The 57,011-nt window shown below is 64.9% G+C and carries 55 protein-coding genes (2 of these 55 only partly in view); 19 read left to right on the top strand and 36 right to left on the bottom strand.

All coding sequences use genetic code 11. From position 1 onward, the window contains the following. The 3 genes in view from CH283_RS05260 to CH283_RS05250 are tightly spaced (at most 27 nt apart) and all read right to left on the bottom strand, a layout consistent with a single transcriptional unit that may run on beyond the window. Nucleotides 1-500, bottom strand: partial view of a sugar ABC transporter substrate-binding protein gene (locus CH283_RS05260; RefSeq protein ID WP_094639101.1) — the 5' portion only. The gene continues 628 nt to the left of window position 1, outside the view; 500 of the gene's 1,128 nt are visible here — the first part of the coding sequence; the start codon lies at nucleotides 498-500; its stop codon lies beyond the left edge, outside the window. A 27-nt stretch (nucleotides 501-527) separates the two neighbouring features. Next, on the bottom strand, nucleotides 528-1,556 hold the full coding sequence (locus CH283_RS05255) for an ABC transporter permease (protein WP_068051547.1): 1,029 nt from the start codon (nucleotides 1,554-1,556) through the stop codon (nucleotides 528-530). A 10-nt stretch (nucleotides 1,557-1,566) separates the two neighbouring features. Then, nucleotides 1,567-3,111, bottom strand: coding sequence for a sugar ABC transporter ATP-binding protein (locus tag CH283_RS05250; RefSeq protein WP_094639100.1), 1,545 nt, complete (start codon nucleotides 3,109-3,111; stop codon nucleotides 1,567-1,569). Nucleotides 3,112-3,350: 239 nt separating this feature from the next. On the opposite strand from CH283_RS05250, the gene CH283_RS05245 reads away from it, so the two are divergent. After that, nucleotides 3,351-3,872, top strand: coding sequence for a VOC family protein (locus CH283_RS05245; RefSeq protein WP_068051551.1), 522 nt, complete (start codon nucleotides 3,351-3,353; stop codon nucleotides 3,870-3,872). Between the two features lie 5 nt (nucleotides 3,873-3,877). Here the strand turns inward: CH283_RS05245 and CH283_RS05240 are convergent, their stop codons facing one another. Both CH283_RS05240 and CH283_RS05235 read right to left on the bottom strand, forming a co-directional pair. Then, nucleotides 3,878-4,351, bottom strand: coding sequence for a nuclear transport factor 2 family protein (locus tag CH283_RS05240; protein WP_068051553.1), 474 nt, complete (start codon nucleotides 4,349-4,351; stop codon nucleotides 3,878-3,880). Then, entirely contained in the window at nucleotides 4,348-5,784 is a 1,437-nt protein-coding gene (locus CH283_RS05235; RefSeq protein WP_094639099.1) for an aldehyde dehydrogenase family protein, read from the bottom strand. The genes CH283_RS05240 and CH283_RS05235 overlap by 4 nt, the downstream gene beginning before the upstream one ends. A 246-nt stretch (nucleotides 5,785-6,030) precedes the next feature. On the opposite strand from CH283_RS05235, the gene CH283_RS05230 reads away from it, so the two are divergent. Genes CH283_RS05230 through CH283_RS05220 form a run of 3 tightly spaced genes read left to right on the top strand, consistent with a single transcriptional unit; the run spans nucleotide 6,031 to nucleotide 10,266 of the window. Continuing rightward, on the top strand, nucleotides 6,031-6,645 hold the full coding sequence (locus CH283_RS05230) for a hypothetical protein (protein WP_094639098.1): 615 nt from the start codon (nucleotides 6,031-6,033) through the stop codon (nucleotides 6,643-6,645). Then, nucleotides 6,642-9,185 (top strand): putative PEP-binding protein, encoded by a 2,544-nt coding sequence (locus CH283_RS05225; RefSeq protein ID WP_094639097.1) that lies wholly within the window; start codon nucleotides 6,642-6,644, stop codon nucleotides 9,183-9,185. Before CH283_RS05230 ends, CH283_RS05225 begins: the two co-directional genes overlap by 4 nt. Before the next feature lie 10 nt (nucleotides 9,186-9,195). Beyond that, nucleotides 9,196-10,266, top strand: coding sequence for an acyl-CoA dehydrogenase family protein (locus CH283_RS05220; RefSeq protein WP_094639096.1), 1,071 nt, complete (start codon nucleotides 9,196-9,198; stop codon nucleotides 10,264-10,266). A gap of 17 nt (nucleotides 10,267-10,283) precedes the next feature. Here the strand turns inward: CH283_RS05220 and CH283_RS05215 are convergent, their stop codons facing one another. The 6 genes from CH283_RS05215 to CH283_RS05190 are packed head-to-tail and all read right to left on the bottom strand — an operon-like array spanning nucleotide 10,284 to nucleotide 16,621. After that, a complete protein-coding gene (locus tag CH283_RS05215; protein ID WP_094639095.1) occupies nucleotides 10,284-11,534 on the bottom strand; it encodes an acyl-CoA dehydrogenase family protein in 1,251 nt (416 codons plus the stop codon). Nucleotides 11,535-11,547: 13 nt separating this feature from the next. Continuing rightward, nucleotides 11,548-12,702, bottom strand: a complete 1,155-nt coding sequence (locus CH283_RS05210; protein WP_094639094.1) for a thiolase family protein — start codon at nucleotides 12,700-12,702, stop codon at nucleotides 11,548-11,550. Continuing rightward, the gene (locus CH283_RS05205) at nucleotides 12,699-13,085 is read right to left on the bottom strand and encodes a Zn-ribbon domain-containing OB-fold protein (protein WP_094639093.1); all 387 of its coding nucleotides are present in this window, start codon (nucleotides 13,083-13,085) and stop codon (nucleotides 12,699-12,701) included. The genes CH283_RS05210 and CH283_RS05205 overlap by 4 nt, the downstream gene beginning before the upstream one ends. A gap of 14 nt (nucleotides 13,086-13,099) precedes the next feature. Beyond that, nucleotides 13,100-14,536 (bottom strand): 2-oxo acid dehydrogenase subunit E2, encoded by a 1,437-nt coding sequence (locus CH283_RS05200; protein WP_094639092.1) that lies wholly within the window; start codon nucleotides 14,534-14,536, stop codon nucleotides 13,100-13,102. Nucleotides 14,537-14,538: 2 nt separating this feature from the next. Beyond that, nucleotides 14,539-15,573, bottom strand: coding sequence for an alpha-ketoacid dehydrogenase subunit beta (locus tag CH283_RS05195; RefSeq protein WP_094639091.1), 1,035 nt, complete (start codon nucleotides 15,571-15,573; stop codon nucleotides 14,539-14,541). A 19-nt stretch (nucleotides 15,574-15,592) separates the two neighbouring features. Beyond that, nucleotides 15,593-16,621, bottom strand: a complete 1,029-nt coding sequence (locus CH283_RS05190) for a thiamine pyrophosphate-dependent dehydrogenase E1 component subunit alpha (RefSeq protein WP_303396120.1) — start codon at nucleotides 16,619-16,621, stop codon at nucleotides 15,593-15,595. 130 nt (nucleotides 16,622-16,751) lie between these two features. On the opposite strand from CH283_RS05190, the gene CH283_RS05185 reads away from it, so the two are divergent. Continuing rightward, nucleotides 16,752-18,299, top strand: a complete 1,548-nt coding sequence (locus CH283_RS05185) for an AMP-binding protein (protein ID WP_094639089.1) — start codon at nucleotides 16,752-16,754, stop codon at nucleotides 18,297-18,299. Between the two features lie 38 nt (nucleotides 18,300-18,337). Here the strand turns inward: CH283_RS05185 and CH283_RS05180 are convergent, their stop codons facing one another. Together CH283_RS05180 and CH283_RS05175 are read right to left on the bottom strand one after the other, a co-directional pair. Next, a complete protein-coding gene (locus CH283_RS05180; protein WP_255183091.1) occupies nucleotides 18,338-19,351 on the bottom strand; it encodes an NADP-dependent oxidoreductase in 1,014 nt (337 codons plus the stop codon). Then, nucleotides 19,348-21,072, bottom strand: coding sequence for a PEP-utilizing enzyme (locus CH283_RS05175; RefSeq protein WP_094639088.1), 1,725 nt, complete (start codon nucleotides 21,070-21,072; stop codon nucleotides 19,348-19,350). The genes CH283_RS05180 and CH283_RS05175 overlap by 4 nt, the downstream gene beginning before the upstream one ends. A gap of 159 nt (nucleotides 21,073-21,231) precedes the next feature. On the opposite strand from CH283_RS05175, the gene CH283_RS05170 reads away from it, so the two are divergent. Both CH283_RS05170 and CH283_RS05165 read left to right on the top strand, forming a co-directional pair. Further along, the gene (locus CH283_RS05170) at nucleotides 21,232-22,008 is read left to right on the top strand and encodes an SDR family NAD(P)-dependent oxidoreductase (protein WP_094639087.1); all 777 of its coding nucleotides are present in this window, start codon (nucleotides 21,232-21,234) and stop codon (nucleotides 22,006-22,008) included. Nucleotides 22,009-22,045: 37 nt separating this feature from the next. Beyond that, nucleotides 22,046-22,840: a maleylpyruvate isomerase family mycothiol-dependent enzyme gene (locus tag CH283_RS05165; protein ID WP_068051583.1), complete on the top strand. Its 795-nt coding sequence runs from the start codon at nucleotides 22,046-22,048 to the stop codon at nucleotides 22,838-22,840. On the opposite strand, the gene CH283_RS05160 is transcribed toward CH283_RS05165, so the two are convergent. The 5 genes from CH283_RS05160 to CH283_RS05140 all read right to left on the bottom strand — a co-directional run bounded on the left by CH283_RS05160 (nucleotide 22,833) and on the right by CH283_RS05140 (nucleotide 27,267). Further along, nucleotides 22,833-23,630 carry a ThuA domain-containing protein gene (locus CH283_RS05160; protein ID WP_094639086.1) on the bottom strand — a complete coding sequence of 266 codons (798 nt, stop codon included), beginning with the start codon at nucleotides 23,628-23,630 and terminating at the stop codon, nucleotides 22,833-22,835. The two genes, CH283_RS05165 and CH283_RS05160, sit on opposite strands and share 8 nt — an antisense overlap. Before the next feature lie 16 nt (nucleotides 23,631-23,646). Beyond that, a complete protein-coding gene (gene lpdA / locus CH283_RS05155; protein ID WP_094639085.1) occupies nucleotides 23,647-25,047 on the bottom strand; it encodes a dihydrolipoyl dehydrogenase in 1,401 nt (466 codons plus the stop codon). Between the two features lie 7 nt (nucleotides 25,048-25,054). Continuing rightward, complete coding sequence (locus CH283_RS05150; protein WP_068051590.1) at nucleotides 25,055-25,816, bottom strand: SDR family NAD(P)-dependent oxidoreductase; 762 nt, start codon at nucleotides 25,814-25,816, stop codon at nucleotides 25,055-25,057. A gap of 39 nt (nucleotides 25,817-25,855) precedes the next feature. Beyond that, nucleotides 25,856-26,554: a histidine phosphatase family protein gene (locus CH283_RS05145; RefSeq protein ID WP_094639084.1), complete on the bottom strand. Its 699-nt coding sequence runs from the start codon at nucleotides 26,552-26,554 to the stop codon at nucleotides 25,856-25,858. A gap of 71 nt (nucleotides 26,555-26,625) precedes the next feature. After that, a complete protein-coding gene (locus CH283_RS05140; protein ID WP_255183090.1) occupies nucleotides 26,626-27,267 on the bottom strand; it encodes a TetR/AcrR family transcriptional regulator in 642 nt (213 codons plus the stop codon). 49 nt (nucleotides 27,268-27,316) lie between these two features. Here CH283_RS05140 and CH283_RS05135 point away from each other — a divergent pair, with 49 nt between their 5' ends. The 5 genes from CH283_RS05135 to mftM all read left to right on the top strand — a co-directional run bounded on the left by CH283_RS05135 (nucleotide 27,317) and on the right by mftM (nucleotide 31,661). Beyond that, nucleotides 27,317-28,036 (top strand): TetR/AcrR family transcriptional regulator, encoded by a 720-nt coding sequence (locus tag CH283_RS05135; protein WP_255183089.1) that lies wholly within the window; start codon nucleotides 27,317-27,319, stop codon nucleotides 28,034-28,036. A gap of 74 nt (nucleotides 28,037-28,110) precedes the next feature. Beyond that, nucleotides 28,111-28,845, top strand: a complete 735-nt coding sequence (locus CH283_RS05130; protein WP_094639081.1) for a ThuA domain-containing protein — start codon at nucleotides 28,111-28,113, stop codon at nucleotides 28,843-28,845. A gap of 107 nt (nucleotides 28,846-28,952) precedes the next feature. After that, a complete protein-coding gene (locus CH283_RS05125) occupies nucleotides 28,953-29,258 on the top strand; it encodes a hypothetical protein (protein ID WP_052047385.1) in 306 nt (101 codons plus the stop codon). Further along, a complete protein-coding gene (locus tag CH283_RS05120) occupies nucleotides 29,255-30,628 on the top strand; it encodes an aromatic ring-hydroxylating oxygenase subunit alpha (protein WP_094639080.1) in 1,374 nt (457 codons plus the stop codon). Before CH283_RS05125 ends, CH283_RS05120 begins: the two co-directional genes overlap by 4 nt. 205 nt (nucleotides 30,629-30,833) lie before the next feature. Then, nucleotides 30,834-31,661 carry a mycofactocin oligosaccharide methyltransferase MftM gene (gene mftM, locus CH283_RS05115; protein WP_094639079.1) on the top strand — a complete coding sequence of 276 codons (828 nt, stop codon included), beginning with the start codon at nucleotides 30,834-30,836 and terminating at the stop codon, nucleotides 31,659-31,661. A gap of 81 nt (nucleotides 31,662-31,742) precedes the next feature. Here the strand turns inward: mftM and CH283_RS05110 are convergent, their stop codons facing one another. From CH283_RS05110 to CH283_RS05060, 11 genes are all read right to left on the bottom strand, one after another. Continuing rightward, entirely contained in the window at nucleotides 31,743-33,008 is a 1,266-nt protein-coding gene (locus tag CH283_RS05110; RefSeq protein ID WP_094639078.1) for an acyl-CoA dehydrogenase family protein, read from the bottom strand. Nucleotides 33,009-33,161: 153 nt separating this feature from the next. After that, nucleotides 33,162-34,175 (bottom strand): helix-turn-helix domain-containing protein, encoded by a 1,014-nt coding sequence (locus tag CH283_RS05105; RefSeq protein WP_094639077.1) that lies wholly within the window; start codon nucleotides 34,173-34,175, stop codon nucleotides 33,162-33,164. Between the two features lie 150 nt (nucleotides 34,176-34,325). Then, nucleotides 34,326-34,979: a MadR family response regulator transcription factor gene (locus tag CH283_RS05100; RefSeq protein ID WP_032405004.1), complete on the bottom strand. Its 654-nt coding sequence runs from the start codon at nucleotides 34,977-34,979 to the stop codon at nucleotides 34,326-34,328. Between the two features lie 23 nt (nucleotides 34,980-35,002). Beyond that, entirely contained in the window at nucleotides 35,003-36,358 is a 1,356-nt protein-coding gene (locus CH283_RS05095) for a MadS family sensor histidine kinase (protein ID WP_068051604.1), read from the bottom strand. Then, on the bottom strand, nucleotides 36,355-37,542 hold the full coding sequence (locus tag CH283_RS05090) for an iron-containing alcohol dehydrogenase (RefSeq protein ID WP_255183105.1): 1,188 nt from the start codon (nucleotides 37,540-37,542) through the stop codon (nucleotides 36,355-36,357). Before CH283_RS05090 ends, CH283_RS05095 begins: the two co-directional genes overlap by 4 nt. A 185-nt stretch (nucleotides 37,543-37,727) precedes the next feature. After that, complete coding sequence (madC, locus tag CH283_RS05085; RefSeq protein ID WP_094639075.1) at nucleotides 37,728-39,245, bottom strand: MadC family VWA domain-containing protein; 1,518 nt, start codon at nucleotides 39,243-39,245, stop codon at nucleotides 37,728-37,730. Then, complete coding sequence (locus CH283_RS05080; protein ID WP_094639074.1) at nucleotides 39,242-40,279, bottom strand: MadB family AAA-type ATPase; 1,038 nt, start codon at nucleotides 40,277-40,279, stop codon at nucleotides 39,242-39,244. The genes madC and CH283_RS05080 overlap by 4 nt, the downstream gene beginning before the upstream one ends. Nucleotides 40,280-40,352: 73 nt before the next feature. Next, nucleotides 40,353-41,624 (bottom strand): NDMA-dependent methanol dehydrogenase, encoded by a 1,272-nt coding sequence (gene mdo, locus CH283_RS05075; protein WP_094639073.1) that lies wholly within the window; start codon nucleotides 41,622-41,624, stop codon nucleotides 40,353-40,355. Nucleotides 41,625-41,821: 197 nt separating this feature from the next. Beyond that, nucleotides 41,822-43,006: an MFS transporter gene (locus CH283_RS05070; RefSeq protein WP_094639174.1), complete on the bottom strand. Its 1,185-nt coding sequence runs from the start codon at nucleotides 43,004-43,006 to the stop codon at nucleotides 41,822-41,824. Nucleotides 43,007-43,128: 122 nt separating this feature from the next. Further along, a complete protein-coding gene (locus CH283_RS05065; RefSeq protein WP_094639072.1) occupies nucleotides 43,129-43,905 on the bottom strand; it encodes a glutamate racemase in 777 nt (258 codons plus the stop codon). Continuing rightward, nucleotides 43,902-45,074: a cystathionine gamma-synthase gene (locus tag CH283_RS05060; RefSeq protein ID WP_032376589.1), complete on the bottom strand. Its 1,173-nt coding sequence runs from the start codon at nucleotides 45,072-45,074 to the stop codon at nucleotides 43,902-43,904. The genes CH283_RS05065 and CH283_RS05060 overlap by 4 nt, the downstream gene beginning before the upstream one ends. Nucleotides 45,075-45,155: 81 nt before the next feature. Between CH283_RS05060 and CH283_RS05055 the strand changes: the two genes are divergently transcribed. Beyond that, nucleotides 45,156-46,328, top strand: a complete 1,173-nt coding sequence (locus CH283_RS05055; RefSeq protein ID WP_094639071.1) for an acyl-CoA dehydrogenase family protein — start codon at nucleotides 45,156-45,158, stop codon at nucleotides 46,326-46,328. A gap of 60 nt (nucleotides 46,329-46,388) precedes the next feature. Here the strand turns inward: CH283_RS05055 and CH283_RS05050 are convergent, their stop codons facing one another. Next, nucleotides 46,389-47,774, bottom strand: a complete 1,386-nt coding sequence (locus CH283_RS05050; RefSeq protein ID WP_094639070.1) for a cystathionine beta-synthase — start codon at nucleotides 47,772-47,774, stop codon at nucleotides 46,389-46,391. Between the two features lie 97 nt (nucleotides 47,775-47,871). On the opposite strand from CH283_RS05050, the gene CH283_RS05045 reads away from it, so the two are divergent. Together CH283_RS05045 and CH283_RS05040 are read left to right on the top strand one after the other, a co-directional pair. Further along, entirely contained in the window at nucleotides 47,872-48,885 is a 1,014-nt protein-coding gene (locus CH283_RS05045; RefSeq protein WP_094639069.1) for an SGNH/GDSL hydrolase family protein, read from the top strand. 71 nt (nucleotides 48,886-48,956) lie between these two features. Further along, entirely contained in the window at nucleotides 48,957-50,177 is a 1,221-nt protein-coding gene (locus CH283_RS05040) for an acetyl-CoA C-acetyltransferase (protein ID WP_094639068.1), read from the top strand. Nucleotides 50,178-50,244: 67 nt separating this feature from the next. Here CH283_RS05040 and CH283_RS05035 read toward each other — a convergent pair whose 3' ends face one another. Further along, nucleotides 50,245-51,093 carry a Bax inhibitor-1/YccA family protein gene (locus tag CH283_RS05035; protein ID WP_032404782.1) on the bottom strand — a complete coding sequence of 283 codons (849 nt, stop codon included), beginning with the start codon at nucleotides 51,091-51,093 and terminating at the stop codon, nucleotides 50,245-50,247. 197 nt (nucleotides 51,094-51,290) lie between these two features. Between CH283_RS05035 and CH283_RS05030 the strand changes: the two genes are divergently transcribed. Continuing rightward, nucleotides 51,291-51,716, top strand: a complete 426-nt coding sequence (locus CH283_RS05030; protein ID WP_068051629.1) for a hypothetical protein — start codon at nucleotides 51,291-51,293, stop codon at nucleotides 51,714-51,716. Nucleotides 51,717-51,719: 3 nt separating this feature from the next. Here the strand turns inward: CH283_RS05030 and CH283_RS05025 are convergent, their stop codons facing one another. Beyond that, entirely contained in the window at nucleotides 51,720-52,847 is a 1,128-nt protein-coding gene (locus CH283_RS05025) for a class I SAM-dependent methyltransferase (protein ID WP_094639067.1), read from the bottom strand. 82 nt (nucleotides 52,848-52,929) lie between these two features. Between CH283_RS05025 and CH283_RS28650 the strand changes: the two genes are divergently transcribed. Continuing rightward, the gene (locus CH283_RS28650; RefSeq protein WP_254925592.1) at nucleotides 52,930-53,052 is read left to right on the top strand and encodes a hypothetical protein; all 123 of its coding nucleotides are present in this window, start codon (nucleotides 52,930-52,932) and stop codon (nucleotides 53,050-53,052) included. 24 nt (nucleotides 53,053-53,076) lie between these two features. Here CH283_RS28650 and CH283_RS05020 read toward each other — a convergent pair whose 3' ends face one another. Genes CH283_RS05020 through CH283_RS05010 form a run of 3 tightly spaced genes read right to left on the bottom strand, consistent with a single transcriptional unit; the run spans nucleotide 53,077 to nucleotide 54,983 of the window. After that, nucleotides 53,077-53,601 carry a peroxiredoxin gene (locus CH283_RS05020; protein ID WP_094639066.1) on the bottom strand — a complete coding sequence of 175 codons (525 nt, stop codon included), beginning with the start codon at nucleotides 53,599-53,601 and terminating at the stop codon, nucleotides 53,077-53,079. 16 nt (nucleotides 53,602-53,617) lie between these two features. After that, complete coding sequence (locus CH283_RS05015; RefSeq protein ID WP_068051635.1) at nucleotides 53,618-54,385, bottom strand: tyrosine-protein phosphatase; 768 nt, start codon at nucleotides 54,383-54,385, stop codon at nucleotides 53,618-53,620. 25 nt (nucleotides 54,386-54,410) lie between these two features. After that, on the bottom strand, nucleotides 54,411-54,983 hold the full coding sequence (locus CH283_RS05010) for an antibiotic biosynthesis monooxygenase (RefSeq protein ID WP_068051636.1): 573 nt from the start codon (nucleotides 54,981-54,983) through the stop codon (nucleotides 54,411-54,413). Between the two features lie 170 nt (nucleotides 54,984-55,153). Here CH283_RS05010 and CH283_RS05005 point away from each other — a divergent pair, with 170 nt between their 5' ends. Then, a complete protein-coding gene (locus tag CH283_RS05005; protein ID WP_094639065.1) occupies nucleotides 55,154-55,651 on the top strand; it encodes an Lrp/AsnC family transcriptional regulator in 498 nt (165 codons plus the stop codon). Further along, nucleotides 55,648-56,793 carry an NAD(P)/FAD-dependent oxidoreductase gene (locus tag CH283_RS05000; RefSeq protein WP_094639064.1) on the top strand — a complete coding sequence of 382 codons (1,146 nt, stop codon included), beginning with the start codon at nucleotides 55,648-55,650 and terminating at the stop codon, nucleotides 56,791-56,793. The genes CH283_RS05005 and CH283_RS05000 overlap by 4 nt, the downstream gene beginning before the upstream one ends. A gap of 39 nt (nucleotides 56,794-56,832) precedes the next feature. On the opposite strand, the gene CH283_RS04995 is transcribed toward CH283_RS05000, so the two are convergent. After that, nucleotides 56,833-57,011 carry the 3' portion of a TetR/AcrR family transcriptional regulator gene (locus CH283_RS04995; protein ID WP_255183088.1) on the bottom strand. It continues 469 nt past the right edge of the window, so 179 of the gene's 648 nt are visible here — the last part of the coding sequence; its start codon lies beyond the right edge, outside the window — the gene reads right to left on this strand; it ends in the stop codon at nucleotides 56,833-56,835.

Raw genomic sequence — 57,011 nt, 5'->3', positions numbered from 1 at the left:
GCGGTGGAGATGACACCGGCGACGGGAGGGCCCGCGATACTGTCCGCGATGACGGGAATGCCCGCGGCATCGGCAGATTCGATCTGCCGGGTGAGCATCGTGAGCGGGGTACCAGAGATGTGGATCGCGTCCGGCCGCAGCGCGATTGCCTGGTCCATCGCCTTGGGTGCCGCTTCGGCGTCGGTGCCCATCAATACTCGCTGATAGCGCCACCCGAGGACGTCCGCCGCCTGCTGAATGGCATCGTTCTTCGCGCTCGAGATCGGTTGCGGGGTCTCGATACTGATGACGTACTTGCCGCTGTCCGGAGCTCTGCTCAACGGCGTCGTCAGAACCAGATCGGCCGGCGGGGCCTCGTACTGATCGGCGACGGCCTGCGCGCCGGCGACGTCGGCAGCTTCTCCGGTCGCCGTCGTCTCGTCCGAGCTGCTGCATGCGGACACCAACAAGCTTGCGGACACGAGGGCAACGAAAGCCTTCGTCCAGTTGGTCGATTTCACGTGATCACCTTTCGGGTGGAGGAGAGTTCAGGTACGGCGGGCGGTCCGGGCCGCGAGAGCCACGGCGACGATGAGGGCGAGTCCGTTGAAGAGGTCGTTGACGAAGCTGGGAGCACCGGCCAACTGCAGTCCCTTCACACCGGTGGCAAGCAGGTAGATGGCGATCAGCGTGCCCAGTACGTTGACCCGCCCGGCGCGTATCTGAGTCGAGCCGAGGAAGACGGCCGAGAACGCCGGCAGCAGGTACGACGGGCCGATGTCGGGCGCGGCGGTGCCGAGCTTGGCTGCCAGGACGACTCCGGTGAAGGCCGCGATGGTGGCCGACGTCATCAACGCGCCGAACATGATTCGCTCGACTCGTAGTCCGGCGAGCCGTGCGGCCTGACGGTTGCCACCGGTGGCGTAGAAGTAGCGACCCAACGGGGTCTTCTCGAGTACGACGTACATCACGGCGGCGACGCCGATCATGTAGAAAAAGGGAAGGGGTAGACCGAGGAACGGCTTGCTTCCCAGATCGAGGAAGCCGTCGGTGAACCCCTCGGTGATCTGTTTGCCGTCCGTGACCCAGTAGGTCCCCGCCAGCAGAATGCTCGACATTCCCAGAGTGGCAATGAACGAGTCGACCTTGAGCTTGACGACGACGAAACCGTTGACTGCCCCGATCAGCGCACCGCAGAGCAGAGTGGTGACGACGGCGATGGGGGTGCTGACGCCCTGCGAGAGCTGGTAGGACACCATCGCGACCGAGAAGCCCATGATGCCTGCGATGGACAGATCGAACACCCCGGCAGCCAGTGGCACGATCAAACCGATGGCCAGCATCGCCGTGATCGCCTGGTCGCCGGCGATGATGCGGAAATTCCCCTGTGTCATGAAGGTGTCCGGAATCCAGAGTGCGAAGAGCGCGATGACAACGATCCACACATAGAGACCGCTGAAGCGGTCGAGTCCGAGATTCGGTCGTCGTCGAGCCGTGCGCCGTTCCGTACCACCCCTACCTCCGGGCGGCGGAGTGTGCGGCGACGCTGCTGTGCCTTCGTGGGATTGTGTTGTCATGGTGATCCTTTCACCGAGGGTCTGCGCCGGACCGCACAGCAGCGGAAGCGGGTTTCTTGAGAGTCGAGGCCGTCAAGCGATCCGGGTCGATGCGAGGGCGGGAGAATTCGTCGACCACCCGGCCTGCCGACAGAACCAGCACCCGATCGCACAATCGCGTGAGTTCCCCGTGATCGGTGGACACCACGAGCACCGCGGCACCGTCCTGCGCGGCCTTGTCCACGAGCGCATGGATGTCGGCCTGAGCACCGATGTCGACACCCTGCGTCGGCTCGTCCAACAGCAACACGCGAGGACTGCGTCGAAGCCACCTGGCCAGGACGACCTTCTGCTGGTTTCCTCCGCTGAGAGTGCCGAGATGGCGCTCGGTGTCACCGGCCGGGCGCACGCCGAGTCGCTCGAGCCACGTGGCCACGTCGGACTTCTCCCGTTTCACTCGCACTATCCCACCCCGGGAGAACCCCCACGGGTCCGCGACGGAGACGTTCTCGCGAAGGGAGGCGGTAGCGAATGCAGCATTCGAAAGCCGCTCGGCAGGAACGCATCCGACGCCCGCCGACATGGCGAGGTCGGGGCGCCCCGGTTCGACGACCATACCGTCGACGACGACTGTGCCGCGTCGAGACTCGGCACCGAAGAGCGCAGGCACGATCTGCTCACGACCGGAACCGGTGATCCCGGCGATGCCGAGGACCTCACCGGACCTGATCTCGAACCCGAAGTTCTCCACCGCACCGCAACTCATGCCGGACACCTCGAGCACGGGATCCCCATCGGGGTTCGACGTCTCTTCCGGCTCGGCCAGGAAGTCGTCGATGCGACGTCCGATCATCAACTCGACGAGCCCCGATTCGTCGAGACCGTCGAGTGGACGCGTGCTCACGACTGCGCCGTCCCGCATCACGGTGACGCTGTCGCACAGCGAGAAGATCTCGTTCAGATGATGCGAGACGAACAGGACTGCGACACCGCGATCCCTGATTCTGCGCACCAGCTCGAACAGCCGAACGGACTCTGCTGCGGGAAGATTGGCCGTCGGTTCGTCGAGAACCAGTACTGCGGCTCGACCCGACCTGTCCTGAACCGCACGGGCGATCGCGAGCATGGTGCGTTCGCTCATACTGAGCGCCCCGGCGAGCTTCCCCAGTTCCAGCTCGACTCCCAATTCGGCGAGGGCGGCTTCGGCCCGGGATCGCTCGGCACGGAAGTCGATCGTTCCGACCGCGGTGGTCAGGTAGCCGTGGCCGAGTGCCAGATTGTCGACGACATCGAGGGTTTCGACCAACCCGAGTTCCTGGTGGACGAATCGCAGGCCGGCAGCTTCACCGCTGCCGGGGACACCGAGGGCCAGCTCGTGACCATCGACCGATATTCGGGCACCGTCGTCCGGGTCGTGATATCCGGCAAGCACTTTGATGAGCGTCGACTTGCCGCACCCGTTCTGGCCGACCAGCCCTCGAATCTCCCCCGGGGCCAACTGCAAGTCCACGCCGGCGAGCGCGCGATGCCCGCCGAAGGTCTTGGAAAGACTGGTGATGCTCAGTGCATCGGTCATGGAAGCCCGCCTGTGACTTGAGTTACTTGAGTCTCGCTTTTGTTACCCACGTCATACTCAACTATGTACAGGGATAAGTCCAGCAATCTGCGAAACTCGACATTGTTTGCCTCAGTGCAGGAATCATGGAACCTGCCGGAACAGCAGTACCTACGGTGACCGAACGCCGACTCTGCATATCTGCAGTCGTTCATCAGTTAGCTGCATCAATATCGACAGTGGAAATCGAGGCATCAGGGATGAGCGAGTTCGAGTTGGGCAGTGTGGTTCAGATCGCGTACATGGTCGACGACATTCACGAGGCGGCCGCCGACTTTTCGGTCCGCACCGGGGCAGGCCCGTTCTTCGTGCGTAGAAACGTCATCACGGCCGCCGACGGCCCCGACGGCAGAACGGGGGCTTTCGACCACTCATCGGCCTACGGGCAATGGGGCCGCATGCAGATCGAATTGGTGCACACGCACTCGGCCGAACCGCCGGAATTCGCCGAGACCACGCGAGCACGCGGGTGTGTGCACCACGTTGCGATCATGGTCGCGTCGTTCGCCGAGCACCAACGGCAACTCACCGAGCGTGGTTGGCCGGCCCTACTGTCGGCGTCCACCCCGCACGGCAACAACTTCGCGTTCCACGATGCGCGGCCGCAGCTCGGACATCTCCTGGAGATCTACGAGCCACGGCCGAGCATTCTCGAGCTGTACCGGCGTGTTGCCGACGCCGCGACGAACTGGGACGGAACCGATCCCGTTCGCCGCCTCTGACGCGTCTAGGCCTCGGCGAGTAGGGCAGCCGCTCGTTCACGGGCCAGCGTCAGCACCTGCGGGTTGCCGGAGTTCCAGAGAACCGTCAGTTGCTTTCGGCAGATCTTCCACTCACCGCCGACTCGCACCACCGAATCGGTGTAGTACCCGCCGATGGTGAACACGGCATCGCCGGAGGTGTTCGGGAGTACGTGCTCGGCTCGCACGTAGGTGATGACCGTGCCCCGATCACCCTCGACCGTGATGTCGAAGTTCGACAAGAAATGTTGCGACGCAACGAGCCCCGGGAACAGCATTCGCCCACGCTGCACCCAGTCCTCGGCGCGGAAGTGCCCACCGTTACCCGCGCGGTAGCTGGTGTAGTCGACGTCGATCTCGTCGGTGAACACGGATCGATACATATCCCAGTCACGCAGGTCGATCCCTCGCGCGAATCGCGCCATGAGCCGGGTGATGTCACCGGTCGCCTCGGCGCTCATGTCGCAGGCAACTGTAGGGAGATCTTCTCGAAGTACTCGTCCAGTCCATCCGGTCCGAGCTCTCGTCCGATACCCGACTTCTTCATGCCACCGAACGGTGCAAGGGCATTGAAGCGCCCCCCGTTGATGCCCACCTGACCGGTGCGCAACCTACGGGCGATGGCAATCGCTGCGTCGTCGTCGGCCGCGAACACGGCTCCGGACAACCCGTACTCGGAGTCGTTGGCAATGCGGACCGCGTCGTCGATCCCGTCGTAGGTGAGCACCGTGAGGACCGGGCCGAACACCTCTTCACGGGCGATCGCAGAATCGTTGTCGACCCGGCTCACCACCGTCGGGCGGACGAAGAATCCCGACCGTAGTCGATCGTCCAGGTCTGGCACGTCGCCCGGCCCACCGACCACGAAGTGAGCGTTCGAGGGAACTGCGGAGAGGTGATCGAGGACAGATTGCTGCTGCTCACGCGATGCCATCGGTCCGATGTCGACGGATTCGTCGAGGGGGTCACCGATCCGCTGCGAGCCGACCAACTCCGCCAGTTTCTCCTCGACGTACTCGAGGCGATCGGCGGGTACCAGCAGCCGCGTTGTCGCAGTGCAGGTCTGCCCGTTGTTGACGTAGCAGCCGCGCACCGCGGCGGTCAGAGCTGCATCGAAGTCGGCGTCGGGAGCGATGATGAAGGCGGACTTGCCGCCCAGCTCGAGGGTTACTTTCTTTATACCAGCTGCAGCCACTTGACCGACGCGCGCACCGGCCGATGTAGAGCCGGTCAGACTCACCATGTCGACGTCCGGATGACCGGCCAGCCGCTCCCCCACTCGGCCGCCGGTTCCACTGACGATGTTGAGCACGCCGGGCGGCAGAGCGGTGGAATCGGCGATCTCGGCGACGGCGAACGCGACCAGCGGGGCCACACTGCTGGGCTTGACCACGGTGGCGCATCCGGCTGCGATGGCCGGGGCGACCTTGGCGGCCAGCTGATACAGCGGATAGTTCCACGGCGTGATCGCACCGACGACACCGATGCCGACCTTCAGGATCAACGATGTCCCGCGACGTTCCTCCAACGAGGTGTCCTCGAGAATGTCCGCCATCGATCGGAAGATCGTGACTCCCAGCCCCACCTGTACGGTTCGAGACCGCGCGATCGGCGTCCCGACCTCGCGCGCCATCATCTCGGCGAGCTCGCTCTCGCGTTCGACCAGCCCGTCGGCGATCCGCCGCAACACCGAGACGCGCTCCTCGATCGAGGACTGCGACCACACATCGAAGCCGGAGCGCGCTGCGGCGACAGCGTTGTCGACGTCGGTTTCCGTTCCTGCGGGTACGCGGGCGAGCAGCTCACCCGTCGTGGCGTCGAGCACATCTATGGTGCCCCCGCCCGCGGAGGCCACCCACTTCCCGCCGATGTAGAGCTCGGTTCGGTCGTCCATGTCGCGATCCCTCTTCCCGTACGGCGGTCGGCCGAGTGGCGGCCATCACACGCAGCCTAGCCGCAAAAGGCGACATGCTGTCAAGTAACTAGCCGCAGTCAAACCTGTACAGAGTTGGACAAAGTTTCTTGACATCCACTACTATTTGAGTAGGTTATGAGCACCGTCACAGTCCCGCCTACGGTAGACGTACGTCACTTGCCGAAGGCTGTTCCCCACGGGGGACCGGAGAGCGCCAGGAGCACCATGAACGACCTTGCGACCACCACATCCGAATCGACCGCTCTGGTCGACCTCGTTGTGAAGGGCATGCTTCGAGGGCCGGTCACGCCCGAGCTACAGGCTGTCGTCGATGCCGGTGACGCCGTGGCCAAGGGCCCGGTCGTGATGCCGACGCAGGCCGGAATCGCCGCTGCCGGTGCGCAGGTTCGTCTCACAGACGGAAGCGACGAGCACTCTGCGGTCACCGACTTCCTGCGCGCATTCCTACCGGTCAACCGTCGGCTGCGGGAACTGTGCACCGCATGGCAGTGCCGTCCGGACGGCACGGCAAACGACCACGGCGATGCACAGTACGACGCCAGAATCCGCGACCAGCTCGAGGACATTCATACGTCCGTGGCCAAGCTGCTCCGCCGCGGTGGGAAGCAGTGTGCAGTCCTACTGGAGTACCGCGACCGCCTACATGTCGCACTCGAACGGTTCGACAACGGCGACACCGCGTCGATGACGTCGCCCTTGACCGATGGCTATCACACCGTGTGGATGTGGCTCCATCAGCACGTGCTGATGATGCTGGGACTCACCCGCGCCGAGGACGAGGCCCTCGAGGAGGAACTCGTTCGCGGTAGCGCCGAATGACCCTGTCCGACAGTTCCGTACTCACCTCCGCGCGCGCAGCAGTGCCGTACGGGCAAGGCCGTGCTCGCGGTCTCGGTGCCGACGCGCTGGGGGTGCACGGCGTCGAGATGGACAACCTTGTCGCGCTCGGGCTTCCGGTCGTACCCGGGCTGACGGTGCCGATCGGGTCCGGTGCCGGCCTGCGCGTTCCCGACACCGCGAGCGCCACGATCGATCTGTTGGAGAAGTTGGCAGTCCGCGGGATCTGGCCGTCGGTGCGCACCGAGCGCCGACCCATGCTGCTGCATCTGCGATGCAGCGCACCGGTTCCGGTGTCGGCTCTGCCTCCTGCCATCTCGGTCATCGGGCTCTCGCCCCTGAACGTCGATGCACTCGTCGAGGTGATCGGACGCGATCGCGACATCTACGACTCGTGGGCTGCGACCCTTCGATTCGTCGCCGAAGGTGCCCTCGACGTCGACACCGACGATCTCGACGATCTGGACGAGGACCACCCCGACAGTCGGTCTCGCGTACCCGCCCTTCTCGAACTGATCGAACGTGCGACGGGCAGTCCGTTTCCCACCGAACCTGCCGAGCAGCTCGGCCTCGCAGCGACCGCCATGTTGGCTCGCTGGGCCTCTCCCCGCGGGCAGCGGGCCCGCCGCTCTCTGTCCCTACCGGACGATCTGGGCCTTGCACTGCACGTCCGTGCTCTGCGACTCGGCCCCTGGGACGACTCGGGCCATGGTTCCGCCGTCAGCCGCGACCTCGAAACCGGCAAGTACGCACCCCACGGCGTGTTCCACCTCGGTGTCCGCAAAGCCGATCCCAATCCCGGTCCTGGCGAACCACTGTCCAGCACTCCCGGTGGTGAACAGATCCTCGATCAGATCTTCGCGACTCTCGAGCCGCATCTGCGCGGTGTCGCCGAGATCGAGTTCGAGGTCCGCGATCGCCAGCTCGCCCTGCTGAGTGCAGGCGCGCTGGACCATCCAGGCCCACGTGCGGTCACCAATCTCGCCGTGGATCTGGCCAACGCGCGATCGATCGACCGCAGCGAGGCAGTGCGCATGCTCGAGCCCGACCTGATGCAGGACCTTCTGCACGCTCAGCTCACCCTCACCGGTAGCGAGCAGTTGCTCGTCCGCGGACTCCCCGCGTCACCGGGTGCGGCCGTCGGCGAGATCGCACTGTCGAGCGATCGAGCACTTGCTCTGGCAGCGCAGGGCAAGGCCGTCATCCTCGTTGCGTCCGAGACCAGCCCCGCCGACGTGCCCGCTCTGTTGGCAGCCACCGCGGTCGTCACGTCCAACGGCGGGCTCGCATCCCACGCCGCCGTCGTTGCCCGCGGTGCCGGTCGTCCGGCGGTCTGCGGCGCGGCGACCATCCGCATCGACAAAGAGCGCGCCACCGTGACGGCCGGCGGCGTGACCCTCGCCGAGGGCGACACCGTCTCGGTCAACGGCCGTACCGGTGACGTCTACGTCGGTACCGTGGCAATTCGGCCGGCCGAGCCGTCAGCGGAACTGGAAGTGTTGCTCGGTTGGGCGGACGACATCCGCGAACTGCGAATCCGCACCAACGCGGACAATGCCGACGACGCCGCTACCGCCTTTCGCCTCGGTGCCGAGGGAATCGGACTGTGCCGCACCGAGCACCAGTTCCTCGGCGATCAACTCCCGCTGGTTCAACGGCTGGTACTGGCCGAGAGCGAGGCCGAGGAGATCGAGGCCATTGCGGCCCTGACCGCCGCGCAACAATCGGACTTCACCGACCTGCTCCGTGTCGTCGGCGACCGACCCGTCACCGTGCGCTTGCTCGATGCGCCGCTGCACGAGTTCCTCCCGGCCGACGGCCACTATCGCGACCGCGAACAAGCCGAACGTGCTGCTGCCACACACGAATCGAACCCGATGCTCGGTCTACGCGGAGTTCGATTCGCCATGGTGCAGACCCGGTTGTATCCCGCCCAGGCCGAAGCTCTGTTCCGTGCGTGGGTCGTGGTGAACGGCGAAGGAATGACACCGCAACTCGAGGTCATGATTCCGCTGGTGTCGCTGCCGGGCGAACTGACCGAGGCCATCGCACAGGTGCACCGGGCCGCTGCGACCGTTGCCGCCGACACCGGCGTCACCGTTCCCTATCTCGTCGGCAGCATGATCGAGACTCCCCGCGCAGCCCTGCTGGCCGAACCATTGGCCGCCGAGGCCCAGTTCCTCTCCTTCGGGACGAACGACCTGACCCAGCTCACCTACGGGTTCTCCCGCGACGACGTGGAGAAGACGGTACTGGCCCACTATCTCGAACACGGTCTGTTGACGGACAGCCCGTTCGCCGTCCTGGATCGGGACGGTGTCGGCGCTCTGGTCTCCATGGCCGTCGACCGTGCCCGCACCGCTCGTCCCGACGTCAAACTCGGTGTCTGTGGTGAGCACGGCGGCGATCCGCAGTCCATCTCGTTCCTCAATTCGCTCGGCCTGCACTATGTCTCGTGCTCACCTCGGCGGGTCCCGGTTGCCCGGCTCGCCGCGGCGCACGCCACCCTCGAAAGCCGGTGAATTCCACACGATGAGCGCCGAACTCGACGCCCTTCGAGCTGCCGTCCGCGCTGCTGCCACCGAACTCGGCGGACACGACCTGTGCCGTCGACTCGATCCGGCCGGCCCAGGATGGGACACGCGCGCCTGGTCGATACTGGCGGAGCAGATCGGAACAGCAACACTCGGATTACCCGAATCCTGCGGTGGCATAGGTGGATTGGACGAGTTGGCCGTCGTCGCCGAGGAGCTCGGCGCTGCCCTGCTTCCGGTCCCCTTCCTCTCGACCCTGTTCGCGGTGCAGGTGCTCGTCGGCGCAGGCAGCGCCGAGGACGTGGTGTCCGACATCGCCGAAGGGCAGCCTGCGGCATTCGCCGGGCTCGACCGGCGCGGGTGGTGGTCGCCCGACCACCTGCCGTTCACCGCCTCGGAGAACAGCCACGGATGGACGGTGAGCGGGCACACGCCAGCCGTCCCGGGTGCCGCAGGCTCGCGATGGATCGTCACCGTGGCCGCAACTCCCGACGGCCCCGATGTCTTCGTCCTCGAGGCGTCTGCCGACGGCGCGTCGATCTCCCGCGTCGAGACACTGGATCTGTCCCGCGCTCAGGCCTCTGTGACCCTCACCGATACCTCGGCACGACGTCTCACGACTGGCGGCAGCGCTGCGACCGCACTACTTCCGGCCCTCGACCTCGCCTGCATAGTGCTGGCCGCCGAGCAGCTCGGCGGTGCCCAGGCCAGTCTCGATGCCACGGTCCGGTACGCCAAGGAACGACGGCAGTTCGGCCGCGAGATAGGTAGCTTCCAGGCGGTGAAGCACTCGCTCGCAGACCTACTGGTGCTGGTGGAGTCGAGTCGGTCAGCGGTGACCCGCGCGGTCGAAGCCGAAGACCGCACCGAAGCCGGTTCGGTTGCCCAGGCGTGGTGCTCGGACGCGTACCGAACGGTGACGGCCGAGGCGGTGCAACTGCACGGCGGCATCGGCTTCACCTGGGAGCACCACTGCCACCTGTACTTCCGACGTGCACGCGCAGACGCTCAACTCTTCGGTGGTTCCGCGTTCCATCGGGAACGTCTGGCCCTCGCCCTCGCCTGGTGAGACCTCCACCCGGTAGATCAGCGCTTGTCGCGCCCCGACCACGGCCGATCACGATTCTCCCGTGGCTCGGACGGTAAGCCGAGCACTCTTTCGCCGATGATGGTTCGCTGAATCTGATCGGTGCCGCCCGCCAGCCGGTAACCCGGGCTACCCAACACGTGCTCGGACCACGCGAAGAGGTCGTCGTTCACCCGGGCGGAGATGTTCTCTCCCAACAGGTCTGCGGCAATCTCGCCGATCCTGCTCAGCACGTCCGATGCCATCAGTTTTCCGACCGACGCGGCCGGTCCCGGCGAGATCCCTGCCGCAGCGGCCCTCGCTACCCTGTCGGCGGTGGCGGCGCGCAGTTCGGATCGGATGTACACGTCGGCGATGTCCTGACGCACCAGCGGATCGCCGGCCACGCCGAGGGATTGTGCGAGAGTCACCAACTCTGCGACCGAGCCGCCCTTCTTGCGGGTCACCGAACCGGAGGCGGTGCGCTCGAAGGCCAGAGTGGCACCGGCAACTTTCCACCCCGCGCCGACGTCGCCCAGGCGCATGCTGTCGGGAACTCGAACGTTGTGCAGGAACACCTCGTTGAAGGATGCGCCCCCGCTCATCTGCCGAATCGGGCGGATCTCGACGCCCTCGAGGTCGAGTGGAACCAGGAACGCGGTGATTCCCTTGTGCTTGGGCACGTCGGGATCGGTGCGGGCCAGGAGCATCCCGAGGTCTGCGAACCGTGCGCCCGACGACCACACCTTCTGCCCGTTGAAGATCCACTCGTCACCGTCGCGCACCCCACGGCATCCCAGAGCCGCCAGATCCGAGCCGGCACCGGGCTCGCTGAAGAGCTGACAGGCCAGCAAATCCGTGCGCAGCAAGGGATTCGCGTAGGTCTCACGTTGTTCGTCGGACCCGAACATCGCAACCGCGGGGCCGACGAGACCCGTGGTGACACTGATGAGTTCGGTCGAGGGCGGAACATCGAACTCGCGCTCGGCCTGAGCGATGGCCGATGCGAACGACGCGGGAAGCCCGCGTCCACCGTGCTCGACCGACAACGTCACCGCGCCGTAGCCTGCATCGAAACGCCTGCGACGGTATTCTCTGACGGCGTCGAGCAAGGCCGACTCGTCGTCATCTGACAGATTGCGAAAGACGGCCAGGTCCGGCCGGTCGTCCGGTGACGGGGTCGGCCGCGGCGGGAGGATAGAGCTCAACCACGAGCGGACCTCCGACCGGAAATCGGCCAACTCGGGAACGGTGTCGACAACCTCTGTCATGGTTCGCCTTTCGCTATCGGCTCGTCAGCACGGTGCAGGCCGACAGACCCGGTGCCCCGTAGACATGCGTGAATCCGACGGTCGGCCCGCCGGGCACCTGACGCCCGTCCGCTCGACCCTGCAGTTGACGCACCACCTCGTGCACCTGCCGCAATCCGGATGCGCCGATCGGCTCACCTCCGGCCAGACATCCACCATCGGTGTTGATCGGAAGGTCGCCGTCCCAGTCGGTCGCTCCGGAGCCGAGCAACTGTGCTTGCTCACCGTGCTCGCAGAGCCCGGTTTCGGCCATGTGGATCAAGTCGGACCCGGAATCGGTGTCCTGCAACTGCGCCACATCGACGTCGGCCGGATCCACACCCGCTCCGGCGAATGCAGACGCGGCCGCGTCGATACTCGGGCTGTGCACCGGATCGGTGGTCAACCAGGGTGAGAAGACCTCGAAGGATCCCGGTCGTCTCGTTCGGACTTCGACGGATGCCAGCCGAATCGGCCGCTCGCACATGTCGTGTGCCCGCTCACCCCGAGCGAGAATCAGTGCCACACCGCCCTCGCCCGGCGAACAGAACATGTACTGGGTCAGCGGGTCGTTGATCATCGGGGACGCCAGAACCTGCGCAGAGGTCAGCGGAGTGCGACGCCATGCCATCGGATGCGCGGCCCCGTTGGCGAAGGCCCGCTCGGATACCGCGGCGAGGGCGTACTCGTCGAGTCCGTACCGGTGGAGGTACCGACGAGTCTTCATGGCGAAGTACTGCGTCGTGACCATCAGACCGGTCTGCGCGTACCAGGGGTCGAGACCGTAGGCCGCTGGGTCGGATGCGAATGCTCCTCGCGGGTGCTTGTCGAAACCGACGACTGCGACGATCCCCGCTCGACCGGCGGTGAGCATGTCGGCCGCGGTCGACAGCGCGACTCCCCCTGTGGCGCAGCCGTTCTTGACGGTCGTGAACGGGATTCCGGTCAGCCCGAGCCGAGACACCAGCGAGTCGGGCTTGCCGGAGACGTTGCTGCCACCGACGGCCGCATCGACATCGAACCACCCGATTCCGGCGTCTTTCAGTGCGGCACGAAGTGCGTGTTCACCCATGTCCATGCCGGAGACACCGTCGTGCCGCCCGAAGGCATGCATCCCCGCTCCGACGACGAAGATGTCGGCCGGACTCACGAGACCACCCTGGCAAAGGCGAACGTGACCTGGCCCCCACCGACGTCGAGCAGACGCAACTCGACCTCGTCACCGATCGCGACCTCACCGACTATTCGCGACTCGACCAGAACCGCACCGAGATCGACGTATCCGACGACGAACGGTTCGAATCCCGACGACGGCGGCTGGTACGGCGGTTTCGGCGCGAACGCCTGGGTGGTCCACGTCCAGATCGTTCCTCGGTTCGGCAGCGCGATGCGCGTGACGTACTCGCCGGTACACCCCGGGCACCGATGGGCTGCCGGAAAGACGACCACATCGCAGTCGCCACAAGAACTCCCGGCCAACAGTGGTGGGTCGAGTTCGACGAACAGCCTGTCGTCGATCGCAGTCGATTCCATCTCCTACCGCTCGCCTAGTCCGCCAACAGGCTCAGCGGACGCGCCAGGATCTCGCTCACCGTACGGAGGTATTCCGCCGCGGGAGCTCCGTCCACGGCCCGATGATCGAACGTCAAGCTCAGAGTCATCACCTGAGTCTTGACGGGAGTGTGCCCCTCCCAACGGAATCCGTCCTTCACTCTGCCGACTCCGAGGATCGCCACGTTGCCGGGATTGATGACCGGCGTGAAGAAGTCGACTCCGTACGCCCCGAGCGTGCTGACCGAGAACGTCGCACCCTCCATATCGGACGATCCCAGCCTCCCCGTCCTGGCAGCTGTCGCCAATTCCGTGGTGCGAGCGCCGATTGCGCCGATCGACAACGAATCCGCTCCCCGGACGACCGGAACGACGAGACCACCCTCGACCGACACGGCGACGCCGATGTCGATGGCCTCGAAGAGGGTCACCTCGTCGTCGGCGATTCCCGCGTTCAGCAGTGGATGCTTCCTCAGCGCCAGCGCTGCGGCCTTGACCACGAACGCGTTGAGGCTCGGCGGCTTCGACCCGCTGCGCGCGGACTCGGCTCCCAGTTCGGCCCTGATCTGCACCAGTGCGGTCACATCCGCTTCGTAGCCGTGCGTCAGCTGCGCCATGGAGTGCAGACTGTCCAGCATGTTGCGAGCGATAGCGCCTCGCATGCCCTTCAGCGGAATGACGTCGCCGGCTTTCGGGCCGGTCTCGCGCGCAGGCGCGTCCGCTCCCACCGGTTCCACGGCAACTGGAGTCGACACACTGTGCCCGGCAGCAGCCTCGATGTCGCCCTTGATGATTCGCCCTCCGGTACCGGATCCGACGAGCCGGCTCAGATCCACTCCGAGCTCGGCTGCTCGACGACGGAGTACCGGTCCGACGAACTGTCCGGCCGCGCGGTCCGCACCGACCGCCTTCTGTGCCTGCGCTGCTTCGGGTGTCGCTACCTTCTCGTGAACAGGCACTGCCGCGAGGAACTCCTCGACGTCCTCGGACACGATTCGTCCGCCGGGGCCGGAACCCCGTACACGGGCAAGATCGATGTGGGACATCGCAGCGACCCGACGGGCATTCGGAGACGACTTGATTCGTGAGTCGCTGCCCAGGGTGGGCACCTCGGTCTCGACGGCGGCGGTGGCACCGTCGGCGGCGGCCGGTTCGTCCGCGGTCACGACCGCCGCGTCGACGCCCGGTGCCGTTTCCCCGTCGCCGAGAAGCCACCCGATCACCGCGCCGACGGGCAAGACGTCACCGGCCTGCGCGGTCGTCGCCAGGATTCCCTCGGCCTCTGCCTCGACATCGACATCGACCTTGTCCGTTTCCAGGCGCAGAAGAACGTCGCCCAGACCGATGCGCTGGCCGGATTCGGCCACCCACTCGCCGATCACGCCTTCCTGCATCGTCAGACCCAGCTTCGGCAGCACGATCTGCTGAGCCACGATCAGTTCCTTTCGAGGAGACGGCGTGCACCCGCGACGATGCGGTCGGCGTCGGGAACGTAGGCCTTCTCGAGTGGAGTGCTGAACGGCACAGGCGTGAAGGGCGCGCCGACGCGCAGGACGGGCGCGTCCAGGTAGTCGAACGCCTCCTCCTGGATCTGCGCGGCCACCTCGGCTCCGATTCCGCCGAAAGTCACTGCCTCGTGCACCACCAGAATGCGGTTGGTCTTCGACGCGGACCTCACGATGGTGGCAGTGTCCAGCGGCTGGACCGTGCGAGGATCGACGACCTCCACCGACACCCCGGACTCGGCCAGGATGTCCGCGGCTTTCAGCGCTTCGGAGACCATGCGGCCGAACGCCACGATGGTCACGTCCTCGCCTTCTCGCGGGACGGACGCCTCGCCGAGCGGGATTGCGTAGACGTCCTCTGGAACCTCGGCGCGGGCACCGAGAAGGACCTTGTTGAGCATGAACACGACGGGGTTGTCGTCACGTACCGCCGAAACCATCAGTCCCTTGGCGTCGTACGCGTTCGACGGCATGACCACCTTGAGGCCGGGCGTATGAGCCAACCAGGCCTCGAGGCTCTGTGAATGCTGTGCGCCCGCACTGACTCCGGCTCCGTATGCGACTGCGATGACCATGGGGACCTTGACCTCGCCGCCGTACATGAATTTCATCTTGGCGGCCTGGTTGACCACCTGATCGAGCGCGACGGCCAGGAAGTCCATGAACATGATGTCGATGATGGGGCGTAGACCACGTGCGGCCGCCCCGACGCCGAGTCCGATCAGACCCATCTCGGCGATCGGAGTGTCGACCATGCGGCGCGATCCGAACTCGGCGAGCAGCCCGTCGTACATGTGGAAGACGCCGCCGTAGGCCGCGACGTCCTCGCCGGCGACGAAGACGTTCTCGTCTTCGTGCATGACCTGGGCGACGGCCTCGTTGTAGGCCTTGACGTAGGTGATGACTCTGCCCGCAGCGGCCGGTGCCGTCGCGGTTGCGTTGGGTGATTCCGTTGCAGTAGACATTCTCAGCCTTTTCAGATCTTCAGTCGCTGTAGACGTTGAGGGCGAAGTCGGCCAGATCCGGATACGGACTGGCCTCGGCGAAACTCACGGATTCTGCGATGTCGGCGTCGACCTCGGCCCAGACGGTCGCGAATTCGGCTTCGGTGACGAGCCTCTCGGTCACCGCCCGCGCTTCGAGCAACTTGATGGCATCGCGCTCCTTCCAGGCCTCGACCTCCTCCGCGGTGCGGTACGTCTTGCGCAGACCCTTCACACCCTGATGGTCGTAGTACCGATACGTCTTGGCTTCCACCAGGGTCGGACCGCCACCGTTTCGCGCTCGCTCGACCGCGCGACCGACTGCGGCCCGCACGGCGATCGCGTCCATTCCATCGCAGATCTCGCTCGGAAAACCGTAGGCCGCAGCGCGATCGGCCACATTCTCCAGCTTCATGTGGTCACGGAGTGCCGTGAACTCGGCGTATCCGTTGTTTTCGCAGACGAAGACCACCGGCAACCCGAGTATCCCGGCGATGTTGGCCGCCTCGTGGAACGCCCCGATGTTGCTCGCTCCGTCGCCGAAGAAGGGGACCGCCACCGAATCCTCCTCGCGGTACTTGGCCGCGAACGCAGCACCTACGGCGATCGGAATACCGCCTCCGACAATGCCATTGGCACCGAGCATGCCGATCGACAGGTCGTTGATGTGCATGGAGCCGCCGCGGCCCTTGCAGTAACCGTCGACGCGGCCGAACAACTCGGCGAACATCGGCTTGAATTCGGCACCCTTGGCGACGGCATGACCGTGTCCGCGGTGGGTCGAGGTGATCTGGTCGGTGTCCCTGAGATTGGACATCGTGCCGGCTGCGACCGCCTCCTGGCCGACGTAGAGATGCAGAAAGCCCGGCATCCGACCGCCCTCCATCAACCGGCCGGCCTCGGTCTCGAACTGCCTGATGCGCACCATCCTGCGGTGCAGATCGAGCAGAACCTCCCTGCTCGGCGTCGGATCGTTCGACCCCACGGGCTCTACGGCCTCGCGGGTCGGGTCGGTCGCGGTCGAAGTCACCACGTACACCTCTTCTCTGCAGACTTTGTTTACGTCTTCACCAGTATGGGCCCCACACTAGCGCAATGTAAGTAGAATCACTATAAAGTTACTTCAGCCCGCCGCGTCACACCTTTGGAGGATCGATCCCATGCTCGACCGAATCAGAGATCGAGCACGAGTCGAGCCATCAGGCCGGGCATTGACGGACGACACCACCTCGATGACGTGGTCCGACCTGCTCAGCGCCCTCGAGGCGCTCGGCGAGCTCCTTCTCGAGATCGCCCCCGATTCGGACGATCGCATCGCCGTCATCGGCGAGAACTGCGCTCCGACCCTGCTCACGCACGTGGCGGCCATCGCGCGGGGGGTCGGTACCGTCGCGATCTCCCGTCAGCTGACACCGAACGAGATGTCGGAGCAGTTCCTCGACTCCGGAACCGTCGCGGTGGTGACCGGTCCGGCCGGCCTTGCCTCGGCCCGCGCCGCAGCGGCCACCGCGGGCCTACGCGAAGTGATTGCGCACGGCTGCGACGGTGGCGTCGACACGGTGGCCTGGTCGGTGGCCGTCGCGCCGCAACGAGCTGCGTCTGCATCCACACCTCCGACCCAGCGCCCCGCACGTCCGCCTCTGGTCTACACATCCGGCACCACCGGCCGTGCCCGAGGCACCCAGGTGCGTTGGTTACCGGCCACGGGCCAGAGCGCTGCAGAATTCGCCGACGCGGTGGCCGCGCGGTCGGGTTACCCGGACGGGGTTCACCTGGTCGTGGGACCACTTCAGCACAACGGGCCGTTGACCGCCGTTCGGCATCTGCTCTCCGGCAACCCCGTGGTGGTGCTGGGACGTTTCGACGCCGAGAGAACGCTGGATTCGATCGACCGCCACCGCGTCACGTCCACGTTGATGGTTCCGACGCACTTCCAGCGGCTGCTCGGACTCGATACCCACATTCGCTCGATGTACGACGTTTCCAGTCTCGAGTACGTCGCGCATACCGGCTCGGCGTGCCCGCCGGACGTCAAGCGATCGATGATCGACTGGTTCGGTCCGGTTCTGGTGGAGTCCTACGGCGGCAGCGAAATCGGGACGGTGTGCAAGATCGCCTCGCCGGACTGGCTCACGCACCCGGGATCGGTCGGGCGGGCAGTACCGCCCTTCGAGGCTGTCGTGGTCGACGCCGACGGAACCGAACTCGACCGCGGGCAGGTCGGGGTGCTGGGCTTCCGAACGCCGCCGGAACGCAGTGTGGTGTATCACGCTGATCCCGAGAAGACCGCAGCCGCTTACATTTTGCCGGGTGTGGCAACGCCGGGCGATGTCGGCTACGTGGACGAGAACGGGTTCGTCTTCATCACCGACAGAGTCGCCGACATGGTGGTGTCGGGAGGCGTGAACCTCTACCCCGCCGAAAGCGAACGAGTTCTGGCCGCACACCCTGCCGTGGCGGAGGTCGCAGTCATCGGAGTACCGGATGCCGACTTCGGTGAAGCCCTGCTGGCTCTGATTGTCCCGGAACCGAATACACCACTCGATATCACCGAACTCGAAAGGTTCGCCAAGGCGTCGATGGCATCGTACAAATGCCCCAAGCGCTACGTGATCGTCGACGAGCTGACGCGCAACGTCATGGGCAAGCTCGACAAGAAGGCACTGCGAGCGCCGTATTGGGACACCGACCGGACCATCGCCGGATAGACGTCGGGTAGATGTCGGGTCCGTCGGGACGACGCGGGTCAGGACACCCGGACCAGCATCTTGCCGACGTTTCCGCCGCCGAGCATGGACACGAATGCGCTTGCCGCGTTGTCGAGGCCCTCGTGGATCGTGGACTCGGCCACGATCTCGCCGGCAGCGAGCCAGCCGGCGACGCAATCCTCGAACTCGCTCCTGAGATCCTCGTGATCACGGACGATGAAGCCTCTCATGGTGATCCGTTTCAGGATCACCTCGATCAGACGGTCCAGAGGTGGACTGTCCGGACCACCGTTCGAGATCATTCCGCACAGGGCGACGCGGCCTTGCTGACGAAGCGCAGACAGTGCAGCCACGAGGTGGTCGCCGCCGACGTTGTCGAAGTAGAGGTCGATGCCGTCCGGTGCCGCGGCACGCAGCGCGGCACCGACAGGGCGGGCGCGATAGTCGATTCCCACATCGAACCCGAACCGATCACGCAGCAATGCCGCCTTGTCCGGTCCCCCGGCACTACCGATGACCCGCGTCGCACCGAGCAGTCTCGCGAACTGACCCGCAGCGCTGCCCACTGCGCCTGCCGCTGCGGAGACGAACACCGTGTCTCCCGTTCGGATCTCACCCGCGCGCTGCAGTCCGCAGTACGCCGTGAATCCGGTTTGGCCGAGTATTCCGAGCCAGTGGTGCAGGTCGATACCGCGTGGGTCGATCACCGTGGCCGCTGCGGTGTCGAGCACCGCGTGTTCACGCCAGCCGAGTCGATGCCGAACGTAGGAACCCGCGGGCACGTCGTCGGTGCCCTCGAGCACCACCCCCAGCGCCGAGCCGTCGAGCGGAGAACCCACCTCGATATTGGTGGTGTACTGCATGTTCGACGTCCCCAGGCGGCCCCGAGTCGACGGGTCGACGCTCATGAAGATGTTGCGGACGAGAAGCTGATCCGCAGTGCGTTCGCGTAGTGGCAACTCGCGAACGTCGAAGTGCCGAACTTCTGGTTCGCCCGAGGGTCGTTCGGCGAGAAAGACTGCCCGCGTCGCGGTCACTACACCGGCACTCACGGCAGCTCCAGAATGGTGACCGTGCCCTTGGACCCGTCGATCTCCACGAGCGCTCCGTTGGGAATGCGGCGAGTTGCCGCTGGAACTCCTGCGGCGCAGGCGATGCCGAGTTCGCGGCTGACGATCATCGCGTGGGAACCCATCGCCCCGACGTCGGTGATTGCGCCACCCGAGACCATGAACAACGGAGTCCACGACGGATCCGTCTGTGGCGCAACGAGAATTTCACCGACCTCGAACTCGTCGAGTGCCGCCATCGAGGTGATCACCCTGGTGCGGCCCTGGGTGACTCCCGGTGACGCGCCCGAACCCTGCAGCACATCGCCCACCCGTACGGGCTCGACGGCCGACTGGCCTTTGCGGCCTAGGGAGGACAACGGCGGAAACGCCTCGCGTCCGTCGAGGAACGTGGGCAGCTCGAGCCCGAACAGTTCCTTCCAGTCGCTGTGGCGTTGTGCAAGTGTCGGTGCGATCGACTCTGGCGCACTCGCCAGTACGTCGAGTTCGGCGTCGACAGCCATGAACACGTGGTCGGCCGATTCGAGAAGACCCTCCGAGAACAGTCGGTGTCCGAGCTCGACGAGCGGAACCCGCGCTTCGTGCAAGACCTTGATGCAGTTGGTCTTCGCCCGCTCTCGCCACGCGGCGAAACGACGAGCCGACGCAAGTGCAGCGGTGAGAGTTGCTTGCCCCTCGGCATTGTCGCCGACGATGTCCGCGGCTTCCTTCAGCGCCTTGTCGGTGGCCGACGCATGGTCGGCCAGCCGCGCATGCGGTGAGGCCGTATCGTCCTGCAGCCGAAGTCGGTCGATCAGACCGAGTACAAGTTCGGGGCGGGTCTCCCACGACACCGATCCCAGATCCCATTCGTTGGGTCCGCGGTAACCGAAGTCGAGCAGGAACTGCTGGAACCGTGTGTCGAATTCGGAGTCGATCCCGTGCACGCGCGCACCGACACCGTGGACACCCTCGTCGAAGGCGGCCATCAGCGTGTCGTTCGCCCGCACCAGTCGGCCCAGATCCCACAGTGCATACGATGGCAGCGCCGAATCGACATCGCCGGCGGAACCCACGAGGGTCACGATGAGGTCCTGATGCTCGGCACCGAGCAACTGACCGAGTACGGCGGGGCCCACCGCGGAGCAGTTGGTGGCGACGACCTCGCCGCGCCAGGCCACTCTCTCCAGGGGCATCACCGAGCGTGCTCGCGCGACGAGGGCAGCCGGGGTCAGCACCGACAGATCCGGCCGTTCGCTCCGGAGGCGATCGGCAAGCGTTCGATCCTCCTCCAATTCGGGGAAATTCTCGGTCGAGAGAGCCCAGGCATTTCGGGCTTCCAGTCGGCGGCTCGCGTCCGAGTTCTCGTCGTCCGGGTGCGCCACGTAGGGAGGGATATCGGGGTCTCCGCCGTACCAGAGCTGATCGACCAACTCGACGGGAAGTCCGCCCCGAATGCCGGTCAGACGCGACATCGACATGTTCACATAGAGATGTCCGTAGAAGATGGCTGCCGACGCCGTCGGATCGGGCGACTCGGCCAACGAGTAGCTACCGAAGCTGGCATAGCCGAAGTTCCATCCCGGCAGGATGTTCTGAATCCAACCCAGATCCGCCCCGAGCGGCGTGATCGGGTCCGACAGCACGTCACTCGCGTTCAAGCGGGTGTACACGGGGAGACGGGTGCTGGGCTCGGTATCGACCAACCAACGCTGTTCGGACATGTCGCTTCTCGTCTCTGACGTCACCGTCGACGTCTCGATGGATAGTTTTTTGATTCGTCCTGCACATTGCTGTGACTTCCGCCACTCTACATGCAAGACTGTAGACGATGACAAGTTACTTGTTCGAGATCTTGTCCGACATTTCCGAGGAGAACTTCGATGAAACTGCAAGACAAAGTTGTTGCCGTCACCGGCGGCACCCAAGGCATCGGTCGCGGCATCGCGGAGGCCGCTTTGACCGAGGGCGCGAAGGTCTCACTCAACGGCCGGTCGGCCGAGAAGGGTGACAAGGCCCTCGCCGAGTTCGGTGTCGGAGATCGCGCTGCATTCTTCGCGGGAGACGTCACCGTTCAGGCGGACGTAGAGAACTTCATCGAGCAGACGGTCGCCACCTTCGGTCGAATCGACGTTCTGGTGAACAACGCCGGTGGCGCAAAAGACCTGCAGCCCACCGTCGATCTCAGCGACGAGGAGTGGACACTGGTGATGAACTGGAACCTGAATTCCAATTTCTGGGCCACCCGTCGAGCACTCAAGCACATGCTGCCCAACCAGTACGGCCGGATCATCAACATCTCGTCCGTCGAAGGCAAGCACGGCAAGCCCGTGTTCACGGCATACGTCGCGGCCAAGCACGCCATCAACGGCATGACCAAGTCGATCGCCCGCGAGGTCGGCACCCAGGGCATCACCGTCAACTCGATCTGTCCCGGACTCGTCATCACCGACATCATCAAGAACAACGGTCCCGGCACCGCCGCGGCGATGGGAATGTCGTTCGACGAGATGGTCGCACTGTTCGCCGAGGAGTCGGCCATCAAGCGGCCCAACACGATCGAAGAAGTATCGGCGATGGCCATGCTGCTCGCCTCGGACGCCGGTGCCGGAATCACCGGAGCCATCCTCAGCGTCGACGGCGGAACTGCGTCCTACTGATGATCACCCCAGCGGTGCAACAACGACGGAGTCATGCATGAGCACAGCCGGATTGTCTGCCAGTCGCGAACTCGCCGAACGCTATTCGGTGGTGATCAGAGGGCTCACCGCGGAGGAGTGGTCGGCTCCCAGTCGCTGCGCCGGGTGGTCCGTCAAAGACCTGGTCGCGCATACGGGATCCAATTTCAGGGTCATGGTGGACCCGCCGCCTCACGACCCGTCGGCTCCCGTGCCGACTACCGCGGAACAGGCGCAGAACCTACTGGTCGATGCCCGACGAGACTGGTCGAGCGCGCAGGTTGCCGACGAATTCCTGTCCAACGCGGCCGGAGCACTCGGAGTACTCGAAGCGATGCAGAGCAGCGAGCTCGCATCGACGCCGATGACACTGACAGATCTGGGAACCTATCGCACCCATCAGCTTTCGGATGCCTTCGCGTTCGACATGTGGTGCCACCTCTACGTCGACCTGCTCGGACCCGACGGTCCGGTGACACGCGATACTCCCGATCCGGAAGACGACCTGGTCCGCACCGCCGTCGACTGGATGTGGACCGGCCTACCGCAGATGTGTACCCCGGTCAGCAGCGTCCTCGACCAGCCGCTCGGCGTGCACCTCACCGGTGCAGGCGGCGGCGAATGGACCCTCCGGCCCGGTTCCGAACTTCTGACGGTCGAATCAGGTATCACGGGCGCCGACACCGTGGTTCGCTCGTCGGCAACAGATTTCGTGCTGTGGGGCACCACCCGAAGTCCCTGGCGAGCGCATGTTTCGATCGAGGGCGACGCAGCCTACGCCGAGAAGGTCCTCGACACCGTCGACATCATCTGAGCACCGGTCGGTCGTGGGCCGTCGCACCGTTTCCGGTGACAGCCCACGACAGGCAGCGCTCGAACACGGTGAGGAACTGAGGTACCGTCCAGCTCCCCCGGTCCACCCGGCCCAGATCGTCGATGCCGAGATCCTGCACATCGAATCGTCCTCGGCAATGGCCGAGCGTGAAGTAACACACGGTCCCCCGGCCATGATCCTTGAGGTAGAGCACCGGACGCGGTTCGTCGTCGGCGGTGTGCCCTTCCTCGAAACCCGTTGACTCACCGACGAATCGAGTGTGCGCCAGGATCTGGATCGGCGGATGCAGCTCGCTGACGTAGAGCTCGTCGGTCACCTCGAACGAATCGATTCCGGCCACGAGCGGGTGCGCCGGATCGGTTATCTCGACCGTGTACGGCGCAATCGGAGGATGTCCGAGAAACTGGCTTCCCAGCACGGGCGCAATCGTGCCCAGAGTTCGTGGCGTCACGTACTTTCTCGACGAACCGGGCGCAGTCCTGTCGATCGCCGAGTTCGTGCCGTGCAAGGCGAGCCAGCGGCCACCACGAGAGACGAACTGGGCCAGAGCATCTTGCTGCGCGTCGTCGGGAACTCGATTGCAGGTGTAAGTGACAAGGAGATCGGCCGTAGCCAGCGCCTCGATGCAGTCGTAGTCCTCGAACACTCTGGTACGGACGTGCTCGTACTCGGCCAGGGACGACAACAGTTGCAGGCGTGCGTAATCGAAGTCGTGCCACTGCCCTCCGCACACGAGAACGGCATCGAGCCGGCCTGCCGGTCCAGGCATCGCTTCTCCTTGTTCGTCAGCTGTGCGCGTGCAGCGCTTTCCCCGCCAACGCGAGGTGCGCCTCCCCCAGAGCTTCTGCCTGGGTCGGATGAGCGTGTACGTGCTGGGCGACGTCCCCTGCGGTCGCTTGCCAGTTGTAGATGAGCTGCGCCTCCCCGATCAGTTCACCGACACGCTCGCCCACCAAGTGAATTCCCACCACGCGGCCCTCCGGTCCCGCCTGGACGAGCTTGACCCCACCGGACGTGCGCAGAATCCGACTCTTGCCGTTACCGGCGAGGTCGTAGACCACCGTTGTGACCTCGCCGAACTGCTTCGCGGCTTCGCTCTCGGTCAATCCCACCGACGCAACCTCCGGGTTCGAGTAGGTGACCCGCGGAATTCCGGTGTCCTCGACGGGTGTGCAGTCCAAACCTGCCAACTGCTCGGCCACCAGCATGCCCTGAGAGAAACCGCGGTGTGCCAGTTGCGGACCGGCCACGATATCGCCGACCGCGAAGACCCCGGGAACCGTCGTCTGCAGCCATTCGTCGGTAACGACGAACCCCCGGTCGAGCTCGACTCCCGACTCCTCGAACCCCATGTCGGCAGTACGCGACCCGCGCCCGACAGCCACGAGCATCAGGTCCGCTTCGAGCTGCGATCCGTCGTCGAGATCGACGTGCACGCCGCCGCCCGGTCGTTCGGTGACTCCGCTGAACGCAGTCTTCGTACGTAGAGTGATACCTCGTTTACGGAAGGCTCGTTCGATCTGCTTGGTCGTCCACGGATCCTCCGTAGGAAGCAGCGTTGCCGCGGCCTCGACGATGGTGACGTGCGCACCGAGCGAAGTCCAGACGCTGGCGAACTCGCATCCGATCACGCCACCGCCCAGCACCACGACACTGTCCGGAACGTGATCCAGTTCCAGCGCACGATCGCTGGTCATCACCGAACCGCCGATGTTCAGGCCCGGCAACGACTTCGGTTGCGAGCCGGTGGCCAGCACCAGGGCTTCACCTCGGTACGTGCCGATTCCGCCGTCGGCGAGTTCCACCTCCACGGTGCGATCGTCCACGACGCGGCCGCGACCGGCGACGAGCTCGATCTCACGGGACGCCACCAACCCCTGCAGTCCTCGGTACAGGCCGGCAACCACCTCGTCCTTGTACTTGTTCACAGCAGTCATGTCGACGCCGCCGAGGGTTGCCTCGATCCCGAAAGTCGATGCCTCCCGGACCGAATCGGCGATCTCGGCCGCGTGCAGCAGCGCCTTGGTGGGGATGCACCCGGTGTGCAGGCACGTGCCGCCGAGGCTGCCTGCCTCGATCATGACGACCGACAGGCCGAGCTGCGCGGCCCGCAACGCGCAGGCGTACCCGCCCGAACCACCGCCGAGAATCACGACGTCGGCGCTGCCCGTCAGCTTCTGTGCCATGCCGCGCTCAGAAATCGAAGCGGTTGGTGAATCCGCCGTCGACCACCATGTTGATACCGGTGATGTGCCCGGCGGCCGGCGAGGAGAGGAAGGTCACGGCGTTCGCAACGTCCTGCGCCGCAGCCAGTTTACCGAGCGAAGCCGCGTCGAGAGCGGCCTCGTACAGTGCCGGACGACTCGTCTTGATCGTGTCCCAGGCACCGCCCTCGAAGAAGACGGGGCCAGGTGACACCGCGTTCACTCGAATGCCGGCAGGTCCCAGTGCGCGGGCCTGAGCCGACGAATGTTGCAGGACAGCGGCCTTGAGTGCACCGTAGCTGTTGGCCGTGCTGATCGGTCCGGCCTCGAGCGCGGACGTCGTGCTGATCGTGACCACCGACGCGGCGTCGGACTTCTCGAGGTGTGGCTTGGCCGCTTCGATGAAGTTCACCAGGCTCATCAGGTCGACGTCGAAGCTGTTCTGCCATGCCTGAGCACCCTTGCCTGTTGCGGCAGAAGCGTTGACCACGACGATGTCGATTCCGCCGAGGGCACCGGCTGCATCCTCGACGAACGATGCAACCGCGGCGGCGTCGCCCACGTCGACCGCTTTGTGGAAGACCGTGCCCAAAGCGGACAGTTCTCCGGCAACCTCGTTCAGGTGCTCCTCGCCGCGGGCGCACACTCCGACGGAGGCTCCCTCCGCCAGGAGTGTGCGGGCGATCGACAGGCCGATGCCGCGGCTCGCGCCACTGATGATTGCACGTTTTCCACGAAGGTCGAGATCCATGTGAGACTCCTTGACTGTAATTTGATTCGACTGCAGGACTTAAAGATTCATGGCTCCGACGTGCGTCTGGAAGTCGAGCACATGAGTGAAATCGTTCACCGATTGCACCGCGCGACGCGTATCGGCACCGCGCACCACGCTCAGCGAGGTGTGGTGGACTCGAACCGGCATGTCGAATGCACTGCCCAATGCGTCGGCGAGCACGGCGTTGATGACACCGCCGTGGCAGCTGATCACCACTCGCTGGCCCAGATGCGCGTCGACGATCGACGAGATCTGCCGGAGTACACGCGCCCGAAACTCTGCGCCGTCCTCGGCGTAGGTGAACGCACCGTAGCGACGCGTACGAATGTGATCACGGAACATCGCCGCGACCTCTTCGTGCGGGAGCACCTCGAAGGGAGACTGGTCGGCCGGAAACTTCTGCCACGGTTCGTATTCGGAGAGTTCCTCGCGGACGACGGGCTCCAACCCGTGCTCACCCGCGATGCGAGTGCCGGTACGCAGTGCGCGACGCAACGGGGAACTGTAGACCGCATCCACCCGTGTGCGCGCGAGTCGGTTCGCAACCGCCTCCGCTTGGCGCTCACCGAGTTCGGACAGGGGTGGGTCGACGGTCTCTTTCGCGCTCAGTTCTTTGCTGAGTATCTGCTCACCATGCCGAACCAGGATCAGTTCACAGAGCCCGGTCAACGGGGCAAAGGGATTGTCGAGATCGATGGACCTGGCGCGCGGCATGGAAGCAAGTCAACCACAAACTGTCGTCGCTCTAAAGATACTTCGCGAAATCGGTACCGCGAGATCCCCCGTCAGACGCTGGAGATGTCGGCCGCGAGCTCGCGAACCTCCTCGGAGAACCGACGTCGGCCGAGGTCGGCCAGAACCGCGTCCTCGGTGAGCCACGACGAGGCCGCCACTTCGAGCAGGGTCGTCAACGCAACAGCTGCGGCACCCTGCTTCGCTTTGGACGCTATGCCGCTTCGAGTGCGCAGTTCGGCCGAGAACAGCGCCAACATCACCGAACGCACTTCTCTTCGCAGGGTTTCGATGGACAGACTCCAGCCGGGCGATCGGGTGAAGTACACCAATGCGGCAGCGCGGTGCTGATCCGTCCACTCGAGCAACGACGAAATGATGTCACCCAGAGCAGCGTCCGGATCGGCCGCGATCTCTGCGCGAAGTTCGTCGAGGAGACCATCTGCGAACAAACGCAACCCGGCGAGCAGAACCTCGTCCTTGGACGGGTAGTGGTAGTAGACGGCCGCCGACGTCATCTGGGCCTCAGCGGCGATATCGGCCACGGTGACGTCCTCGATGGACCTGACCGAATACAGATGCATGGCGGCGTCGACCACTACTTCGCGCCGCGACGGCCGGTGCGCCGCGCGCTTGGCACCCTTGTCCGCCGGGGCCGTCACCGTCGATTTCGGCTTCATTGCCTTTGCTGCCATGACGTAGATCATGGCACCATGCAGTGACCCGGGTGCCGAGGAGGACGCTGTGCCGAGACGAACCAGCAGCTCGACGTCGAAAGTCGACGAGAGTTCCCAGCTCGAGACTGCCGTCGATTCTCCCGTCGCGTCCGAGCCGGACAACGAATCCCTCAAAGGGTCTGCCCACCGACCCTCTCGCCGCCACCTCATCGTCCAGGCAGCGGTGCGTGTCTTCTCTCGCAAAGGATTCGCGGAGACGTCGATTCAGGAGATCGCCGAAGCAGCAGGCATGGTCCCGACTGCGGTCTACTACCACTTCGCCAGCAAGGAAGAGCTGTTCGATACAGCACTCGGATACGCGATGGACGCCAGTACCGCCGCAGCCCAGGCGGTTCGACCGGACGACACCGAGGCCGATGCTGCTGCGTTCAAGGATGTCGTCGACGCCGTGTGGGACTGGACCGCAGAACATCCCAATGCGGCTCGGATGCTGTTCCTGCAGGTGGCCGGTGGTGCCACGCCGGGCACGCGTCTACTGACGAAGGAATACGAGGACAGGCACGTCCGCCGCGCCTTCGACTACTTCCCCGACGCCGAGATACCGGCGAACAAGCGATCGGCCGCGGCGCAGCACGCGGCGCGATCGCTGCGAGCACGCACGATGATCGCAACGACCATCGCCATCCAGCCCCTGCGGATCGAGGGCGGGCCCTTGTCCAACATCGCGGTGTCGCGTCTCCGGTCGGCCACCACCGATGTGTGCGCGAAAATGATCGAGGGTCGCTGAAGCTCCGACGGGCAGCCACCACTGTCGAGTAACTTGACTGGAACAACAGTCGAAACTCTGAACGGACGTCCCTCATGCGTATCGCGGCTTTTTCCGGTGGACACTCCTTCGATCGTGACGCGTTCGCCGAATTTCTGGAGTCCATGCCGGGCGAGGTCACTTGGTTCGAGCACCCCGACACGGATCCCGGAACCACAGCATTCGACGTCTCGCTGCACTACGACATGCCGGGCACGTTGCCCCAGCCGTCCGCGCCCCCCGATTCCCTACGCGAGAAGGTGAGGGCGGCTCCGGAGTCCGGACATGGGTATGTCGTTCTTCACCATGCCATCGCATCATGGGCAGCCTGGGACGAGTGGTCGGAATTCGTCGGCGGCCGCTACCTGTATCGACCGGGCGTGGTGCGTGGTGTCGAGCGCCCCGATTCGGGCTATCGACACGCGGTTCCGCAGCGCATCTCGGTCGTCGACCACGACCACCCGATCGCCGCAGGGATTCCCGAGTCGTTCGACCTGATCGACGAGACCTACCTGTGCGAAGTCTTCGAGGACGACGTGACTCCGCTGCTGCGAACCGATGCCGAGATGACCGACGCCGTTCACTTCTCCACTGCCTCTGCGATGGCGGGCAGGCGAGACGATCGCACGGGGTGGCACCACGCGCCCGGTTCGTCGCTGGTCGGGTGGACGAAGACGAACGGTCGTAGCCGACTCGCATACCTGCAACCGGGCGACGCGGCACCCACCCTGTCGAACCCTGTCTACCGCCGGCTCGTGGGGGCAGCACTTCTCTGGGCCGCTCAGCGATAGTTATTGGAGTAGCAGTAAAGAAAAGTGTGCTCATCGTCACCGTTCACTGTTACAGTTTATGGATAGAACATTAAGTAACACCGCAACTGATCATCAAGGAGATTGCGATGCGACAGATCAAGCATCCGATGAGCCACGCGATCTACGAGTTCGACGACGACTTCAACGTCCTGGTCACCACTCGCGACGGCAAGACCGGCACGTTCGATCCGGAAGGTCGCTACCTCCACGGCGAGGTGAAGGCGGTCGATCCCGAGCTGGCCCGATGGGTGGGTCTCGGTCCTCGCGCTCCCGTCCCCATCACCCAGAACCGGCGCTTCATGGGCGCCGCGAAACTGCTCGAGAAGATGCAGGCCGACAAACAGGCGCAGGACGCCCTCGCCATCACGCTGGAACAGGGAGGCAAGCTGTGACCGACATCGATGAGCGCGCCGAAACACCCGTCGAGAACGGGACGGGATATCAGCGACTGCTCGAGACCGATACGCACCCGGTCCCGGACATCCTGCGCGAGGAATCTCACGAGCAATACGCCGACCAGAACTTCGTGCCGGTATCGCGCTACATCAGCCGCAAGTACCACGAACTCGAACGAGACCGGGTCTGGTACAAGGTATGGCAGATGGCGTGCCGCGAGGAAGAGATCCCCGAGCCGGGTGACACGCTCGTGTACGACATCTGCGAAAAGTCGATCCTGCTCGTCCGCGGTAAGGACATGGGCATCCGTGCGTTCTACAACTCGTGCCTGCACCGTGGCCGTACCCTCCGCGAAGAGGACGGTCCGGCCGGCAACGAAATACGTTGTCCCTTTCACGGTTTCGCCTGGAACTTCGACGGCTCGCTCAAGTCGATGACCTGTGCCTGGGACTTTCCTCAGGTCGACAAGTCGAAGATGGACCTGCCACAGGTCAAGGTGGACACCTGGGGTGGCTTCGTGTTCGTCAACATGGATCCCGAGTCCGAATCACTGGACAGCTTCCTCGGCGATCTCGGAAAGCACTTCGAGGCGTGGCCTCTGGAAGACCGATTCATCCAAGCGCACGTCGCTCAGGTCATCCAGGCGAACTGGAAGATTGCGCAGGAGGCATTCTCCGAGGCCTTCCACGTGATCACCACTCACCCGCAGCGGGTCGTGGGGACCGGCGACTCCAACAGTCAGTACGACAGCTGGGGCAACTTCAACCGCGGCATCACGGCGAACGGAGTACCGAGCCCGCACATCAACTTCGTCCCGACCGAGCAGGAGATGTTCGACTCGATGATCGATGCGCGCATCGACGAGGACCCGATGGTGACGCTCCCCGAGGGTGTGACCGCGCGGGAGATGTCCGGCATGCTGGCCCGCGAGGGTCTGCGCGAGATCATCGGTGATGTCAAGGCGGACAACATGTCCGACGCGGAATCACTGGACAGCATCTACTACACCGTGTTCCCCAACTTTCATCCATGGGGCGCGTACCAACGCATCGTCTACCGATTCCGACCCAACGGTGACGACCACGAGACCTCGATCATGGACGTGTACCTACTGGCACCGTTCAAGGGCGAACGGCCCAAGCCTGCCAAGACCCAGTGGCTGCGACCGGAGCAGTCGTGGTTGGAAGCAACGGTGCTCGGCAGTTCGGCGCGGGTGTTCGACCAGGACGCGTACAACATGCCCAAGGTGCAGAAGGGCTTGCAGTCGGCGCAGTCGAAGACGCTCCCGCTGGCTCGATACCAGGAAGTCAAGATCCGGCACATCCACCATCTGCTGGCACAGTGGATCGGCGAGGAAGTGGACTGAGACCGGCGCGACGTCGGGAACCTGCCGGCCATCTGCACGAACTGACCTTCCGGGTAGGCAGTGGCCCGTCCGGCGCGTGGGGTCCACGTCCTCCGAACGGCCCGATCTTCCCTGGATCGGTCCCTTCGCACACCGTCGTGTGGAACGCTCGACGGTGTGCGAAGGGACGGCTTCGCCGAGAGGCCGACGAACAGAATGGCTTTCGATGACCGAGTTGGATGCACTCGCACCGAGCCCGGATGGAGTCTGGGCTCACGAGAACGTGGTGGTTCGGCACCTCCCCGGGCTTGGGTTCGACGCGGTCCGAACAGGGTCGACCGTGCAGGTCTGCCACGGCCTGACGTCTGCAGGTATCGGTGAGCGCCTGGTTCCGATGGTCACCGCACAGGCCCGCCATGTAGGTCTTTCGCAGCGCGAGTTCGAGTTGGTGTTGGTCGGGATAGTCCGCACCACGGTCGCCGATCCGGTCGACGCATGGGCCACCTATTACCGCAATTCGTTGGACGAGCTGCTCTCGGGCACCGCCGATTTCGCGCCTGTCCACGAACAGGCGGAGAACCTGATCGTCGGGTCGGTGCTCGACCTGGGTTCGTGCTTCGGCTTCTTTCCACTGCGGCTGGCGATTGAAGGCCACTCGGTGACTGCGACGGACCTGTCGGCCGGAACCATGCGGTTGCTCGCCACCGTGGCCCCACACCTCGGGATCACGCTCGACACCGTGGTGTGCGACGCCGCCAATGTTCCCGTTGCCGACGGCAGTGCCGACACCGTGACTGCACTGCATCTCCTCGAGCACGTCGACGCCGAGACCGGCTCCCGCATAGTGGAAGAAGCGCTACGCATCGCGCGCACCCGTGTCGTTGTTGCCGTGCCCTTCGAGGCCGAGACCACCGCCTGCCACGGACACGTCCGCACATTCGACGAGGCATCACTGGTCGAGCTCGGTCGGTCGTCGGGCCGCGTATTTCGGACCTTCGAGCACCACGGTGGGTGGCTCGTGATCGACAAGACCTCGACCCCCCAACTGGTCTGACAGGCCGCTGGGGGTACCACATCGCAACGCCGACGTGGTGTCAGGATCGCAATGGATCCTGACACCACTGCCTCCGTCGACCTAGGCGTACTCGGGTACCGACAGTCGATTCTCCGCTGCAGCGAGTGAATCGAATCCGTCTGCCCTGAGCAGATTGTGGACGTTGCGCCGTCGGACCCCCATGTTGCCGCCGTCGTAGACCGGGAAGCACAGGACGTCTTCCATGATCGCCGCGATCGGTGTCAGGTTCGTGTACGCATCGACACCGACGAGACGCATGGCGTCGTACACGACCTGCACGGCCGTCTCTGACGCGAAAATTTTTGCCTCGTTGGCCAATTCGCGATCGCGTCCGCCGGTACGGTCGAAATGGTCCGCAGCCTTCCACGCGAAACAGCGGACCGCCTCGATGCGAGTCTTGATGTCCACCAACATGTATCCGGCATTCTGATACTCGATGACGGGTACCGGACCGGAGCGGTGGTCGGTCTTGGCGAAGTGCAAAGAGTAGTCGAATGCAGCTCGCATCCTGCCCACGCACGCGGCAGCGATGGACGAGCAGGTCCAGGAGAAGGCAGTGGCAACGATATCCAACCCGTCGCCCGGCTTGCCGACGATGTTGCCGACCGGCACCCGCACGTCGTGGAATTCCACCCGCGGCGAATTGGTGGCACGATGTCCGATGGTGTCGATCATGTCGGTGATCTCCACCCCGGGCGTTCCCTTCTCCACGACGATGACGGCGAGCGACTCCGACGGCGGCAGTGCAGGATCGGTACGGCAGACCACACTGATCAGGTCGGCACCCTGACCGTCCCAGCCCGAGGCATTGGTGGTGTAGTGCTTGGCACCGTTGATGACCCACTCGTCGCCCTCGCGACGCGCGAAGGTCCGAATTCCGACGGTAGGGTCTTCCGAGTCGTAATTGGCCCCGCCGGTGACTTCCGTGTAGGCGATCGCAGCCAATCTGGGTTCGCCGTCGCAGAACAACGGGAGCCAGCGGTTCTTCTGCTCCTCGGTACCGAAGTTGATGATCGGGTTGAGTCCCAATCCCGTGCCCAGCAATGCCGTCGGAGTGTTGATGTCGACCCGAGCGAGTTCCTCGGCCGCGAGCGCGAAGGTGAGATTGTCGAAGTACGCGCCGCCGTATTGATCGGGGACCAGTCCCTTGACGAATCCGAGACCGGCCAGCTGCTTGTAGACCGGGTGCAACGCGTAGAAGCGATCCTCGGGGCGCGGTATGGAGGAAATAGCGGGCGCTACTTCGCTCAGAATGTCGTCCGCCACTTGCCGCGCCTGCATGCGCACTGCCATCTGCTCGGGGCTGAGCTCGAAACTCAGGGTCATGTGAGACTCCTCGATGTCTGTCCTGGTGGGGGGGGTGAAGAACGGAATCGGGCGACGCTGCCCTACCCCCCATGTTTCACGGCCCGACGCATCCCGGTCTTGTACCGGACTGCGCCGTCATCGGTACCGTTCTGCACTGTCGAACAGAAAGATTCACCCCTGCGCCGACTGCGGCACTTCCCCTGTCTGCACCGAGTTGCGGTATTCGACCGGACTGCATCCGAAGCGCGATCGAAAGGTCTTGGCCAGATGCGCCGAATCCGAGAATCCCCACGCTGCCGCCATCGTTCCGATCGATCGAGTGTCCCGAGAATCAGCGAGCTCACGCCGACACGCTTCGACGCGATGCTCACGGACGACGGCACCGAACGTGGTTCCCGTCCTCTCGAAGAGGGCATGGAGCGTGCGTACCGATACCCCGACATGGCGGGCCGCATCGGTGGCGGGAACTCGGCCGAATGCAAGCCTGGAGTCGATGTACCGAACTGCGGAGACCCGAAGTGCTTCGTCGGTGTCCAACGAGCATCCGGTGTCCCGTTGCGTCCCTCCCAGTACGGCACGCAGCAGATCGACATGGGCCGCTCCGATCATCTGCCGCTCGGCGGTCTGCAGCGTTGAATCGGTCCGCCAGGTCTCCACCATCAACGAGCTGAGCAGCCGAGCAGAACCCGACGAGCTCGAGAAACGCCGCGCAGTCGTCGCTGCCGACGGGCCGACCACATCTGCCAGCAGAGGGCGCGGCAGTCGGAAGGACAGCACTCGCCACAGTTCGTCGTTGCCGGGCTCGACGAACTCCAGCCGGTACGGGCGAGTCGAGTCGACGACGGCGAACTCACCTCGGGAGACCGTGCACTGCCGCCCGTCCTGAGTGGTCGTACAGTGCCCGTCCAGTTGCAGATTGACGAAGACGACGTCCTCGTCCGCGCGGGCGACCTCGCGCTTTCCATGATCGATTCGCTGTGTGCAGGAGGCGATCTCCGCTGCGTTGCCACCCCCGATCGCCGCGGAGCGCACCCATCCGGGAAGTCCTGAACGTGACGAACTGTGTTCGACGTGGTCCCGGGATCGCCACGGTGCCAGCGGCGTGAATGCCTGGCAGAGAACATCGGCCCAATAGCTCATCTGATCGGCCGGGCCGAGTCCCCTCGTTGTCCAAAATGACGTCATGTTGCACTCCGCGATAGATTCGAGTGCACACACGGTAGGCCTTGGGCGTAAGTCATCCGAGGCATTCGCGTTACGAAATGTGTGCACTCTCCTCACGCCGGCGGGCTGGGCGCGGAGAGGTTCCCGCACCTTCGGATGTTTGGGCGTGGCTCAGATCAACCCCTGCTTACTCGCCGCGTACACGGCCTCGGCTCGCCGAGACACTGCGAGCTTGCGCATGATGTTGCTGACGTGGAATTTCACCGTCGTTGCCGAGATGAACAGGCGGGTACCGATCATGTTGTTGGACAGGCCCGTCGCGAGTAGCCGGAGTACTTCGAGTTCGCGCTCGGTCAGCCGTTCTATGCTGCTCGGCGTGCCGTTGAGTGATCGCACGACAGCCGAGGCACTCCGCGAATCGAAGGCACTCTCGCCTCGCGAGACAGCACGTATCGCCCGCACCAGTTCGGTGGTATCGACGTCCTTGACGACGTATCCGCGCGCACCGGCGTGCACCGCCTCCACCACGAGTCGGTCGTCGAGGAAAGTGGTGAGCACCAGTAATCCGATTCCGTTGTGCGCCTTGGCCAATTGTGCGCACAAGGCAAGGCCCTCGTAATCCGAACTGGCCGAGAGCTTGAGATCCATCAGCACTATATCGGGCTCGACCCGCGCGACGACGGCCAATCCCTCCTCCCGCGTCGACGCCTCCCCCACGATCGTCAGATCCGACTCGCGCTCGAGCACCGAACGCAGCCCGTCGCGCAGAATTGCATGATCGTCGACCAGGACGATGCGGACAGTAGGTGCCGCCACCTGCCCCATGCCCGTGCGAACCGTCGGAACGCTCACTGTGTTTCGCCCTTCTCGGATCTTTCCTGGAAGGGAATGCGCACTGCCACACGCACACCCCCGGTTCGGGCGCGGCGAATCTCGAAGACCCCGCCGTGTTCACGGGTGCGGGCCGCCATGTTCGCCAATCCGCGGTGGCGGCCGTCGACATCGGTGGACTCGGCAAGGTGCAGCATCATTCGCAGGTGGGCCGGATCGCCGTCGCCGTCGTCGGCGATCGACAACTGCACCTGATCGAGCGAATAGGTCAACCGAAGAATCGCCCGCGACGCGTGCGCGTGCACCGCTGTGTTGAACAATGCTTCGCCGGCGATGCGGAGCAATGCATGCTCGCACTCGCTGCTCAGCTCGACGGGGGTTCCCTCCACCCGCAACGAGACCTGCAACTCGTCGGGCATGTGGACCACGGAAAGCTGTTCGAGCATTTCCGGAAGCGACGTTCGATCGGCGTCCTGCGGATGATTGAGCGCGTAGATCGCCGACCGCAGTTGTTCCACAGCTCGACGCGTCAGATCCTTCGCCAGATCCAATCTGTCGCTGCGTTCTTCGGCCGAGATCTCGCTGCGACACACTTCGATCTGCATACCAGCGGACAACACGGCCTGAGTGACGCTGTCGTGCAATTCGCGAGCGATGCGGTGGCGTTCGTCGTCGAGGACCTGATGCCTGTGCGCAGCACCCAATTGCCGCTGTGTCAGCAACAGTTCGGCATTGCGGGCTGCGAGATCGGCCGCTGTGCGGTTCGCCTGGGCGTAGGCACTCTCGGTCCGCTCGAGCAATTGCCGTCGACTCTGGAAGAGCGCCGAATTCTGCAGCGCCACCGCCGTTTGACTGGCCAGAATGCTCAGCACCGCCGCGTCGGTGGCGTCCAGCACCCGCTGCTCTCCGGTCCACGCCGCAAAAGCACCCACGACGCCTCCGTCGAACGCGATCGGCACGAAGGCGTGATGAGCGGAGATCACCGGTGTCTGCCCATCGCCGCACGTCGACTGTCGAATCGACTCGAGGCAGTCGACGACGTCGTCCGGCAACGGTGGCCCCTCGACGTTGTCGACCAGAAACGGCGTGGCGTCCGGTCCGAGCACGAGTCGACGAGGACCGGCATCCGGCAGAGCGCCATCGGCAAGAGCGAAGACCACCCAGCGTGCGCTCAGATGGGCACGAGCTGCTTCCGCGACCGCGCACACCAGCGTCTCGGGCCCGTCGACCGTCCGAACCAGTGCCCGTGAAATCAACTCCAGCGCATAGACGACGCGCTCCAAACGTTCGGCCGCGCCACGATATTGGGGGTAGAACGTGTTCTTGCCCGAACGCAGCCCCGTCAGCAGCGACAGGTCGGGTCCGGACGTCACAGCGCACTCCTGAACAGATCGACCATCTCGCGGTGCGTGGCGGAGCGAGGATTGGTGGACATGCAGGCATCATGTAAAGCGTTGGTGGCCAACACATCCAGATCGGACTCGCGGACACCGATCTGTGCCAGACCGGTGGGAACGCCGACCTGACGTGCAAGGCGATCGACACGGTCCGCCACAGCCATGGCGGCTTCCTCCGGCCTGGCTCTGCCTTCCGACAATCCGAGGCTCGTCGCGATGGCCACGTAGGGCAACGGATCCTCCGCGGCGTTGAAACGAATGACATGCGGCAGCAGCACTCCGTTGATCACCCCGTGCGGGAGGTCGAGGAGTCCTCCCACCTGATGGCTCATGGCATGGGTGGCACCGAGAATCGCATTCGTGAACGCCAGACCGGCTTCCAGACTTGCCTGCGCCATCGAACCACGCGCGGCCATATCGGTGGGCTCGTCGATGGTGCGCGCCAACTGCGACATCACCATGGTGATGGCCCGAAGTGCATGGTGGTCGGTGAGCTGGTTGTGACCCAGCGAGACGAATGCCTCGATTCCGTGCGTCAGAGCGTCCAAACCGGTTGCCGCGTTGAGCCATTCGGGCATCGTGGTGAGCAACATCGGATCGATCACGGTGATATCGGGAACGAGTGCCCGGCCGAGGATGGTGATCTTGGTCGAGCGCGCCGTGTCGGTGACGATGCAGAACTGCGAGACGTCGGCCCCGGTGCCCGATGTCGTGGGCACCATCACCAGCGGGGGAATCGGCCGAGTGGCCTGATCGACGCCCTCGTAGTCGAGGATTCTGCCGCCGTTGCCCGCGAGGATGGCGATCCCCTTGGCCGCATCCATGACCGACCCACCGCCGATCGCCACCAGCACGTCGCAACCGTTCTCTGCGTAGTAGCCGTGCCCGGCCTCGATTTCGACGTCCTTGGGATTGGGCGTGAGCGCGCTCCAGACCTGGGGGTCGAGGCCCTGGGCAACGAGTAGGTCGACCAGCTGCCCGGCCCAGCCGCTCTCGATCAACCCCGAGTCCGTGACGAGCATCGGCCGGACCCCACCGAGACGACATGTCGCGTGCGCGACCTCGCCCAGCGAATCCGGACCGAACACGATCTCGGGTGCGTGGAATTTGAGAACTCGTGGCGTCTCGGCTCGGCTGCGCTGCGCATCGAGGTCGTGCAGCGCCTTGCCGACGTCCGCCGTAGCTGCCTGGTCCACCGTCCACACCCTCGCTGTCCATCGATCCCAGAACTCTCGGACCTGTGATTCAGGTTACAACCTTACGAGCACGGCCGGTCCGATCCCACCAGCACCGGGCCAGGTTCCTACCTGCCCGATCGGGTAGGTAGGCGGCACGATCGGTCAGGTCAGGACAGCGCATGGCCCAGTTCGGCCGCCTGCGAGGTCAACTGTTCGCCATCCCGCGCGACGACGACCCGGTCGCAAATTCGCTCGTAATCCTCCATCGAGCACGCTGCCTGCGCCCAGTAACGACGAGCTTCGGGGGTGATCCACGCGATGCGGTGCACCTTCGACCGGATCTCGTCCAGGGCCTCGAGGCCAGCCGGGCGTCCGTTGCACCGGCCGTCACCGACGATGATGACCGCGGTGCGCTTGTCCAGGACTTCTGGGTGTGACTGCAACAGATCGGTGAAGGTTCTGCCGTAGTCGCTGCTCGCTTCGAGGTCCAGTCGCGCGTCCGCGAGCACCGCGGCCAGTGCGCCGTCGCCGGTACTGCCGAGCAAGGTGGTAGTCACATCGACCGGTGCGTCGACGAACCCCATCACCGTGCATCGGTGTGCGCGCGCATGCATGGCTTGCGCAAGCCTCAGGGTGAACGCGGTGATGGGCCTGACCGACAACGACACGTCCGCCAGTACCAGCAACCGAACCTTTCCCGGCACAGGGGTTTTCGTCACCAGACGGAACGGGATGCCGTCGGTACGCAGACTGGACCGGACGGTGCGCCGCATGTCGAGCGGTCCGCGTGAATGTTCGCGTGGTCGTGGTCGAGGAGTGCCCCGCATGTGTTTGAGCACTTCGTGACTCGCGCGCTCGATCTCGGCGTGCCGGCCGATCGCCTGCGCCGCGCCGTCGACCGGCACCGGTGACGACATCGTCCCCGTCACATCCCCCAGTGCCGCGACGAAAGCCTCGACGGCATCGGTGATGCGGTCGAGCATCGCAGCGCTCAGTGGACCGGAATCACCCCCGTCGCCGTAGACGCTACTCGGATCGTAGGCATCGAACCACGCCAGGATGCTCGCCGGATCCTCCCAGTTCAGCTGTCCCGCAACAGCTCCGCTGGTGCTCGACGCCAACTCCCCGGCCGCCGTCGACCCGGACCGCTCCAGGTCGACGGTGTAGGTGACTCCCCGTCGACCCATGTCGCCGTCGGTGTCGATCGACAGATCGTGGTCCTCGGACGAGAGACTGATGTCGTCGTCGTCCTTGTGCGGGTTGAAGCCCTTGTCCGCTTCCGGGGCGTCGAGCAGATCACCGATTTCGACCGCACGCTCGTTGTATTCGGCGTATTTGGCCGCTTCCTGGTCTGCGCCGACGTCCAGGTCCGTCGGCAATCCGCCTGCTACCTGCGCTCCCAGTGGCGAACGATGCTCGTCCGTGGCGCTCTCGCCGAGTGCCCTGAACATCGACTCGAAGGCCAGATCGAAACCGTGCTGTTCGTGGTCGTACTTGGCGCACGTCGCACGCAAGGCCGCGCGCAACACCGTCAGGTCACGGGCCCCGAGAAGCCCGAGGACGCGTCGAACCTCGATGACCTCGGCCGGCGACGCAGCTACTCCGAAGCGCCTGAGCGTGCGCCCGAACACCGCAGCCAGCACGTCGAGCACCACCGACGCCGAGAACGTCTGTGGCACGGTCATCGTCGTATTCCGATGCCACCCTTGTCGCGTCCACCGTGCCCTCTGAAGGCCGTCGCGGTCGTGTTGACGACCGTCCCGAGTGATGTTGCTGCAGAGGGTGTTTCTGCGACCGGTCCGGCCAGCGCGATCTTCATGTCCGACGAGTACTTCACCAGGGCCGCGAGCAGGTACTTGCGGGTGTCTACGGTGTGACCGAGGACCGAGGCGATACGAGCCGCATCGATCACTTCCGAGATCGACGGGCTCTTGCGGAGCGGTAGCTCACGCAATTCCGTTGCCAGCTCCACGATCTCGGACACGATGTGCGCGGGCACCTCGGGGGCACGAGCAGTGACGATCTCGCGCTCACGCGCCGCGGTCGGATAATCGAGATGGAAATGCAGACAGCGACGTTTGAGGGCCGACGACAGCTCACGAGTGTCGTTGGAGGTCAGTATCACCCACGGATCGCTGCGCGCGGTGAACGTACCGACCTCGGGGATCGTCACCTGCTTCTCGGCAAGTACTTCGAGCAGCAGTGCCTCCATCGATTCCTCGGTGCGATCGACTTCGTCGACCAGGAGCACCACCGGCTCCTCGGAGAGCACCGATTCCAACAGGGGCCGCACGGCGAGGAAGGGCTCGGAGTAGAGGCCGAAGTCTTTGGCGGCGAGCATCTTCGAGGCGTCGTCGATGTCGGTGACGTGCTGGGTGAGTGCGCCGATGTGCTCCCGCAGCATCTGCACGTGCAGAAGTTGCTTGGCGTAGTCCCACTCGTAGAGGGCCCGATTGTCGTCGAGACCCTCGTAACACTGCAGGCGCACCAGCTTGCGTCCGCTCGCCGCGGCCAGGGACTTCGCCAGCTCGGTCTTGCCCACGCCCGCGGGGCCTTCGAGCAGCAGTGGGCGATCGAGTGCTGTCGCCAGATGCACCACGGTGGCGAGATCGTCGTCCGCGATGTAGTCCTGCTCTCCGAGCGCGCGTTGCAGATCGGCGGCGTCGGTGAATCGAACGGTGCCGGTGTCGTCGCTACGCACTGTCGACAGCGAGGTCATGTGCTTCCTTTCAGGCGGCGCAGTGGTGCGATTGTGCACCGCCCGGGGCACACAACCGCACCACTGCGAAGCATCAGTAAGACTCGTTGATCGCGTGCGAGACGACGGGGATCATCGACTGGACGGTCACCTCACGGGGGTTACCCGGGGTGCACCAGTCCTCCTGGATGTGCTCGGAGATCTTCAGAACCGACTTCTCGTCGCCCTTGATCACGTCGCCCTTGCCGGCGTACTTGCCGGTGTTCATCCGGTTCTTGTCGTACGTCGCCGAACGGATCGATCCGAAGTTGTCCGGAATTCCGACGTCCTTGGCGAGCCTGATGGCCGCCTCGACTGCCGCGTCGGCAGCCTGAACGGTGGTCATGTTCTTCGTGTCCACGCCCATGGCCACGGCGATCTCGGCGTAACGCTCGTAGCGCGAGGGCAGGTTGTACTCCCACACGCGCGGTAGAGCGATGGCGTTGTTGAGGCCGTGCGCGCTGTCGTAGAAGGCGCTGATCGCGTGCGAGATCGAGTGGATGACGCCGAGTCCACCGGAGTTGAAGGCCTGTGTGGCGATGTACTGGGCGTTCATCATGCCCTCGCGAGCCTTCAGGTTGCCCGGGTCGTACACAGCTTCACGAAGATGCTTGGAGACCAGCCCGATCGAGTAGATCGCGTTTCCCAGCGACGGCGCGAAGTCCAGCCGCGAGACGTACGGCTCGGCACCGTGGGCGAGGACGTCGAAGCCGCAGAACGCGGTCCACTGCTGAGGGCAGGTGTAGTAGAGCAGCGGGTCGTCCAGTGCCAGCGTCGGTGTCGACGCCTCGTCGAAGGCGAGCCACTTGTGCGGCTTCTCCATGTCCGAGGTGTCGGTGATGACGTAGGCCCAGGATGTCTCCGAACCCGTTCCGGCAGTGGTCGATACGGCGATGTGCGGCGGGTTCTGCTTGTTGGTGGACTTGGAGAATCCCTCGAACTCGTTGATGTTGCGGCCGTCGTGGGCGACGACGACGCGGATGCCCTTGGCCGCATCGTGGCTCGAGCCACCACCGACGGAGATGACGCTGTCGCACTTCTCCTTCTGGTACAGCGCGGCACCGTCCATGACGTTGTAGTCCTTGGGGTTGGACTCGACCTTGTCGTAAAGGACCACCTCGACGCCCTGGTACTCGATCTTGCCGATCAGTTCCTCGATGATGCCCGATCCGCGCAGACCGGTCGTGACCAGCAGCGAGCGCTTGAATCCGAGTTCCTTGGCCTCGACACCGATCATGTCGTGGGCGCCGACTCCCAGCTTGGCGCGCGGCAGCGGGTGAAACTCCTTGATGGGGAATTCCCAGATCTGATTGAGCTCGATGACCATCGGTGTCTCCTCGGTGAGTGTGAGTACAAGACGCCTTCTTCTGTGATCGGCGTCTCACTGATGACCACACTCCCCTGCCCGATACCGCGTGGGAACACCTCGGGGCGGGAACCCTGCCAACGACTCGACCGAACTACCCGATCGGGTAGGAGTACTCGCTCACCCTCGGCAGAGGAGAACTCACAAGCTCTGGTGCACTATCGATCTCGCCGCTGCGCCAGCGAGAATCCGAGAACCGAGATCAGCGCGAGCGTGATGACGAACCCTCCGTACACCTGCACCGTCGTGCTCAGACCGAGGCGGTGCACGGCCAGCCCGGCGACCACGGCGGGCAGGCTGAACGCGAGGTAGCTGATGACGAACGTCGTGGCGAACACTCCGCCTCGCTCCGCTGCGGGGACCAGCGCGCCGAGCGTGCGCATCGAACCGAGGAACGTTGCTCCCCAGCCCGATCCGGCGATGACAGCCCCGACGAAGTACAGCACGATCGACTCGATCTGCACCGACACCAGGGAGAGCGCGACACCTGCCGCCAACACCGTCGCCCCGATCATCATCACGGTGCGGGGAAACCCGTTGCGTACCATTGCAGCTGCCACCGCGCCCGAGGCGAACATCGCGAAGATCTCCAACCCACCCACTATGTGGTTGTCCACGTCGAACACCGTGCCGATGATCGACGGCCCGAGCGAGAGATGAAACCCGCCGAGCGACCAGGTCGCGAACAGAGCGGGAGCGATGAGCAGGAACGGTGCCCGCACCGACGTGGGGATCGACATCCTCGGCAGCAGGGTCGAGGCGAGGTGACGGCGGGAATCGAAGCCACGCAGTGCCGAGGTCTCGGGGACGAACAGCAGTGCCACCGCGAGGATCAGTGCCGCGCCGATCAGCAGCGCGAACACCAAGATGTCGGGCGCAGGTGCCAATTGGACCAGCAATCCGGCCCCGAGCGCGCCGCTTGCCAGCCCGAGGGAGGGCGCGACGCTGTTGAGCAACGGTCCGGTGGACGCGTCGGGCTGCAGGTCGATGACGGCTGCGCTCAGCGCACCGGTGGCCGCACCCGCGGCAATTCCCTGCACGACGCGAGCCGCGAGGAGTACCGGGACGCTGTCGGCGACGATGAACAGCATCAAGCTGACAGCGAGGAGAATCAGTGAGGCGATCAGAATGGGTTTGCGCCCGATGTGGTCCGACAGACTACCGACGGTGAGCAACGTGGACAGCAACGCGACCGCATAGACGGCAAAGATCACTGTGAGGGTGAGAGCGCTGAATCCCCAGGCCTGCTGATACACCGGGTACAGCGGTGACGGTGCCGACGCCGAGGCCATCAAGACCAGGAAGGCGACGCCTACGACCCAGAACGCGTACCGATGCGGCATGCGCACCGCCGTCCGTTCCACTGGAGTCCGAGTGCCCACGCCGACCATGTGTTTCCCTTCACCGCAGTAACCGTTAGCTCAGTGAAAGACAACGCTCGGGAGGGCCCCGCATTCCCCGACGGTCAGTGTTGCTCGGCTCGTGCGTCGCCCCGCAGCAGTTTTCCTTCGCGGTACCGCTGCGCGCTCCCGGGCAAGTCGCCCTCGATTCCGCTCAACCACACCGAGACACGGCCGGTGCCCGAACCGCTCGAACCGACTTCGTCGACGCGTCGCACCGTCTGGTTGGCCACCGCCTCGGCGCTGTCGAACATCGTGACGCCGCCCGGCAGCTGCGAGACGATCCGGTCCAACACCAGTGGGTAGTGCGTGCAACCCAGCACGATCGATTCGACGTCCGCGGGTGTCGCGGCCACGGCCGCGGTGATGGCGGCACCGATCCCCCGCTCGTCACCACGGTCGATCGAATCCGCCAGACCGTGGCACGCCACACTCGTCACCGTTCGGTGCGAGGCGAACTGCTCGATCAAACGCCCCTGATAGGCGCTCGCGGTCGTGGCCGCCGTCGCCCAGATCGCTATCCGATCACTCACCGCTGCAGCGGGTTTGATCGCCGGAACGGTACCCACCACCGGAATCGTGTCACCGAGCGCGGCCCGAACGTGACTCAGCGCCGTCACACTGGCGGTGTTGCACGGCAGCACGACCACCTCGGCACCGAGTTCGACGGCATGCCGAGCGGTTCCGACCACCCGGTCGATCACCCACGCATCCGGCTTCGGACCCCACGGAGCGTTGTCGGGGTCCATCATCAGCACCAGATCGAGCTCGGGGCGCGCTTGTCGTAGCCGCGCAGCCGTCGGGAGCATCCCGAGGCCCGAGTCGATCAGTGCGACGATCATGCCAGCGCTTGCTCGACGTCACCGACCAGATCGGCGCCGTCCTCGATACCGACCGACAGACGCACCAGATCGTCGGGCACCTCGAGCAACGAACCGGCCGTCGAGGCGTGGGTCATCGCACCGGGATGCTCGATCAACGATTCGACGCCGCCCAGAGACTCGGCGAGCGTGAAGATCTCGGTCTTCGCGCAGAAGTCCAGCGCAGCCTGCTTACCTCCGGCCAGACGAACGGAGACCATCCCGCCGAACCGTCGCATCTGCTTCGCGGCGACAGCATGAGACGGGTGAGATTCGAGCCCGGGGTAGATGACCTGCGAGATGGCCGGATGCCCGTCGAGGAATTCGACGATCTTCTCGGCATTGTCGCTGTGTCGCTCCATCCGCAGCGCGAGAGTCTTGATGCCGCGCAAGGTCAGGAACGCGTCGAACGGTCCGGGAACGCCACCCGCGCCGTTCTGCAGGAACGCGAAGGCCGTGTCCAGTTCCTCGCTGTCGGTCACCAGGGCGCCGCCGACGACATCGGAGTGTCCGCCGATGTACTTGGTCGTCGAGTGCAGCACCACGTCGGCACCGAGGCTCAGAGGCTGCTGGAGATACGGCGACGCGAAGGTGTTGTCGACGACGAGCTTGGCCCCACCCTCGTGCGCAACGCCCGACAATGCCTCGATGTCTCCGACGTTGAGCAGTGGGTTGGTGGGCGTCTCGACCCAGACGAGCTTGGTGTTCGGACGCATCGCCGCGCGTACCTCGTCGACGTCCGACACTGCAGCCACCGAGTATTCGATGCCCCACTGGGTGAAGACCTTGTCGATCAACCGGTACGTGCCGCCGTAGGCGTCGTTGGGGATGACGAGGTGATCACCGGGACGCAGCGCCGAGCGCAACAGGCAGTCCGTGGCCGCCATGCCGGAGGAGAACGCGCGACCGTAGGTGCCGGACTCGATGGCCGCGAGATTGGCCTCGAGCGGCCGACGCGTCGGATTGCCGGTGCGCGCGTACTCGAATCCACTGCGCATGCCGCCGACGCCGTCCTGAGCGAAGGTGGAGCTGGCGTAGATCGGCACGTTCACCGCACCGGTCAGCGGATCCGGCTCGTAGCCGGCATGGACCGCCTTGGTGGAAAAGCCCTGCCAGGACGTGTTGTCTGCCTTGCTGCGCTGCTCACTCATGGCCTCCACCCTAATCGGCCTGCGTCGCCGCGCGGGGGCGTGGGTAACCTGCGAAGACAACCCCCAGCGGAAAGAGGCACCGTGGCCAACTCCCAGAGCGTCGACGAACTGTTCGCGATCGATTCACTCCTCGACGACGAGGAACGTCAGATCCGGGACACCGTCCGCAAGTTCGGTAACGAGCGCATTCGTCCGCACATCGCCGATTGGTTCGACGAGGGCACGGTGCCGGCGCGCGAGCTGGCCAAGGAGCTGGGCTCGCTGGGCCTGTTGGGCATGCACCTCGAGGGCTACGGATGCGCCGGAACGTCCGCGACGGCGTACGGCCTGGCCTGCCTCGAGCTCGAATCGATCGACTCCGGCATCCGATCGCTCGTCTCGGTGCAGGGCTCGCTCGCGATGTTCGCCATCTGGAAGTACGGCTCCGAGGCGCAGAAGCAGCAGTGGCTTCCGGGAATGGCCGAGGGATCGCTGATCGGCTGCTTCGGGCTCACCGAGGCCGATTACGGATCGAACCCCGGCGGCATGCTCACCCGCGCCAAGCGCGACGGTGACGACTGGATCCTCAACGGCAGCAAGATGTGGATCACCAACGGACCCGTCGCCGACGTCGCCGTCGTGTGGGCTCAGACCGACGACAAGATCCGCGGATTCGTCGTTCCCACCGATACACCGGGATTCACCGCCAACACCGTGAAGAAGAAGCTGTCGCTGCGTGCCTCGATCACCGGCGAATTGGTGTTCGACGACGTCCGACTGCCTGCCGACGCCATGCTGCCCGAGGCCAGCGGTCTGCGCGGACCTCTGAGCTGCCTCAACGAGGCGCGCTTCGGCATCGTCTTCGGCGCGATGGGCGCGGCGCGGGACTGCATCGAATCGGCGATCGAGTACTCGCAGACCCGCGCGGTGTTCGACAAGCCACTCGCCGGGTACCAGCTCACTCAGGCCAAGCTCGCGAACATGGCCCTCGAGCTCGGCAAGGGCCAGCTGCTCGCTTTGCATCTGGGCCGACTCAAGGACAAGGGCGAACTGCCGGGCGAGCGAGTGTCACTGGGCAAGCTCAACAACGTGCGCGAGGCCATCAAGATTGCTCGTGAATGCCGAACGATATTGGGGGCCAACGGAATCACGCTGGAATACCCGGTGCTCCGTCATGCCAACAACCTCGAATCCGTCCTCACCTACGAGGGCACATCCGAGGTCCATCAACTCGTGATCGGCCAGGCACTGACCGGAACCAGCGCAGTGCGGTAGAGCGGCTGCGCCGCATGTGAACGGAAACTCGTAGCAGGCTACGAGCTTCCGTTCACATGCCTAGGCGCCCTTGCTGAGGAATCCGAGCAGGTCGTGGCGAGTGATGACGCCGACGGGCTTGCCTTCTTCGACGACCATCAGCGCATCGGACTCGCCGAGTGCCTTGGTGGCGTCGGAGACGGTTTCGCCGGCACCGATCAGTGGGAACGGCTCACTCATGTGCTTGGCGACCGGGTCTGCCAACGCGGCGCGACCTTCGAAGACCGCGCTGAGCAGATCGCGCTCGGTGACGCTGCCGGCAACCTCGCCTGCCATGACGGGAGGCTCGGCACCGACGACCGGCATCTGCGAGACGCCGTACTCGCGCAGGATCTCGATGGCGTCGCGCACGGTTTCCGACGGGTGGGTGTGCACCAGATCCGGCAATGCGCCGGACTTTCCGCGCAGCACCTCGCCGACGGAGGTCTCGTGAGTCTTGCCGTCCAGACGCGAACGCAGGAAGCCGTACGAGGACATCCACGAGTCGTTGAAGATCTTGGCCAGGTAGCCGCGGCCACCGTCGGGCAGCAGTACGACGACGAGGGCGTCGGGACCTTCGCGCTCGGCGACCTGGATCGCGGCGACGGCAGCCATGCCGCACGAACCGCCGACCAACAGGCCTTCCTCGCGAGCGAGACGCCGGGTCATGTCGAACGAGTCGTTGTCGGAGACGGCGATGATCTCGTCCGGGATGGACGGGTCGTAGGCGGTCGGCCAGAAATCCTCGCCGACACCTTCGACGAGGTACGGACGCCCGGTTCCGCCGGAGTAGACCGAGCCCTCGGGGTCGACGCCGATGACCTTGACCTTGCCGCCGGAGACCTCCTTGAGGTACTTGCCGGTGCCGGAGATGGTTCCGCCGGTACCGACGCCTGCGACGAAGTGCGTGATCTTGCCGTCGGTGTCGGCCCAGATCTCGGGACCGGTGGTCTCGTAGTGGCTGGCCGGGCCGGCCGGGTTGGAGTACTGGTTGGGCTTCCAGGCTCCGTCGATCTCGCGGACGAGTCGATCGGAGACGCTGTAGTAGCTGTTGGGGTCTTCGGGTGCGACAGCCGTGGGGCAGACGACCACCTCGGCTCCGTAGGCGCGCAGCACGTTGCGCTTGTCCTCGCCGACCTTGTCGGGGCACACGAAAACGCACTTGTAGCCACGCTGCTGAGCGACCAGGGCGAGACCGACGCCGGTGTTGCCGGACGTGGGCTCGACGATGGTGCCGCCGGGCTTCAGTTCCCCTGCTGCCTCGGCCGCGTCGATCATCTTCACCGCGATGCGATCCTTGGACGAACCACCCGGGTTGAGGTACTCGATCTTGGCCGCGACAGTGCCTGCACTGTCGCCGACGACGGTGGACAACTTCACCAACGGGGTGTTGCCGATGAGTTCGGTGATGTGCTGTGCGATGCGCATTGCTCCATCTTCCCAGATGCACCTGTTTCACTCTCGGTCACGGCCGTCGATACCCCGCATACGATGGTGACAACGGCACGAGGAGAGGGATCGATCTGTGACGGCGAGCGGATGGCGTACCGCTGCTAAAGCGAGCGCCGCGACAGTACTTGCAGGCTCCGGAGCAGGGACTGCATCCTGGGCCGCGTACCGACATCTGATGGCGCAGGCCGCGGCGGCCCGCGGCGTCATCGGGCGCACCACCGCCAAGCCACCGGAGGCGGACGGCGTCTACACCGCGGGATGCGCGGCCCCGGAACGGTGGCGGATAGGAAATTCAGCAGATATTCATCTGATGATCTTCGGCGACTCCACCGCTGCCGGCGTGGGCTGTACCGTAGCCGACGAAGTGCCCGGCGTACTGATCGCCCGCGGACTGGCCGAGGAAACCGGGCAACGAATTCGATTGAGCACCAAAGCGATTGCCGGTGCCACCTCGAAGGGGCTCGAAGGCCAGGTCGACGCGATGTTCGTCGCCGGCCCGCCCCCGGACGCGGCGGTCATCTTCGTGGGCGCGAACGACGTCACCAAGAAGTTCTCCATCCCGGCGTCGGCGGCCCGGCTGGGCGACGCCGTCGAACGATTGACGGCCAAGGGCTGCGTCGTGGCAGTGGGCACGTGCCCCGATCTCGGTGTCGTGACGGCTATCCCGCAGCCGCTGCGCACCGTCGTCCGCAATTGGGGTCGACGTCTCGCCAACGCCCAGACGGCCAGGACTCTCAGCGCCGGCGGGCATCCGGTGGCTCTCGCCGATCTGCTCTCCCCCGAGTTCCTGGCAGCGCCCGACACCATGTTCTCTGCCGACCGCTTTCACCCGTCGGCCGCCGGGTACGAGCTCGCCGCTCAGCAGATTCTGCCGGTACTCGCATCGGCGCTGGGCGTGTGGCACGGCGGCCCGTTGCCCGAGCTGCCGACCGTGTCCGCTGCCGCCGAGTCACGCAAGGCCATCCCCCGCGCGACGGCCGCGTTCGATCGCTTCCTGCGCCGGAGAAGCGCCGAGCTCGACGCCGAGATCGTCACTGCGTCGGAGGATCTCGTACGTCGTGCCGGTGACCGATCGGCGGGGTTGTAAGTTCGGACAGGAGACATCGCCTACCCGGCGGTAGCACTGAAGTCACGCAGTATCGATTCGAAGGAGATCTCATGCCAGAGGCAGTCATCGTCGCCACCGCGCGCTCACCGATCGGCAGGGCCATGAAGGGGTCGCTCAAGGACATTCGTCCCGACGACCTCACCGCCCAGATGGTCGCCGCAGCGCTGGCCAAGGTGCCCTCGCTCGACCCGAAGGACATCGACGATCTCCTCCTGGGCTGCGGTCTGCCCGGCGGCATGCAGGGCAACAACCTCGCGCGCATCGTCGCAGTGCAACTCGGCTACGACTCGCTGCCCGGAACGACCATCACGCGCTACTGCTCCTCCTCGCTGCAGACCACCCGCATGGCGCTGCACGCGATCAAGGCAGGCGAGGGTGACGTGTTCATCTCCGCTGGTGTCGAAAGCGTGTCCAGCTTCGTCCACGGCAACTCCGACTCGCTGCCCGAGAGCCACAACCCGATCTTCGCCGACGCCGAGGCCCGCACCAAGAAGGCGCAGGAAGAGGGCGCGGACAGCTGGACCGATCCCCGCGAGAACGGCGAGCTGCCCGACGCGTACATCGCGATGGGCCAGACAGCCGAGAACGTCGCGCTGCTCACCGGCATCACCCGCGAGGATCAGGACCACTGGGGCGTCCGCAGCCAGAACCGCGCCGAAGAGGCCATCAACGCCGGCTTCTTCGAGCGGGAGATCACCCCGGTGACCTTGCCCGACGGCACCGTCGTCAACACCGACGACGGCCCTCGCGCCGGCACCACCTACGAGAAGATCAGCCAGCTCAAGCCGGTCTTCCGACCGAACGGCACCATCACCGCCGGTAACGCGTGCCCGCTCAACGACGGCGCAGCGGCGCTGGTCATCATGAGCGACACCAAGGCCAAGGAACTGGGCCTGACTCCGCTCGCCCGCATCGTCTCGACCGGCGTGACCGGCACGTCCCCCGAGATCATGGGCCTCGGACCCATCGAGGCGACACGTAAGGCGCTGAAGATCGCGGGCATGTCGATCTCCGACATCGACCTGTTCGAGATCAACGAGGCCTTCGCTGTGCAGGTCCTCGGCTCGGCGCGCGACCTCGGCATCGAAGAGGACAAGCTCAATGTCTCAGGTGGTGCCATCGCGATCGGCCACCCGTTCGGCATGACCGGTGCGCGCATCACCACCACGCTGCTGAACAACCTGACGACCCACGACAAGACGTTCGGCGTCGAGACCATGTGCGTCGGCGGCGGCATGGGTATGGCGATGGTGCTCGAGCGCCTCAGCTGATCCGAGACATCACAACGAAAAAGCCCCGCCCTCCTTCAACGGAGTGGCGGGGCTTTTCGCGTGAGTACTAGTCGTTCTGGAAGTAGCTCAGCAGACGCAGGATCTCGACGTACAGCCAGACCAGTGTGATGGTCAGACCGAGCGCGACGCCCCAGGCTGCCTTCTCGGGAGCCTGTGCGCGGATCAGCTGATCGGCCTGGTCGAAGTCGAGCAGGAAGCTGAACGCCGCGATGCCGATGCAGACGAGGCTGAAGATGATGGCCAGCGGTCCGCCGGAGCGAAGTCCGAAGCCGTCCTCCATGAAGAAGCTGGCGACGAGATTGCCGAGCATCAGCACGACGACACCGATGAGGGCACCGACGACCATGCGGGTCAAGCGCGGGGTGACGCGGATGGCACCGGTCTTGTAGACGATCAGCATGCCGAAGAACACGCCGAACGTACCGAGGACTGCTTGGCCGATGAGGGCGGATCCACCGACCCCACCGAACTCGACGCCGGTGAACATGAGCGACAGCGCACCGAGGAACACACCTTCGGCTGCGGCGTACGCGAGCACGATCGCCTTGTTGTCCATCTTGCGGCCGAAGGTCGCGAACATGACCAGACCGAAGCCGATCAAGCCACCGCCGATGACGAACGGGATGGCCAAGTCGGTGTTGTTGGAGACGAGCAGGTACGAGATGATCGCCGTCACGCTCAGCACACCGAGGGTGATGCCGGTCTTGGTGACCACGTCGTCGATCGTCATGGCCCGCTGTGCGGGCTGCGTGGTGTACGGGTCGGCCTGCGTTCCGGGATGCTGGCCGAAGGTTGCGGCCTGCGAGGCTCCAGCCGTCGCAGATCCGAATGTGGCGTATCCGCCGCCCTGCTGCTTGGGCAGGTTGCGGAACACCGGGTTGCTGGAGGTGCGCACCGTGTCTCTTCCCTTCGTAAGTTCTGATCCCCACCGGGGATCTCCCCGTCGGTCATCAGTAGAACGTCTGACATCCGGACAAAAGTTCCCGAGCGGAGAACTTCTACGACGGACAAAACGGACTCTACCGGGTACCGGGCACACACGCGGAGACGACCGCGTGTGTGACACCGAATCGAAACGGGCAGTATGAGGAAATGGCAATCGAAGACGGACCCGACCAGACCTTGGACCCCAGTGAAAGCGTCGACTCCGACGAGGTGCGCAACGACGACGGCGACACCGTGGTCGATCCCCCCGACCATTGGAGCGAGGCCAACAGCTTCGGCACCACCGCTCGCGAGGCTGCCGAGGGCGAGAGCCTGGATCTCAAGCTCAGCGAGGAAGAACCCGACATCGCCGTCGAGGAGGAACTCGACCGCCCGATCACCGAGACTCCAGACGACGAACTGACCGAGGAACTCGTCGACCACGTCGTCGAGGAATCCGACGAGGATCCCGACATCGACTACGCGGAAGGCCAGCGTCAGGCCGAGATCGTCGAGGGCACCCTCGTCGAGGACCTCGGGCGCAACCGGGGACAGATCGACGGAACTCCCGAAGACGGCGGCCCGGTCACCTGACATTCATCGTTGCTCGCTCGGGCGTACCGAGCGAGCAACGGTGAACTTGCCGTTGCGGCCCATGAGATCGGTGGGACCCACCGCGTCGGCCAGTTCACGCCGGTAGTTCAAGTGTGTGTTGTAGACCGTCCACATCTGTCCGCCCGGTCGCAGCACCCGGCCGGCGGCAACGAACAATTTGCTCGCCGCGCCCGTGTGCACCGCGGCACCCTCGTGGAACGGTGGATTGCAGACCACCAGATCGACCGATTCGGAATCGAAGGTCGACATCGCGTCATCGGCGATCACCGAAATTCGAGTCCCGTTCGCCGCCGCAGTGGCCGACGCCGATGCGATCGCTGCCGCCGAGCGATCTGTCGCGATCACCTCGAGATCGGGCCTGGTCCGAGCCAGCTCGGTGGCGAGAATTCCTGTGCCACAACCCAAATCGACGGCGGTGCGAGCACGCGGCAGCATCTTCGGTATGTACTCGAGCAGAAAACGAGTTCCGATATCGAGGCCGGCCCCCGCGAACACAGCACCGTACGCCACCACCGTCATGTCCACATCGGCAATCCGCTTGCTCACCGGATACGTCATGCCCGACGCCACCGCCCCGGTTGCGGTGAGCACTCGGGCTTTCTGCCGGCCGCGGCCGGCCGTGACGGTCTCGAACGACTTTTTCAGGACGTCGTTCATCGCGGGGGTCATGTGTTTGTCTCGCCCGCCTGCGAGGACGACGACGTCCGCCGACGCGTGTGCCGCGATGTGCTCGGCGATCTCGGTGAGTTCGGCCAGACTTCGTGGCAATTGCATCAGTACTGTGCCCACGCCGGTCAGCAGTTCGGCACCCAGGGTGTGCTGGGTGTAGGAGTCCGACAACGAGACTCGCGCGGCGTTCAGCTCGAGTGCCCGCGCGCCGGTGACGGCGTCCTGATGGACGCGAACCGCGGTGAAACCGAGGGAAACGGCACCGAGGGTCATGGCTCCGTACCTGTCGCCGATCACCGCGATCGGCATGGTCCTGTCGATTCCGGGGAGTTCGGCGACGGTATCGAGGACGAGGCGGTCCGCGGCGTCGACGGCATGGAGGTTCGGTGCCTCGGCGTCGGGCTCACGGCGGAGGGCGTCGAACAGGGATTCATCGGGCACCCGAGCAGTATCCCACCCTGCACACCCACGACAGCCCGCGCGGCGAGTGGCTATTGCGGCGAATCAGGGGCATGCTCGGGGAATGGAACACAAAGACAAGAACGAGGCACTCTTCAGCCATCCTGACGATGCATCGACCGATGCACACGCCGAAGCTTCGAAGCCTGCCGTCTACACCGCCCTGTTCAGCGGCGCGAACGAATGACGTTCGGAACGTAACGAGCAACTCTCACGACAGGTAGCGCAGGTACTCGAGCGCCTTGGTCGCATGCACGTGACCGCGCTCGCTCCGCACCGTCATCCGCACCACTCGGTGCCGATCGATCACGAATGTCGTCCGCTTCACGGACAATAATTGCCTCACATATCCGCGACGGCCCGCGTTCGAGTGGCCGCGTTCGAGCTCTCGGAGCCGACGCCGCCGCGTGAGCCACCCGCCTCTACGCACTCCGAACTGTTCGGCGACCGCCCCGTCGGGATCGGAGAGCAACGGAAAGTCGAACGACCTCTGCAGCGCGAAATGATGGTTCCGATCTCGGGTGTCGGTACTGATGCCCACGCGTTGTGCGCCGAATCTGTCGAATTCCGTGCCCAGGTCCCTGAAGTGACACGCTTCGGCTGTGCAGATGGGGCTGTTGGCCGCCGGGTAGAAGAACAGGACGACCGGACCCGACGCCGTCAGGTCGGACAGCGCACGCAGTTCACCGGAATGGTCCGGCAACTCGAAGTCCGGGGCGGTCTTTCCGATGCGCATGGGGCGAGGTTACCGCTCAGCCCTGCACGAGGGCGGCAGTCAGGCGTTGCCGGAGATCCCGATCGATACCCAGGTGGGTCAGATATCCGCCGAACGAACCGTGGTTCGACTCCATGGTGGCCCATCCGTGCTCCAGATAGGACGCACGAACGCCCAGGATCGCCTCGGTCGGCAGAACGTCGTGGAGTCCGGCCCAGGTCCGGCGGACGTGCGCGAGCAACGGCTCCATCGCATCGTTGCTTCTCAGATAGTCCGCGACGATGTCGTCCTCGTCGACGCCTGCCGCGCGCAACACCGTCGCGACCGTCCACCCCGCGCGGTCCTTACCTGCTGCGCAGTGCACCAGGACACCGCCGCGACGCCCCACGATCTCGTCCACCACCCGCTTGATCGCGTGCGACGCTCCGTCGAGAGTCGAGAAGGAGGCATACGCGCGCATCATGTAGTCCACTTGACTCTGCTCGTCGTGAATCGGGGCCGCCTCGTGTGGGGCTCGCTCGCCCTTCAGATTCTCGTACGGCACGGAGATCGACTCGACGCCGGCGGGAACCCTGTCGACACCGCTTCGTTCGGCCTCCGCATCACCGCGGAAATCGAACACGGTACGGATGCCCAGATCCGCGACAACGCGCTGCCCGACCTCGGTCAACCCGCTCAATTCGGATGCGCGATAGAACAATCCCGGCCGAACCGTCGCCCCGTCCGTGGTACGCACACCGCCGAGATCACGGAAGTTCCAGGCCCCGTCGAGGGCGAATTGATCGTGTACCGGGGCGTCGGGCATGAGTACGACCCTATCGAAGGTGATCCTACGAGCGCGGTGCCAGCCACCGCCGTAGCCGGGCGGTGACGAACGGCATCACCACGTAGACCATCAGCGGTGTGCACATCATCACCACCAGTGCGGTGCGCAGAGCCACGTTCAGGTCGGTCAGATGTGGCGTGAGAACGATGTTGACGAGCAAACTGACGGCGTAGAAGGCCACGCCGATCGAGATCGCCTGCTTCCACCGCGGCGGCGGACCACCGATGACCCGGACGGCGTCGGTGAGGTTGGACTGCGGCTCGAACCATCCCTCCACACCGGAGAGTCGATGGGTCGCAACGTCGTCGGCGATGGGACGGCCGGTGCTGAGCCAGGTGCGCCTGGCATCCGAGCGCAGCCAGGCGTCGAGGTCGTCGTGTGTCTCGAATCGATAGACCACGTGGTAGTCGCTGGAATCACCGGAACTGCGCAGCCAGCCGCCACCGAGAAATCCGGGAAAGGTTCGGACCAGATCCATCCCGCGATCGGTCCACTCCACGAAGTCTGTTTCGTATCCCTGTCGAACGCGTCGTGCGACCGAGGTCGTGACGTGATCGAGCGTGTCGGTCGTGGTCATGACTACCCCTTCTGCGCGTGTTCGTCGCGGATCGATGTGTTCTACACAGAGTGCGGCCAGATGGACCGACTTTCAAATCGAGAGCCGAATCGGAGATCGATGGCTCACGGTCGGGAAAGATGTGACAATTCGTCTACACAGACCCTTTCCGAGCGACCTGGAGTGGACGGATGGCACAGCACCGACCCGAGTACCGTCTCGACGACGTGGACCGACGCATCGTCACCGAGCTCAGCCGTGACGGCAGAATGTCCATGCGTGCCCTGGCCGAGGCCACCCACATCTCGCGGGCGCACGCCTACGTGCGCGTCGACCGCCTCGTCGACGAAGGTGTCATCGAGGGATTCACCGCACGCATCGCCTACGAGAAGGCGGGATTCGGCGCGTCGGCCTATGTGGCACTGTCCATTCGGCAGGATTCCTGGCGAGCCGTCGCCGACGACCTGAGCACCTTTCCGTTCGTCGAACACGTCAGCCTCATGGGCGGCGACTTCGACGCACTCGTTCTGGTGCGAGCTCCGGACACCTCGGCGCTACGCCATCTGGTCCTCGACAAGCTGCAGGGACTCGACGGGATACTGTCGACGCGAACCTGGCTGATCTTCGACGAGGCGATCGGACCGGGCGCGCAGTGGACCGCAGAGACAACGAACGGAAGCAATTCATGACCACGTCCGAGCGAGATCCGAACTCCACCGACGTCATCGTGATCGGCGGCGGAATCGGGGGTGTCTCGCTCGGATACGAACTCGCGAGCGACCGACGCGTCACGCTGCTCGAGCGCGAGAAGACCCTGGCCTTCCACACCACCGGCCGCTCGGCCGCACTGTTCCTGGAGACCTACGGCAACAGCACCATTCGCGCTCTGACGACGGCCAGTCGAGGATTCCTGACGAACCCGCCGGAACACTTCCGATCCGAATTGCTCGCCCCGCGTCCGCTGCTGCAGTTCGCGGCCAGCGGCCGAGGTGACGCGCTGGAGGCAATGTACGCGGACGTCAGCCGACTGACACCGGACGCCCAACTGGTATCCCCGGCCGACGCGCAGACGCTCTTTCCGCCGCTGCGTCCCGAACTGATCGATTGTGCACTGTACGAACCACATTCGATGGAGGTCGACGTACACGCGTTGCATCAGGGATTCGTGCGGGGGCTGCGCGATCGAGGTGGGCGAGTCCACACCGGGGCAGGTGTGACGCAACTGCGACGCATCGACGGACTGTGGCACGTGCACATCACGGACGGGTCGGTCCACACCGCGCCGCTCGTCGTCGACGCAGCAGGCGCGTGGGCGGATGTTCTCGGAGCGATGGCGGGAGCCGATCCCATCGGACTCGTGCCGATGCGTCGGTCGGTGTTCATGGTCGCCGCACCCGACAATCTCGACACCGCGAATCTTGCGACGTTGAGCGACATGGACGAGAAGTTCTACATCAAACCCGAAGGCGCACAACTGTTGTGTTCGCCTGCGGACGAGACGCCCACCGAACCGAGCGATGCCCGTCCGGACGAACTGGAGATCGCGCGGGCGTTCGACGACATCGCCGAGGCGACCACGCTGACGGGCCGGCATCTGCGCTCGTCCTGGGCGGGTCTGCGCAGTTTCGTTCCCGATCGCACCCCGGTCGTGGGCTTCGATCGAGAAGTCGAAGGCTTCTTCTGGTGCGCCGGTCAGGGCGGATACGGAATCCAGACGTGTGCGGCGCTGGCCAGGGTGGGCGCGACGATGGTTCGCGGAGAGCCACTTCCGGTCGATGTGACCGAGCGCGGACTACGGCCGGGAGACGTGGCTCCGCAGCGCTTCGGGTGAGAGGCGCTTCGCGCCACGTGCACGAAAACTCGACCCCTGCTACGAAGTTTCACTCACGTGCGGCGCAGCCGCTCTACCGACGACGCGTCGTAGATCACGCACCGTGGTTCGGTAGATGTCCAGTAGATCGGCGTCCTGTCCACCGTCGACCCGCTCGGCCCAGTCGTCGAAGGCGATGCGCATGACCATGCCGGCACCCTCCACCAGAAGTCGTGCAT

The sequence above is a fragment of the Rhodococcus sp. 05-2254-2 genome, from assembly GCF_002259095.1.
GTDB lineage: Bacteria > Actinomycetota > Actinomycetes > Mycobacteriales > Mycobacteriaceae > Rhodococcoides.
Note: the sequence above shows the minus strand (reverse complement) of the source record. Positions and strands in the feature narration are given on the sequence as shown.

Coding starts and splice junctions, on each gene's coding strand:
- CH283_RS05255 (WP_068051547.1), bottom strand. CDS start 1,556: ATGACAACACAATCCCACGAAGGCACAGCAGCGTCGCCGCACACTCCG.
- CH283_RS05250 (WP_094639100.1), bottom strand. CDS start 3,111: ATGACCGATGCACTGAGCATCACCAGTCTTTCCAAGACCTTCGGCGGG.
- CH283_RS05245 (WP_068051551.1), top strand. CDS start 3,351: ATGAGCGAGTTCGAGTTGGGCAGTGTGGTTCAGATCGCGTACATGGTC.
- CH283_RS05240 (WP_068051553.1), bottom strand. CDS start 4,351: ATGAGCGCCGAGGCGACCGGTGACATCACCCGGCTCATGGCGCGATTC.
- CH283_RS05235 (WP_094639099.1), bottom strand. CDS start 5,784: ATGGACGACCGAACCGAGCTCTACATCGGCGGGAAGTGGGTGGCCTCC.
- CH283_RS05230 (WP_094639098.1), top strand. CDS start 6,031: ATGAACGACCTTGCGACCACCACATCCGAATCGACCGCTCTGGTCGAC.
- CH283_RS05225 (WP_094639097.1), top strand. CDS start 6,642: ATGACCCTGTCCGACAGTTCCGTACTCACCTCCGCGCGCGCAGCAGTG.
- CH283_RS05220 (WP_094639096.1), top strand. CDS start 9,196: ATGAGCGCCGAACTCGACGCCCTTCGAGCTGCCGTCCGCGCTGCTGCC.
- CH283_RS05215 (WP_094639095.1), bottom strand. CDS start 11,534: ATGACAGAGGTTGTCGACACCGTTCCCGAGTTGGCCGATTTCCGGTCG.
- CH283_RS05205 (WP_094639093.1), bottom strand. CDS start 13,085: ATGGAATCGACTGCGATCGACGACAGGCTGTTCGTCGAACTCGACCCA.
- CH283_RS05195 (WP_094639091.1), bottom strand. CDS start 15,573: ATGTCTACTGCAACGGAATCACCCAACGCAACCGCGACGGCACCGGCC.
- CH283_RS05185 (WP_094639089.1), top strand. CDS start 16,752: ATGCTCGACCGAATCAGAGATCGAGCACGAGTCGAGCCATCAGGCCGG.
- CH283_RS05175 (WP_094639088.1), bottom strand. CDS start 21,072: ATGTCCGAACAGCGTTGGTTGGTCGATACCGAGCCCAGCACCCGTCTC.
- CH283_RS05170 (WP_094639087.1), top strand. CDS start 21,232: ATGAAACTGCAAGACAAAGTTGTTGCCGTCACCGGCGGCACCCAAGGC.
- CH283_RS05165 (WP_068051583.1), top strand. CDS start 22,046: ATGAGCACAGCCGGATTGTCTGCCAGTCGCGAACTCGCCGAACGCTAT.
- CH283_RS05160 (WP_094639086.1), bottom strand. CDS start 23,630: ATGCCTGGACCGGCAGGCCGGCTCGATGCCGTTCTCGTGTGCGGAGGG.
- lpdA (WP_094639085.1), bottom strand. CDS start 25,047: ATGGCACAGAAGCTGACGGGCAGCGCCGACGTCGTGATTCTCGGCGGT.
- CH283_RS05150 (WP_068051590.1), bottom strand. CDS start 25,816: ATGGATCTCGACCTTCGTGGAAAACGTGCAATCATCAGTGGCGCGAGC.
- CH283_RS05145 (WP_094639084.1), bottom strand. CDS start 26,554: ATGCCGCGCGCCAGGTCCATCGATCTCGACAATCCCTTTGCCCCGTTG.
- CH283_RS05140 (WP_255183090.1), bottom strand. CDS start 27,267: ATGGCAGCAAAGGCAATGAAGCCGAAATCGACGGTGACGGCCCCGGCG.
- CH283_RS05130 (WP_094639081.1), top strand. CDS start 28,111: ATGCGTATCGCGGCTTTTTCCGGTGGACACTCCTTCGATCGTGACGCG.
- CH283_RS05125 (WP_052047385.1), top strand. CDS start 28,953: ATGCGACAGATCAAGCATCCGATGAGCCACGCGATCTACGAGTTCGAC.
- mftM (WP_094639079.1), top strand. CDS start 30,834: ATGACCGAGTTGGATGCACTCGCACCGAGCCCGGATGGAGTCTGGGCT.
- CH283_RS05110 (WP_094639078.1), bottom strand. CDS start 33,008: ATGACCCTGAGTTTCGAGCTCAGCCCCGAGCAGATGGCAGTGCGCATG.
- CH283_RS05105 (WP_094639077.1), bottom strand. CDS start 34,175: ATGACGTCATTTTGGACAACGAGGGGACTCGGCCCGGCCGATCAGATG.
- CH283_RS05100 (WP_032405004.1), bottom strand. CDS start 34,979: ATGGGGCAGGTGGCGGCACCTACTGTCCGCATCGTCCTGGTCGACGAT.
- madC (WP_094639075.1), bottom strand. CDS start 39,245: ATGACCGTGCCACAGACGTTCTCGGCGTCGGTGGTGCTCGACGTGCTG.
- CH283_RS05080 (WP_094639074.1), bottom strand. CDS start 40,279: ATGACCTCGCTGTCGACAGTGCGTAGCGACGACACCGGCACCGTTCGA.
- mdo (WP_094639073.1), bottom strand. CDS start 41,624: ATGGTCATCGAGCTCAATCAGATCTGGGAATTCCCCATCAAGGAGTTT.
- CH283_RS05070 (WP_094639174.1), bottom strand. CDS start 43,006: ATGCCGCATCGGTACGCGTTCTGGGTCGTAGGCGTCGCCTTCCTGGTC.
- CH283_RS05065 (WP_094639072.1), bottom strand. CDS start 43,905: ATGATCGTCGCACTGATCGACTCGGGCCTCGGGATGCTCCCGACGGCT.
- CH283_RS05060 (WP_032376589.1), bottom strand. CDS start 45,074: ATGAGTGAGCAGCGCAGCAAGGCAGACAACACGTCCTGGCAGGGCTTT.
- CH283_RS05050 (WP_094639070.1), bottom strand. CDS start 47,774: ATGCGCATCGCACAGCACATCACCGAACTCATCGGCAACACCCCGTTG.
- CH283_RS05040 (WP_094639068.1), top strand. CDS start 48,957: ATGCCAGAGGCAGTCATCGTCGCCACCGCGCGCTCACCGATCGGCAGG.
- CH283_RS05030 (WP_068051629.1), top strand. CDS start 51,291: ATGGCAATCGAAGACGGACCCGACCAGACCTTGGACCCCAGTGAAAGC.
- CH283_RS28650 (WP_254925592.1), top strand. CDS start 52,930: ATGGAACACAAAGACAAGAACGAGGCACTCTTCAGCCATCCTGACGAT.
- CH283_RS05020 (WP_094639066.1), bottom strand. CDS start 53,601: ATGCGCATCGGAAAGACCGCCCCGGACTTCGAGTTGCCGGACCATTCC.
- CH283_RS05015 (WP_068051635.1), bottom strand. CDS start 54,385: ATGCCCGACGCCCCGGTACACGATCAATTCGCCCTCGACGGGGCCTGG.
- CH283_RS05010 (WP_068051636.1), bottom strand. CDS start 54,983: ATGACCACGACCGACACGCTCGATCACGTCACGACCTCGGTCGCACGA.
- CH283_RS05005 (WP_094639065.1), top strand. CDS start 55,154: ATGGCACAGCACCGACCCGAGTACCGTCTCGACGACGTGGACCGACGC.
- CH283_RS05000 (WP_094639064.1), top strand. CDS start 55,648: ATGACCACGTCCGAGCGAGATCCGAACTCCACCGACGTCATCGTGATC.